Genomic DNA, 53,698 nt, shown 5'->3' on the forward strand with positions numbered 1-53,698 from the left:
GGTGCGACCATCGACACACCCTTTGGCCCGTCCCCCGTCACCGCGCCCCTGCCGGGCTACCACGTCAACGTCCTATGGTGGGGCGCCGAGCCGCCCGACTTCGGCGCGGCTGTGGTGAAGCCGGACACGCCGGCCAGCGTCTTCGCAGCCTGAGCTGAAAGCAGAAACATGCCCCCACAAGTCCCGGGCCACTACGATGGCAAGATCTGGCGTCCAGCGTGTCGATCTCGGGCAGCGGCACCAATGCCGCTGCCACCGCGACGGTGACGGGTGTGGGGACGCCGGTTGCGCTGACCGGCTTCCCTGGCCCGAACAACATCGTGTTCGGCGGCTATGTCGGGGCGAGCTACCAGTATTCCGCCCCGGAGATCTTCGGCGCGCTGGTCTACAACAGGGCGCTCACGGCGGCAGAGCTGACGCAGGTCCAAGCTCGCATGAGCGCGCTCTTCGCCGCTTACGGCGTGCCCCTCTGATCCGGGCGCTGTCCCGCACACAACCTGCCATCGGCCGCCTTCGGGCGGCCTTTTCTTTTCCAGCAACCGAGAGGTGCCCCATGGCACGCAATGTCTACCGTTTCGAGGATCTGCACGACGAGTATGCTCAGAGCTGGGCTGACGTGCAGATCAACAAGAAGGACATGGCGCGCGTCACCGCTGCGGCGAAACTCGTGCTCGCCGGCAAGGCGCAGTACATCGCCGCCGGAACGCCGCGGGGCGTGCCCTGGTGGGTGGTCGGCGTCTGGCACTGGCGCGAAAGCACCTGCGATTTCGCCGGCGTTCTCCACAACGGCGAGAAGATCATCGGCACCGGCCGCAAGACGAAGCTGAAGCCGGTGGGCCGCGGGCCGTTCGACAGCTGGCCCGAGGCGGCCAATGACGCGCTGCTCATCAAGGGCCTGAACCCCGGCTCGCCGGTTTGGACCCCGGCGATGTTCCAGTTCCAGTCGGAGCGGTTCAACGGCATGGGGTACCGGATGCGCGGCCTCCCCAGCGCCTACCTGTACGCCGGCACCAACCTGTATCGGGGCGGCAAGTTCGTTGAAGATGGCGTCTTCGACCGGTCGGTCTGGGACAAGCAGCTCGGCGTGGTCGCCATCGTCAAGCGTCTCATGGAACTCGACGACAGTGTGCGCTTCGTCGACGAGGCGGATGTCATCGAACACGCGTCCGATGACCGCGTGCTCACCGCCGAGGAAATCGACCCGGACGACGGTCTGTCGGAGGATGAGATCAAGGCCATCCAGACGCTGCTGCGGTCCAAGGGCATTCACCGGGTTGGCCTGATCGACGGCAAGTGGGGCAAGGACACCGTTGGCGCGCTGGCGGCCTTCCAGTCGGCCGCCGGACTGCCGGTTACGGTCACCGTCGACCGCGCCTGGGTGGACAAGACCACCATCGCCGCGCTTGCGACGGCGCCGCAGTCGGAGGTGGGGGAGGAGCGAGCCAAGACGACCGCCAGCGACCTCCGCAAGGCCGGCGACCCGGTTGCGAAGGCGAGCTTCCTCAACAAGGTCTATTCGGCTGTCGCCGGCTTCTTCGCCCTGATCTTCGGCGCGGCGCAGGAGAGCGGCACGGCGGTGGGGTACCTGTCGCCGATGCGCGAGTTCGTCACGGACGTGCCTCCGGTCGTGTGGTTCGGCGCTGTAGCGGCTGTTGCGGCCGTGATCTGGTGGCAGGCCAACCGAACCGAGAGCGCCGCCGTCGCCAACGTGCGGGACGGTCGCGATGCGGGGCCGGCATGAGCATCACCATCTCCATCGGCTGGTGGCTGCTGCCGGCCATCATCACCGCCGCGGCCTTCGGGGCTGCATGGCTTATCGAGAGCCGCGACCGCAAGCGGGCTCCCCGGGGCGGGGATTACAACTTCAGCGGGCTGTGGTCTGGGCTGTTCGCCGGCATCCTGTACGGCGCGGCGGCGATTGTCTCGCTGATCGCGTGGCTGGTGTGGGCGCTTTTCGGGGGCGCCGCATGATCGCCGGCGCCCTCGCCATCCTCTCCAGCGGCTGGGCTTCAGCCCTCGCCCTCGGCTGGCTCGTGCCGGCCGCTGCGGCGGCGGTGTCCTTCATCGCAACCAAGTTCCTCGGCGGCGACTGGTGGCTGGCCCTCGTGCTCGCCTCCGGCGCCGCCGGGTTCGTCTTCATCTGGGCGCGCTTCGGCCTCCGGGTCGCGCTCGCCGAGGCCGCGGCCGTCGCCGCCTACGTCCTCTATTACCTCGGGGAGCGCCACGGCGCCGCCCGTCAGGCTGCCAAGGAGAAAGCCGATGCCGTCCGCCGGGCCGTCGCGCGCGAGCGCACGATCGAAGAGGTGCGCCACCTTCCTGACGCTGAGCTGCGCCGCCGTGCTCGTCGCTGGGTGCGCGACGACGGGTAGCGGCACCGCGCCCGTGGTGGACTGCCGCGGGCGCGAGGCGATCCCCATCACCGAGTGGCAGGCCGACCATGAGGACCCGACGATCCTCGCGCCCAAGGTCGCCCACAACGAGAACCTGGAGCGCGAGTGCGGCGTTAAGGCTCCAAACCCGAGCGGCCAAGCGAAGGCAAAGGCCGCGGTGAAGAAGAGGGGCGAGCGTGGCTGATCTGCCCCCGGGGCCCGGATCCTTCATGGGGCTCGACCCATCCCATCTTCTGGCCGGCGGCATCGGCGGCCTCGTGCGGTCCCTCGCCAACCCTGGAGGATCGGTCATGCGGCATATCTCAACCGCGATCGTGGGCACCGCAGTGGCAGGCTATGTCACGCCGGTGGCCGCCAGCGTTGCCCAGCGCTACCTCGCTGTTCCCGATGTCCCCGCGGCATCGATGGGCGGCATGGTCGCGTTTGTCCTTGGGCTCACTGGAATGTCGCTCTGCGACATCCTGCTGAAGTGGGCGAGGCGATGGCGGGATGGACCGCCGCCCCCTTTCCCGCCCCTGCCGCCTGACACGCTTCAGTGAACCGCCGGGGCGCCGGCGGGAGGCGGCTCCGGCCGCCGATCTCCATGGGCGTTCCCAACTGGCCCCGCTCTCCTTCGGGAGGGCGGGGCATTTTTGGCGTTATCAGGGTTGTTTGAAAATCTTCTTCAGGTCGTCGACCGAAAGTAGATCGTGGTGGCCAATTCCTCGTAGCCGTCGCAGTGTCTCTCTATGCCGATCGATGCTTGCGCTACTATGCGAGTTCAAAGAACGCCCTTTGAATTCACCAAAGCGATTCATTTCCTCAACGATGAATGTAGCTACACCGTAGTGGTCGTCATTGTTTCCATCGAAGCCGTCAAACTTGATCCATGACTCATCTCCAACGTCCGCTATCAATGCACCCCGTTCAGATTTGCTAAGGCCATCTACCGACCGCTCGATCCTGAGCCATGCGTTCATTATGTCAGTGGTCTCTTTCACCACGGATGGGTCGCAGCTATCCTCTGACAGCCATCCGTGGTCCCATGTTATCGCCCATTCGTTGTTCGATAGAGCCGCCGATTTGACGAAGGACGGGTCGATTTCTGAATGCCCCCCGACCTTCTCCAAGACCTCTGCAAGCATGACGACGATCAGACGCTCGGCTGGAGAAAATTTCACGGAACCCTCCCTGCTGTCTTCGTATGCTGGTACAACTAGCAGTTGGAATTCCGGATGGGCAAGGACGGAACAGCGCCGTCCCCGCGTCGGCGCCACATCGAGTGGCGAACAAGACGAGAAGGCCACTCTTGTTCTCATTCCGTTCTCATATTATCCAGTTGCCGATGGAAGAGCGGTCCACCATCGAGACGCTTGGGTAGGCCTACACGATCGGCTGGGGCGTGCGCATGCGGTGCGCCGCCGGCAAGCAGATGGGGATGAAGCGGATCCCGGAGTGCGAGTTCAAGACCAACCTCGACATGATGACGCTGGTCGCCACGCGCGGCCGTGACTTCCCGATCGCGCGCCTGGCAGATCGGCTCCGCTGCCCACGCTGCGGCTCCCGGCGGGTGGCGGTCTTCTTCGACGTGCCGATGGACTTCTCGTCCGTGCGGGCGCTGCCCACCCGCAGGCTGTAGATCAGCGGCGAGCGCCCTTCAGCAGCTCGGCGGCCGGCGGCAGCCCGTCCAGCAGCAGGTCGGCCCATTCCTGCAGCAGCTCGCGCCGGCGATCGAGGTACCGGGCCCGGTTATAGGCGGCCGCCACTTTGTTCTCCGGCACGTGGGCCAGCACCATCTCGATCACCGCGCGGTCGGCCGGCTGCCGCTCGTTCATGATGGTGGAGAAGGTGGCCCGCCAGCCGTGCGGCACGTGGCGCTGGTTATAGCCGGCCCGGTTCAGCAGGTAGCCCATGGCGTTCTCGCTCATCGGGCGCGTGGGGAATCGGGCGTTGGGGAACACCATGGGCCCGCGGCCGGTCACGCGGCGGATGGTGTCGATCACCTCCATTGCCTGTCGGGAGAGCGGCACCAGATGGTCGCGGGATGCGTCGAGCTTATGCTCGACCTTCAGCTTCATCCGCTCGGCCGGCACCTGCCAGACCGGCTCCTTCTCGTCCAAATGCTCGAGCTCCGTCCACGGCAGGCCCGCGATGACGCCCGGGCGGACGGCGGTCAGCGCGAGGAGCCGCAGCGCAAGCTTCGTCACTGGATGCGCCGGCACGCTCTCGGCAGCCTTCAGCACCTCGCGGGCCTCCTCGATGGTGACGACTGCCGGCTGGCGCCCGCGGCGGATCGGCTTCAGCGCGCCCATCACCACCAGCACCGGATTGGTCTCGACCATCCCCATGCCAGCGGCGAAGGTGAACACGGCGGAGATGCGCTGGCAGACACGGTGCGCGGTCTCGATCGCCGGGCGGGCCTCGATCTTCCGGGCCAGAGACAGAACGTCCTGCGGCCTGAGGTCCGCGATCAGCCGGGAGCCGATGAAGGGGAACACGTCGCGCTCCAGGCTGCCGATCACGTCGGCGGCGTGGCGCTTCGACCAGATGTCCTTGTTCACATCGAACCATCCGCGGGCGAGCGTCTCGAACCGGTCGTCTGGGTTCTGCCTCTCCCGGCGCTGCGCCTTCAGTTCCTCGCCCGGGTCGCGCCCGGACTTCAGGTTGGCCTTGGCCTCGTCACGCATCCGGCGGGCCTCGGCGAGGCTCACTGCGGGATATGCTCCGAAGGAGAGCAGTTTCTCCCGCCCGCGGATCTCATAGCGCATGCGCCACAGGCGCGCACCGGTCGGAGAAACAACGAGATGGAGCCCTCGACCATCGGCCATCTTCAGCGGGCGGTCACCCGTCGGCTTGGCCGCGCGGACGGCGGCGTCTGTCAGCAGTCCATTTGCCATGCGATACCCGGTTTTCTGGGAAACGGGCCGGGTATGAAGTACCCGACTTCGCAAGCATGGAATAATCAGGAGTTGGAATGCAATAGGACGCGCACAACCGATGGCGACAGAACGTGTTGGACTGCAAAAGTGAAAGTTGGAAAGAGTTGGAAGAGTTGTATTGGCGGAAGGGGTGGGATTCGAACCCACGGTGGAGTTGCCCCCACGGCGGTTTTCAAGACCGCTGCCTTAAACCACTCGGCCACCCTTCCAGGCCCGCTCGCGGGGCGGACGCTTGATGGTCCCATCTAGAACACGTGCGCGGGCGCGTCGAGAGGGGTGGGCGCGGGAGGAGGGGACAGGGGGCGCGAGACGGCCTGCGGGGCGCCCGACAAGGCTGTCCAAGGTATCATGATGGGCGGCAATATTGCCGTTTGTTAACCATGGCCGCAGCTGCGCCCCATTTTTGCCGTCATTGGACCCCCTGTTGACGGAATCTGCCGGGGTCCATGCCGATCGCGGCACGGTGCGTTCTGTCTCTGCCGGCGGCAGCAAAAGCGGGGAACCGGGCACGGATGATGACGGGATCGGCGAGGACGCAGCGGAACAGGATCGGTCACCTCATGCGCGCCGTCACCGGCGCGGGGGCAGCGCCATCCATCCGGGGCGTGCGAACCGTGGCCGTTCTCTCCTCCCTGATCGCCATCGCCGGCTGCGGCTCGGTCGAATCCCTCGGCAGCAAGATCGATCCCATCTGGGGCGTCTCCACCAGCCCGCGCGTGGTTGCGGAGGGTGATCCCGTGCCGCGCGGCGGCGGCAACTACAAGGTGGGCAAGCCCTACACCATCGGCGGGCGCACCTATGTGCCGGCCGAGAACCCCAATTACATGGCCGAGGGCACGGCCTCCTGGTACGGCAAGGATTTCCACGGCCGCAAGACCGCCAATGGCGAGATCTTCGACATGGGCTCCATCTCCGCCGCCCACAAGACGCTGCCCATGCCGTCCTATGTGCGGGTCACGAACCTGTCCAACGACCGCTCCATCGTGGTGCGCATCAACAATCGCGGACCCTATGTGGGCGATCGCCTGATCGACGTCTCCTACAAGACCGCCGAGCTGCTCGGCTTCGCCCAGAAGGGCATGACCAAGGTCCGCGTGCAGTATCTCGGCCGCGCGCCGCTGGATGACGACGACGACATTAAGCTCGCTTCCACCCTGCGCACCGACGGCACCCCGGCGGACCTGATCGAGGGCTCTCCGGTGCGCGTCGCCTCCGCAAAGCCGTTCGTGCCGGAAGGCCCGCCGCTGCGTCGTGTCGCCGCTTCGGCGCCGCCGTCGGACGAGGCGCCGGTGCCGCCGTCGCGGCCCTATGATCTCGGCCAGACCAGCGGTTCGGGCCAGGTGGTGGCCAGCGCGGGCTGGTCGCAGGGCGCCGCGCCCGTCTCCGGCCTCGGTTTCGCCGGGGTGCCGGGAGAGCGCTGAGTCTCCGGGCGTTGATCCGGCTCGGCGCACACCCGAGCTGAAGATATCCCCCCAACTCGATTCCCCAAGGGCTTTACCCGGAGCCGGCGCTTCGCGATGATCCGGCCGAATGGGACGTCGTGCCCCGAAGCCGCGCCGCGGCAGGGAGCGGCGCCGTCCGCGTGCCGTATCCGGTGGAGCCAGATGTCCGTGTCCTCCCGCTTCGCCTCCCGTCTTGTTCGCGCTCTCGCTTTTCCGGCCATCGCGCTGGCGCTGCTCGGCGTGCTGACCGCCCCCCGTCCCGCCGCAGCCCAGCCGGCGCAGGGCTTCCAGACCTCCGTTCCGTCCGCCGTGCTGATCGATTTCGAGACCGGCACGATTCTCTACGAGAAGGACGCCGACAAGCGCTTTGCCCCCGGCACGCTGGTGAAGGTGATGACAGCGGATGTGGTCTTCTCCCAGCTCAAGGCCGGCAAGATCGCCCTCGACACGCCCTTCACGGTGAGCGTGAACGCCTGGAAGCGCGGCGGCGGCCCCTCGGGCGGCGCGGCCATGTTCGCCGAGGTGAACAAGCCGGCCCCCGTGGGCGAGCTGCTGGCCGGCGCGCTGGTGGTCTCGGGCAATGACGCGGCCATCGCCCTGGCCGAAGGCGTCGCCAATACCGAGAGTGAGTTTTCCCAGATGATGAATGCCGAGGCGAAGTCCATCGGCATGGCGAATTCCGAGTTCCACAACGCCACGGGCTTCGCCGATCCCGGTCAGGTCTCCACGGCCCGCGACCTCGGCCTGCTCGCCGCCCATGTCATCCGCACCTATCCCACCTATTACCCTGTGTTCGCCCGCCCCAACATCGAGTGGAGCCGCATCAAGCAGCGCAATCGCAACGTGCTGCTGGACGCGGGCATCGGCGCCGATGGCCTTCAGGTGGGCTGGGTGAAGGATGTGGGCTACCACGCCCTCGGCTCGGCTGTGCAAAACGGTCAGCGCCTCATCGTCGCCACCCTCGGCGCGAAGAGCGAGAAGGAACGGCTGGAGGAGACCCGCAAGCTGCTGGAATGGGGCTTCCAGTCCTTCCGCCAGCGGCAGATCTTCACGGCCGATCAGGAGATCGGCCGCGCCCAGGTGTTCGGCGGCACGCAGGGCTCTGTCGGGCTCGTGGCGAAGGGGGCGGTTTCCATCCTCACGCCGCGTTCGGGCAACGAGCGCGTCACCGCCAAGGTGGTCTACACCGGGCCGCTGCGCGCACCGGTGGCGAAGGGCACGGAGGTGGGCCGCATGCAGGTCACGCGTGGGCAGGTGAAGGCGCTGGAAATTCCGCTCTACACCGCCGAGGACGTGCCCGTGGGCTCGCTGACGGATCGCGCCCTCGATGGCGGCATGACGCTGATGGGCGACGGCGTGCGCGATCTCTTCAAGAAGGTGCTGGCGAAGGTCGGCAAATGAGCGGACGCTTCATCACCCTCGAAGGCGGGGAGGGCACCGGCAAGTCCACCCAGGCGCGGCGGCTGGCGCAGCATCTGCGCGGCCTCGGGCTCGACGTGGTAGAGACGCGCGAGCCCGGCGGCACGCCCGGTGCGGAAGCGCTGCGCCATGTCATCCTCTCCGGCGCCGCCGAGCCCCTCGGGCCGGCGGCGGAGGCGCTGCTGTTCGCCGCTGCGCGGGCCGATCATGTGGCGGGCCTGATCGCGCCTTCGCTGGAGGCGGGCCAGATCGTGGTGTGCGACCGCTTCATCGATTCCACCCGCGTCTATCAGGGCGCGGTCGGCGCCGTGGACCCGAGCCTTCTTGATTCCCTTGAGGCGCTTTCGGTTGGCACCGTGCGCCCGGACCTCACCCTCGTGCTCGACGTGCCGCCCGAGATCGGCCTTGCCCGTGCCGCGCGACGCGCGGCGGGCGCGGCGGCGGACCGGTTCGAGAAGGAGGGCGGCGATTATCACGCCGCGGTGCGCGCCGCCTTCCTCGCGCGGGCACAGGCGGAGCCGGCGCGCTGCGCCCTCATCGATGCCTCGGCCGATGCCGATGCGGTCGCCGCCGCCATCGCCGACGTGGTGGCGGCCCGCCTCGGGCTGGGTGCCCAAGACCTCGCAGGGGCCCAAGCGATCGCAGGCGCGGGCGCATGAGCACGGAGATCGCCGGCGACGTTCTGCCGGGTGCGCCGCATCCGCGTGAGCAGGATCGCTTATTCGGCCATGCGGCGGTGGAGGCGGACCTGCTCGGCGATTTCCGCGCCGGGCGCCTGCCCCATGCCTTGCTCATCGGCGGGCCGGAGGGCATCGGCAAGGCGACGCTCGCCTATCGCCTCGCCCGTGTGGTGCTGGCCGGCGGCCCGGAGGCTGGCGCCCATGATTTGAGCCTGTCGCCGAGCCACCCGGTGTTCCGGCAGGTGGCCTCCATGAGCCATCCCGACATGCTGGTGCTGCGCCGCGCGCCGGAGGCGGGGGAAGAGAAGATCCCCACCATCATCCCGGCTGAGATGGTGCGCCGGGTGCGCAGCTTCTTCGGCGCCACGGCGGCCGCCGGCGGCTGGCGGGTGTGCATCGTCGATGCGGTGGACGAGCTGAACGCCTTCGGCGCCAATGCCTTGCTGAAGACGCTGGAGGAGCCGCCGCCGCGCGCGCTGTTCCTGCTCATCACCCACGCTCCCGGCAAGGTGCTGGCCACCATCCGCTCGCGCTCGCGCCTGCTGCGGCTGAGGGCGCTGGGAGAGGGCGACGTGCTGGCGGCGCTGGACCATCTCTCCACCGAGATCGGCGACCTCAACGCCGCCGAGCTTCCGGCCGCCGCGCAGGCCTCCGGCGGCAGCGTGCGGCGCGCTTTGACGCTGGCGCGGGGGGAGGGGATGGAGGTGCGCCTCGCCACCCTCAAGGCGCTGGATCAGCTGCCCCGGCCCCGCCCGGAAGACCTGCATGCGCTGGGCACGCGGCTTCAGGGCGACCGGGCCGACGGGCTCGATCTCTTCGTCGAGGCGGTGAGCGACTATGTGGCCGCGCAGGCCACGCACGCGGACGTGCCCCGCCATCGCCTTGTCCGCCTCGGCGAGGTGTGGGAGAAGGTGCGGCGCAGCGCGACCGAGGCGGATGTCTTCAATCTCGATCGCAAGGCGCTGGTGTTCCGCATCTTTGCCGATCTGGCCGAGGCCGTGCGCTGAAGCTGCCGCAAGCTGAAGCCGCAGTCCCGGGGGTCGGGGAAATCGTCCGAGCCTTCCGATGTCCGTCAAGCCGCCGTTCTACATCACCACCGCCATCTCCTACCCCAATGGCGTGCCCCACATGGGCCATGCCTACGAGGCGATCGCGACCGACTGCATGGCGCGGTTCAAGCGGCTCGACGGCTATGACGTGCGCTTCCTCACCGGCACGGACGAGCACGGAATCAAGATGCTGCAGACCGCGCAGCGCGCCGGCGTGACCACCCGCGAGCTGCTCGAGCGAAACGTTCCCCGCTTCCAGGCGATGGTGGAGACCTTCAACCTCTCCAACGACGACTTCATCCGCACCACGGAGGAGCGGCACCGCATTTCCACGCAGGCCATCTGGGAAAAGATGGCGGCGAATGGGGATATCTACAAATCCACGTATGCAGGCTGGTATTCCATCCGGGATGAAGCCTACTACGCGGAAAGTGAGACAACACTGAACGACGCCGGTGTCCGGCTCGGCCCACAGGGGACGCCCGTGGAATGGGTGGAGGAGGAGAGCTACTTCTTCCGCCTCTCGGCCTATCAGGACCGACTGCTCACTTACTATGCCGAAAACCCGGGGTTTATAGCGCCTGACACCCGCCGAAACGAGGTTGTCAGTTTCGTGTCGGGTGGCCTTCAGGACCTCTCCATCTCCCGCACTACCTTCGACTGGGGCATCCCCGTTCCAGGTGATCCCAAGCACATCATGTATGTGTGGGTGGACGCGCTGACGAACTACATCACCGCGCTCGGGTATCCGAACGTGGATGGCGACTTCGCGAAGTACTGGCCGGCGGACGTGCATGTCATCGGCAAGGACATCATTCGCTTCCACGCGGTGTACTGGCCGGCATTTCTCTGGTCCGCCGGGCTGGAGGCGCCGAAGCGCGTGTTCGGCCATGGCTTTCTCTTCAACCGCGGAGAGAAGATGTCGAAATCGGTCGGCAACGTGATCGACCCGTTCGACCTTGCTGCGACCTATGGTGTTGATGCCATTCGATATTTCTTCCTGCGAGAGGTGGCGTTCGGCCAGGATGGCTCCTACAGCCACGAGGCCATCGTCAACCGTATCAACGCCGACCTCGCCAACGACCTGGGCAACCTCGCCCAGCGCTCGCTGTCGATGATCTCCAAGAATCTCAATGGCTTGGTGCCAACTCCCGGCCCCCTGTCCCCGGAGGACGAGGCCATGCTCGCCCTCGCCGGCGGGATGCTCGAAAAGAGCCGCGAGGCCATGGAGGCGCAGGCTATCCACTTGTATCTCAACGCAGTTTGGGCCGTGGTCGCGGAAGCCAACCGCTACTTCGCTGCCCAGGCCCCCTGGGCCCTGCGCAAGACCGATCCCGCCCGCATGGAGACGGTGCTCTGGGTCACCGCCGAGGTGATCCGGCAGGTGGGCATCATGGTCCAGCCGGTGATGCCGGAGAGCGCCGCCAAGTTGTTGGATCTGGTGGCGATTCCCGTCGCGGAGCGGGGCTTCGACCGGCTCGCTCCGGCCTTCCGCCTGCCCGCCGGCCTGGCCCTGCCGACCCCTGTTGGCGTGTTCCCGCGCTATGTGGAGCCGGAAGCCGCCACCTGAGCCTGGAATGGGCGGGAACCGGAAATATCTTAACCTTGCTAGGGTTTTGTAGTTTACAGCAGGCGGGGCTGGGGGAACTGGAGCGGTGGGAATGACGGGCGTGAGATGGGTTTCGATGGCCGCGGTGGCGCTGGCACTGGCCGGCTGCTCCAGCAGCTACGACCGCGCTCCGGCGCCTTCTCCCAACTATGATCCCATCCCCCCGGCCATGCCGACTCAGATGCCCCCGCCGGTGCCGGAAGGCCCCGCCGTGCCGCGCATCGAGGTGAAGCTCGCCGGCGCCGACGCCACCCTCGTGCGCGCCCGCATCGCGACGTCACGGCGTGCCCGCCAGTACAACATCACGGTCGATCAGCCGGCCCAACTCATTGCCGAAAAACGCCTTCCGCCTGATGAGGCGATGAAGCGCACCAACGGCCAGAGCCAGGATGCGGCCTTCCGGCTGGACTACATCTTCAACACCTCGGGCGGGAACGTCACGGTGTCGCTGGAAGCCTCCATCGTCACCAATCCCGGCCGCCCCGGCGAGCGCGTGCAGCCCATCACCATGCCCGCCCCGGACGCGGACGCCCTTAAGGAAGAGATCAGCGCGGCCCAGTAGCCGCGCGACTCACTGCTGGCGCGGAGTGCCGGCGAGGCGCTCCACGGCGATGACAGTGGCGAGCGCAGCGACGGTCTTCACCACGGCACCGGGGATGAAGGGCAGGAAGCCCTTCTCCAGCGCCAGCATGGGGCCGACCTTGGTGGCGAGCCACCCGGCGCCCATGACCATCAGCACCAGATGCCCAAGGGCGAGCGCGCCGAAGAGCGGCAGCGGCCGAAGCCGCGCCCAGTTTTCCTGCAGCCAGCCCACCAGCAGCGCCGTGACGAGAAAGCCGACGACGAAGCCGCCGGAGGTACCGGTGAGCATGGCGAGCCCGCTCCGTCCGCCCGAGAACACCGGCAGTCCCATCAATCCGGCCAGCAGATAGATCGCGACGGTGAGCCCGCCGAATTGCCAGCCCATGAGGGCGGCAAGCGAGATGAGCACATAGCTCTGCAGCGTGATGGGCACCGGCTGGATGGGGATGGACAGCTGGGCGCTCCAGGCCAGCAGGGCCACGCCCACGACGAGCAAGGCAATCGCCCAGACGTTGGACGCATCAGCGAGCCGAGCCAAAGCGGGGCGGAACGGGGGCTGGGTCTTGAGCATGAAGGGTCTCGCCATGGGACGAGCCGGCCCGGCCCGTGTCGGCCCCCGCGATACCTTTGCCGGAGCAGTCCGGCAAGGCCCGGCCGTGCGCTGTGCGCATGGCCCGGCGCCTCGACGGGGAGGGCCGATGCGCTTATGTGAAGCGCGGAACGTCCGTAGGATCATCATGCTCGTCGACAGCCACTGCCATCTCGATTTCCCCGATTTCGCCGCCGAGCTGCCGGACGTGGTGGCGCGCGCCGAGGCGGCTGGCGTCTCCCATCTCGTCACCATTTCCACGCGGGTGCGCCGCTTCAACGAGATCCTTGCCATCGCCGAGCGGTTCGACAGCGTGAGCTGTTCCGTGGGGACCCACCCCCATCAGGCGGGTGAGGAAACGGATGTCACGGTGAAGGACCTGGTGGACCTCTCCCGCCATCCCAAGGTGGTGGCCATCGGCGAGGTGGGGCTGGACTATCACTACGACCTCGGGCCGCGCGAGGCGCAGGAGCAGGGCTTCCGCACCCACATCGCGGCGTCGCGCGAGACCGGCCTGCCGCTGGTGATTCACGCCCGCGAGGCGGATGAGGACGTGGCCGCCATTCTCGAGGAGGAGAGCGCGAGGGGCGCCTTTCCCTTCCTGCTGCATTGCTTCACCGCCGGGCCGGAGCTTGCCCGCCGGGCGCTGGCGCTGGGCGGCTACATCTCCTTCTCCGGCGTCGTGACCTTCAAGAAGAGCGAGGATTTGCGCGCCATCGCCTGCGATGTGCCGGCCGACCGCATTCTGGTGGAGACCGATTCCCCGTTCCTCGCGCCGATTCCCCATCGCGGTAAGCGCAACGAGCCCTCCTTCGTGCGCGAGACGGCGAAGGTGCTGGCCGAGGCGCGGGGCGAGCCCTTCGAGACCTTCGCCGCCGCAACCACCCGGAATTTCTACACCTTGTTTTCCAAGGCCAGGCGCTGAATCGTCCGGCGCTGAACGAGGGAGGAGACGTGGTGAACCACGATCGCTACGACGACGCCTATATCCGCTCGGTCCTCTCCGAGGTGAAGACGATCGCCATTGTCGGCGCCAGCGCCAATGCGGCGCGGCCGTCCTATTTCGTGATGAAGTACCTGTCCGAGCGCGGATATCGCGTCTATCCGGTCAATCCGGGGCAGGCGGGCAAGACCGTGGTGGGGCTCACCTTCGTCGCGACGCTGAAGGATGTGCCTGAGGCCATCGACATGGTGGACGTGTTCCGCGCGCCCGAGCATGTGCCCGCCGTTCTCGACGAGGTGCTGGCGCTCGATCCCCTCCCAAAGGTGTTCTGGACCCAGCTTGGCGTCCGCAACGACGAGGCCGCCGCCCGCGCCGAGGCCGCCGGTCTCAAGGTGGTGATGAACCGCTGCCCGAAGATCGAATATGGCCGCCTTTCCGGCGAGATCGGCTGGACCGGCGTCAATTCCCGCACCATCTCCGCCCGCCGCCCCCAGCGGCTGGGCAGCGGGGTGCAGCGGCTTTCCATCGCACCGCGTGGACCGAAATCAATCTAATCGGTAGAAGTACGGAATTATCTATCGAAGCCCGCCGGCATAGAAGGTTGGCACTGACGGAGAAAGCGCCCATGTCCGACGACAAGACCCCCGCCGCCCCGCACGAGCCGGGTTTCGCGACCCTCGCCATTCACGCCGGTGCCCAGCCGGACCCCACCACGGGCGCACGGGCGACGCCGATCTATCAGACCACCTCGTTCGTGTTCGATGACGTGGATCATGCGGCCTCTTTGTTCGGCCTGCAGGCGTTCGGCAACATCTACACCCGCATCACCAACCCGACCAATGCGGTGCTGGAAGAGCGCGTCGCGGCGCTGGAGGGTGGCACGGCGGCCCTTGCTGTCGCGTCCGGCCATGCGGCCCAGCATCTGGTGTTCCACACGCTTCTGACGCCAGGTGACGAGTTCATCGCCTCGCGCAAGCTCTATGGCGGCTCGATCAACCAGTTCTCCCACGCCTTCAAGAGCTTCGGCTGGAACGTGGTGTGGGCGGACCCGGACGATGTGTCCTCGTTCGAGCGGGCGGTGACGCCGAAGACCAAGGCGATCTTCATCGAATCCATCGCCAATCCGGGCGGCGTGGTGACCGATGTCGCGGCCATCTCCGCCATCGCCAAGAAGGCGGGCGTGCCGCTCATCGTCGACAACACCCTGGCGACGCCCTACCTCTGGCAGCCCATCAAGGACGGTGCCGACATCGTCGTGCATTCGGCCACCAAGTTCCTGGGCGGCCATGGCAATTCCATCGGCGGCGTGATCGTGGATGCGGGCACGTTCGACTGGTCGGCCTCGGGCCGCTACCCCTTCCTGACCGAGCCGCGGCCGGAATATTCCGGCATGGTGCTGCACGAGACCTTCGGCAATTTCGCCTTCGCCATCGCCGCCCGCGTGCTGGGCCTGCGCGACCTCGGGCCGGCGCTGTCGCCCTTCAATGCCTTCCTGATCCTCACCGGCATCGAGACGCTTGCCCTGCGCATGCAGCGGCATAGCGAGAATGCGCTGAAGGTGGCGCAGTGGCTCGCCGCGCACCCCAAGGTGTCCTGGGTGAGCTATCCCGGCCTTGCGACCGACAAGTATCATGCCCTGGCGCAGAAATACCTGCCCAAGGGCGCCGGCGCGGTGTTCACCTTCGGCCTCAAGGGCGGTTATGAGGCGGGCGTCAAGCTGGTGTCGAACGTCGAGCTGTTCTCGCATCTCGCCAACATCGGCGACACCCGATCGCTCATCATCCATCCCGCCTCCACGACCCATCGCCAGCTGACCGACGACGGCAAGACGGCGGCGGGCGCTGGGCCGGAGGTGGTGCGCCTGTCCATCGGCATCGAGGACGTGGCGGACATCATCGGCGACCTCGATCAGGCGCTAGCCAAGATCTGATCTGGGCGAAGATCTGATCTTCGATCCGCGCGGGCTCCCAAGGGCCCGCGCGGTTTTTATAGGGGGATGACGTTCAGCCGGACGGACCGTCCCCGTCGCCATAGACCTCCCGCGTCAGTTCCAGCCAGGCGCGGGCGGCGTGGGAGAGGTAGCTGCCCTTCCGCCAGACGATGGCCATGTGCCATTCGGTGCCGGGCTCGGCGAGTTCCGACAAGCGCACCGCCGGCGTGCGGCGCTGGTAGGCGATGGTTTTGGGCAGGAAGGCGACGCCGAGGCCCGCGCCCGCAATCTCCACGATGAAGTCGATCTGCCCGCTGCGTGCGGCGATCTGCGGCGCGAAACCGTTGCGGGCGCAGGCATCCCCCAGCACCTGATTGAGCGCGAATCCGCCCTCGAACAGGATGAAGGGGAAGCCCGCGAGATCAGCCATGGTCACCTGCTCCCGACCCGCCAGAGGGTGGCTCACCGGCAAGACGGCCATCAGCGGCTCGCACCGCACGCCCTGCCCGTCGAACCCCTCCTTGGCGGGGAGCAGGGAGCCGGCCAGCTCCACCTCGCCCTCGATCAGCATTTCCTCCAGCCGCTTCGAGCCGTGCTCGGTGAGGCGGATCTCGATGCCGGGATAGCGGGAGCGGAAGACGGCGAACAAAGGCGCAAACAGCGTGCTCGCCCCAAGCGGCGGCAGGCCGAGGCGCAGGCTGCCGCGCCTGAGGCCTCTCAGATCTTCCAGCTCGGCGACGAGGCCTTCGCGCTCGGCCAGCAAGGTTAAAGCGCGGCGGTAGACGATCTCCCCCGCGGCGGTGAGCTGGCTGCGATGGCCGATGCGGTCGAGCAGGGGAACGCCGAGTTCGTCCTCCAGCTGCTTCACGGCCTTGGAAATGGTGGGTTGGGTGGCATTGAGCACTTTGGCGGCCGGCGAGAAGCCGCCCTGCCGCACCACCTCCACGAAGGCCCTGAGCGTCCGAAGTTCCATATGATGCCTATATGGAATGGTCTTTATGCAATCAATTCATTTTCATCATGCTGCGGTGCATACTATCTTACTGGCATCGGCACTGGAGGTGCCAGCCATGTCCCAGAATCGCTCTGCCCCCAATCACTTGCTTCGTACCGTCCGCCTCGCGCTGCATCGCAGCATGATTGCTCAACTCGCCGTGCTCGCCGGTTTCTGGATGGCGGGAGAGGGCGTGGTGCGGCTGGTGAAGCTGCCGGTGCCGGGTGGCATCGTGGGGATGGTCGTGGTGCTGGCGCTCCTGGCGAGCGGCTGGCTGCGCCCGGCCAGCGTGCGGCGCGGGGCGTCCTGGCTGCTGGCGGAGATGCTGCTGTTCTTCGTCCCCGCCGTCATGGCCGTGCTCGACCACAAGGAGCTCATCGGCCTCGACGGACTGAAGATCGCCGCGGTGATCCTGCTCGGCACGGTCACGGTCATGGGTGGCACCGCGCTCGCCGTCGATCTGTGCTGGCGCTGGACCCAGCGTCTGTCGGGGGAGGCGCGCCATGTGGATGCATAACCCCCTGTTCGCCGCACTGTTCTGGTCGGCCGTTACCATCGGCTCGTATCTTGCGGCGCGGGCGATCGGCCGGCGCTGGCGGTTCTGGTGGACCTCGCCGCTGTTGCTCACGCCCATCGGCGTCGGTGCCGTGGCGCTCAGCCTGCACGCCGGCTACGGCGAGTACATCGCCGGCACCCGCTGGCTGCTGCTGATGATGGGGCCGGCGACGGTCGCCTTCGCCATCCCCATCTATGAGCAGCGCGCGCTCATCCGCCGCTATTGGCCGGTGCTGCTGGTCGGTGTCGCGGTGGGGAGCACCCTGGCCATGGGGACGGCGCTGGCCCTCGCGCATCTTCTGGGACTGAGCGATTCCATCGGCCTCAGCCTGATGCCGCGCTCCACCTCCACCCCCTTCGCCATGGTGGTCTCCGGCGACATCGGCGGCGTGCCCGACCTCACCGCCGTGTTCGTCATCCTCACCGGCATCTGCGGTGCGGCCTTGGGCGAGGTGGTTCTGAAGGTGATGCCGCTGCGCTCCTCGCTGGCCCGCGGCGCCCTGTTCGGCATGGGCGCCCACGGTGCCGGCGTCGCCCGGGCACACCAGATCGGCGGGGAGGAAGGCTCCATCGCCGGTCTCGTGATGGTGCTGGCGGGCCTCTTCAACGTGATGATCGCGCCGCTCGTCGCGGCGCTGGTCTAGGCGGCGGCGGTCACGGCCTTCGCGGCCTCGGGCGCACCGAGGCCGCTCACATGCACCACGGCGAAGATCAGGACGATGGTCGCCCCGAACTGATGCGCCAAAGCGATATCGATGGGCACCTGATGGATCAGCGTCAGGATGCCCAGCGTCGCCTGCGCGGTCACCAGCGCGAACAGAATCCACGCTCGCTTCGCCGCCCGCCCACCATCCCGCATGGCATCGAGCGCGTGGACGAGCGCCAGCGCCCAGAGGGCGTAGGCCACCATGCGGTGATCGAATTGCACCGTCAGCGCATTCTCGAACAGGTTGCGCCAGAACGGCGACATGGCGCCGAGCTGTTCGGCGGCGGGGATGAAGTGGCCGTCCATGAGGGGCCAGGTGTTGTAGGCCATGCCGGCATCAAGCCCGGCCACCAGTCCGCCGGCGAAGATCTGCACCAGCACGAGGGCCACCAGCACGCGCGCCGTCAGCCGCGCGCGGCCCGTCACCGCCTGCCGCGCCTCGCCGGAGAGCGATCGCGCGACGGCGACGATGGCGGCGAGGATGATGCAGGCGAGGGTCAGATGAACCGCGAGGCGATACTGGCTGACAGAGACCCGCTCCGTGAGCCCCGACGCCACCATCCACCAGCCGACGACACCCTGCAGCCCGCCGAGGGCGAACAGCCCGAGGCACTTCACCAGCAGTGATCCGCGCAGCACGCCGCGGAAGGCGAAATAGAGGAAGGGCAGGAAGAAGGCGAAGCCGATGACCCGGCCGAGCAGCCGGTGGCCCCATTCCCACCAATAGATGCGCTTGAACGCCTCCAGCCCCATGCCCTTGTTGAGGATTTCGTACTGGGGAATGGCCTTGTAGCGGTCGAATTCCGCCTGCCAGTCGCCCTGCGACATGGGGGGCAGGGCGCCGGTGACAGGCTTCCACTCGGTGATGGAGAGGCCGGATTCGGTGAGGCGCGTCGCGCCGCCCACGACGACCATGGCCACGATCAGCGCTGCGACGAAATAGAGCCAGATGCGGACGGCCTTGATCCCGGGGCGGGGGCGGTCGGCGATCAGGGGTGCGGCTTCGGCGTGCGACATGTGTTTTCGGCTCCGCGTGCGCGGTCTTGCTGCGTGGCCCCCCGGATCGATCCGTTATAGAGAGCCTGTGTGCCGCGCAAGGGAGCGGGTGCCGCATACCGCTTCGGCACGCAGGCCCTCCTCGTAGCCAGGGAGTGATCGCGAATGCCCCAACGCCTGCGCAAGCTTATCGGTACGGTCCTGATGCTGGTGCTGGTCGTCGTCTGGGCGCTGATGGCCATGGCGTTGGCACAGGGGCGGGTGACCGAGCTGCACTGGGCGCTTCAGACCGTCTGCTACGTGCTTCTGGGAAGCCTGTGGGTTCTCCCGGCGGCTCTCATCATTCGCTGGATGGAGCGTCCGGATAAAAAATGAGGCGACACAGTCTCTTGCGCCCGTTTCTTTAGGCTTCAGGCGAGCATTCACCCCACTTGGTTGAGGGCGAAACGCAAAAAGGCCCGGCTGGGCCGGGCCTCTGTCGCGCGATAGCGAAGGGTGGATCAGGCCGCGCCAGCGAGCCGTTCGGGCATTTGCGGCGGCTCGATATCCTGGGCGTCAAGGGAAGGCACGGCGAGGTGATCCTCGCTCTCCGGCGCCTCTTCCACGGTCCGGCCGGAGGCGAGGCAGAGCATCACCACCCGACCGAATTTCTTCTCCGCGAGGGCGTCGAAGGTTTCGACGGCGGCCGTCGGCGGTGCATCATCCGCATTCAGGCAGACAACGAGGGGATCAAGGCCGGCGATGCGTCGCCCGCCGCGGGCCGCCGACAGGCTGGGGGCGGCGACCACCACATAGTCATAAGTCCGCTTGAGAGCTTCCAGCACCAGGGCCAGCCGTTCCGCGCCCACCACGGCAGAGCCGGAGAGCACGTCCCGGCCGGGCGGGATCACATGGGCCCGGGAGCGGGCGTCCCGATGGATGGTCTCGCCGAAGCCAGCGACGCCGAACAGGAGTTCGCTCATGCCCGGCGCCCATGGGTCGGACACGAGGGCGGCGAGGCTCTCGGCGCTGCCATCCAACGCCACCAGAGCCACCCCGGCATCCTCCGACAGGCGACGGGCCAGGGAGACGGCGCAGGTGGCGGAGGCCTCGGGCAGGTCGTCGGAGGTGAGCAGAATCAGGCGCGTCGACCCGCGCGAGGTTGCGAGATGGGCGGCGAGGCGCGCGACCGCTGCATCCGCATCGAGGCCGGCGCCTTCCGGGCCACCGATCCAGGTGATGCGGTGGCTGTCATTGAGCTCGACCGGAAGGACGGCGCCATCCACCATGCCTTCGGCTTCCGCCGGGCGGTTCACGGTGCGTCGCGCAATGACCAGCAAGGCAGCGACGGCCGCGAGCAACCCGAGGGCGAGCGGGCCGGGCGGCTGGGGCACGAAGGCGGCACGCCCGGCCTCGCCCCGGCGTGCCGCCGGCAGCAGGGAGGGCTCCTCCTGCGTCTCGCGCGTGGCGCGATCGAGGGAGAGGAAGGCGGAGACGTAGGCATCGGCCGCCCGCACGGCGAGGCCAGGCGTTGCCGCGGTGACGGTAAGGCGCAACGCGCGCCCGCCCTGGGCCGGCGACACCTCCAGATTTTCCATGAGGCGCCACGCGGCGGCGACGCTCTCGGAGCGTCCTTCGGTGCCAGCGCGGGTGATGCCCAGCCATCCGGTCAGGCCCCCGGCGGCGATGCGGCGCACGTCATCATCCGGCAGTTGGCGCACGGCGTCATAGGCCAATTCCCGCGAGCCCAGCATCTGCGCCACGCCGCGCATGGCGCCGGCGGGCGGCTGGGTGCCCACCTCGAACGCGAGGGTGGTGGTGGCGGAGAAGCGCAGCGGCAGGAAGCTGGCGAGTGCAATGAGGGCGAAGACGATCCACGCGGCCTGCCAGATGCCCGGGCGCCACGCCAGCCGCGCACGCCGAAGCCCGACATCGGGCCCCGCCGTGTCGGTCTGCGTCATTCCAAGGTGCGTCGTCTCCAGATGAGACATGCGCGGCCCTCCCGCGACTCGGACGCAAGACGCGCCAGTCTCACCCAGAGAGCCAGATCATGGTTTATGGAGTGTAAACGGGGCTACCTGTCTTCCCACACGGCTGCACGCTTTGCGAGGACCGCCGAGATGCCCTCGTCCGCATCGCGCGCCAGCATGTTCTCCGCCATGACGCGGGAGGCGTAGGCATAGGCGTCGTCGAGGCCCAGCTCGACCTGCGCGTAGAAGGCGGCCTTGCCGAGCTTCACCGGCACCTGCGACTTGTCCGCGATCTTGCGGGCGAGGGCCTGCGCCGTCGCCAGTGCCTCGCCGGCCGGCACGACGCGGTTGACGAGGCCCATGCGCAAGGCGTCGTCCGCCTCGGTCCAGTCGCCGAGCAGAAGCATCTCCATGGCGTGCTTGCGCGAGAGGTTGCGCGAGAGCGCCACCATGGGCGTGTGGCAGAACAGGCCGATATTGACGCCCGGCGTGCAGAAGCGCGCCTTGTCTCCGGCGACCGCGAGGTCGCAGCTCGCCACCAGCTGGCAACCGGCGGCCGTCGCCATGCCCTCGACCGCCGCGATCACCGGCTGGGGCAGGCGGACGATGGCCGTCATCAGCGTGGCGCAGCGCTTCAGCACATCCTCGAAATAGGCGCGGCCGCGGTCCGGGTCGGAGCGATGGGACTGGATCTCCTTCAGATCATGCCCTGCGGAATAGACCGGCCCTTCCGCCGCCAGCACCACGGCGCGCGCGGAGGAATCCGCCGCCACCTCAGCCAGCGCCGCCGTGAGCGCCGCCATCATCGCCTCGGACAGGGAATTGCGCTGTGCCGGCCGCGACAGGGTGAGCGTCACCACGCCCGCATCGTCGGAGCGGGAGACCGGGGCGGGGAGCGGGGCGTTCACGGCGGCGGCAGTTGCGGGCACGGTATTTCCCTTGGTGTTTCCGGATTTGACGTTCCGGCCGCTATCCTATTCACAAGCGTCGGCCGGCGCGAGCCGGGGCAGGGAAGGGGAATGGACGGGATGACTGCGGCGCGCGATGCGGTGATGACGGTGAAGGATCTGGAGACCTTCCTCGCGGCCGAGTTCCCGCAAGCCTTCGGCCCGGGCCGAGCGCACCATGTGGAGCGCGTGGGCCTGAAGACCGCGACGGTGCGGCTGGATGCCGACGAGAGCCATCTGCGGCCGGGCGGCACCATTTCCGGTCCGGCCATGATGGCGCTGGCGGATGTGGCGGTCTATGTGGCGCTCCTGGCGCAGATCGGGCCCGTCGCGCTCGCGGTCACGACGAATCTCTCCATCAACTTCCTGCGCAAGCCGGCCCCGGGCCCGCTCTTCGGTGATGCGCGCATCATCAAGCTGGGCAAGCGTCTCGCGGTTGGGGAGGTAGGCATTCGGGGGCCGGGGGACGACGAACTGGTCGCTCACTGCGTCGCCACCTATTCGATCCCGGATCGGCCGAAGGCCTGATCGACGCCAAGGCAATGCGAAAACGCGGGAATTTTGATGGTGCTATTACACCATTTTTATAACTGTTTGTTTTTGCGTATGTTTTGGCGTCCCGAATGCGTTGACGTGCGCGCTGTGCTCCTCTAGAAGCACCCCATCGTCGGACGCCGTTCGGTCCTCATGGGCTGGGCCGTCCGACTTCTCATTCGGAATGATCCCATGACGACGTATTCGGCCAAGCCCGCCGAAATCGAGAAGAAGTGGGTGGTGATCGACGCCAGCGGCCTTGTTGTCGGCCGGCTCGCGACCATCATCGCCATGCGCCTGAAGGGCAAGCACCTGCCCATCTACACCCCCCACGTGGATTGCGGCGACAACGTCGTCGTGGTCAACGCCGAGAAGGCGGTGTTCACGGGCCGCAAGAAGGACCAGAAGGTCTACTACCATCACACCGGCTATGCGGGCGGCATCAAGGAACGCACCGCGAAGTTCATTCTCGAGGGCCGCTTCCCGGAGCGCGTCATCGAGAAGGCGGTGGAGCGCATGCTCGCCCGCGGCCCGCTCGGCCGCAAGATCATGGGCAACCTGCGCGTCTACAAGGGCCCTGCCCACCCGCACGAGGCCCAGCAGCCGGTCGCCCTCGACGTGGCGGCTCTCAACCGCAAGAACGTGAGGAACTGACATGGCCGAGGTTCTCCAGTCCCTCGACGCTCTCGGCGCAGTGACCGTCTCGGCCCAGCCCGAAGCCCCCGTTCATGTCCAGAAGCTGGACAAGTTCGGCCGCGCCTATGCCACCGGCAAGCGCAAGGACGCCGTGGCCCGCGTGTGGGTTCGCCCCGGCACCGGCAAGATCACCGTCAATGACCGGGACATCGAGGTGTACTTCGCCCGTCCCGTGCTGCGCCTGATGATCAACCAGCCGTTCCAGGTTGCCGCCCGCGAAGGCCAGTACGACGTGGTCGCCACCGTTTCCGGCGGCGGTCTGTCCGGCCAGGCCGGCGCGCTGCGTCACGGCCTCTCCAAGGCGCTCACCTATTACGAGCCCGAGCTGCGCAGCCCCCTCAAGAAGGGCGGCTTCCTGACCCGCGACAGCCGCGTGGTCGAGCGCAAGAAGTACGGCCGCGCCAAGGCCCGCCGTTCGTTCCAGTTCTCGAAGCGCTGATCGCTTCGGTTCACGGTTCGAGGATTTTCGAGAGCGGCGGGGCCAGTCCCCGCCGCTTTCTTTTTGGCTTCTCCGCTCCCCCGGCGTTCAGTCGAACCACTCGTCCTCCGGGTCGAAGGCGGGGATCGGGATGTTCAGGATGCGCATGCGGCCGATGGCGCGATGCCGGCAGCCCGGCTTGATGAAGATGGACGTGAGCGGCGAGACCGGCACGCGCTCGCCGTCGAGCTCCATCTCTCCTTCGCCTTCGAGGATCACGTAAATCTCGGTCATGTGCTTGTGGTAGTGCACCCGCGCATCCTCGGTGATGTCGGTGAGATGCACGGTCGCCAGCTTGTTGTCGTCCGTCGCGAACGCGCGGCGTGCGAAACCGCAGGGGCAGGGCACGGCCGGCATCTCATCGAGACGCGAGATCATGTAGTTGGGCCCGGCGGTCATGGGCGGCTCCCTGAAGCACATGCCGTGCGGCTCGACGTGCCGCCGGAAGCTGCCGATGCAGCCTTCTGCCTCAGGGATACGTGGCGCCGTCCCTCATCGTCAAACCCGGCGGCGGACGAGCCGCTCTGGCCCCGGAAACGCAAATGGCCGGGTTGAGGCCCGGCCATCGTCTCAAAAATCGCGATCCGTGTCAGAAGCTCGGCGTGTCGCCATCCAGCGGGCTCCACTGACCATTGTTGGTCGGGTCGCCGGGAGGGCCGGAGCCGTATCCGCCGGTCAGGTCGGGCGGGAACACGTAGTCTTCGTTGCGGTCGTCGCCGATCTTGACGTCCGGACGAATGGCGGGGCCGGGGCCGGGATCGAGATAATTGCCCTGGGGGATGACAGGCAGCTGGATGACGCGGGGCGTCACCACGATGCGCTGCTGGGAGCTCTGAGCCACCGCCTGGACGCCGGCCATGGCGATGAGCGCGAGCAATACGCCGCCCGCCAGCCCATTCGTCCCCAAGCTCATCTCTGCCATTGCAGCGCCCCGCATCGGCCGGACCCCAAAATCTCCCGGCTGCCGCCTTGAAGCATGTTCGAGGCGGCGTGTGAAGGGGCTCGATCGGCGCTCGTGGCGCGCAAGGTCCGGCACCCGGTCACATGGCGAAGGCGGGTGGACTCGGCTAGCGTCGCCGTATTGGGAGAGGCAGTGATGCAGACGATCAAATCCCTCAAACGGACGATCTTGGCTGGCGGCCTTGCGCTCGCGGCCGTGTTTTCCACCAGCCTTCTGTCGGCGCTGCCGGCAGCCGCGGTTCCGGCGCGGGTCATTCTCCTGCGGCACGGAGAGAAGGGCGGGCCGCTCCAGCTCTGCAGCGTCGGCCAGGAACGCGCCCGCGCCCTGGTGGATTATTACCTCGGCAAGGATGCCAAGAAGTCGCTCCTGCGGCCGGGAGAGGTGCCGACCGCGATCCTCGGCCTCTCGCTGCACACGCTGGAAACCATCTATCCGGTCGCCGATTCGTGGAAGCAGCCGGTCGTCTTCTATTCGGTGATGCCGGAGATGGTGGACGGTAAATTGATCATCCGCCAGGACAAGCTCGCGGAGCGCAACCGGCAGGCGGTGCACGACGTGTTCACCAAGCCCGAATGGGCAGGCGGCACGCTGATCATGGACTGGGAGCACGATCATATCGCCCGCCCACGCCTCGATATCGAGCTGACGCCGGCGCAGCGGGCGAAGGTGCAAGAGAAGCACCCGGGCAGGCCGGTGCCCACCAAGGCCACGACCCTCTTCGACCTCATGGACCTCGCCGGCATCAAGATGCCGGACGACTGGCCGGGCGACACCTACGACTATTTCTGGATCATCGATTTCGATCAGCAGACCGGGCTGCCCTCGGCCTTCACCATGATCAAGCAGGAGTTCGGCCCGCCGTATGAGAACCTGCCCCAGAACGATTGGGGCACGCCCGAGAACATTTCCGCGTCCGCCGGCTGCACCAAGTGAAGCCGGCGGATTGCATGCTCGAGCCCCGACAGGCTGTGTGAACCGCGACAGCCCTGTCGCCTTCGAGCCAAGCCGGCGTCGGCTTGTCGTCGTCGGCAGGTCCTACTTCTTGACCTTCCGCAGCATCATCTCGATCGCAGTGACGGATTCCGACACGTTGAGCCAGTTTTCCGCCTGCTCGTCGTTCTTGAATTCCCGGCCGAGATTGATGGGTTCATCGTGTCCTTCCACGTGAAGAAAACACGCCCACTTGCCGCTCGGCAGTTGCTCGACCGTAACCTTGTGGTCGGACATGCTGTGTCCTCGCCTTGTCCTTGTTGCTTCGGGGGCTACAGCCAGAACAGGCAGACCGTGGCCCTGAATCCACGATGCAATTGGCCTGCCATGCGGAAGAGGCAGGCGACTTGACGTAGCGTCCGTACCGCGACACCAAGGGCAAATGTCGGCTGGCTGCCATTGCAAGCCAGGCGCATAAGGGGTTCTCTCAGGGTAGGCTGGAGCGGGTCTGTGGCAGGGAGAGTCCATCTGGACAGGATCATGGAACGACCCCACGACAGGCGTCAGGACCGCCCCCCCGCCAGGGACGGCAGCGAAACGTTCGGGCCCGTCCTTCAGCTGGCGCTGAGGTTCGGCACGCTGGCATTATTGTTCGGCTGGTGCTTCACCATCGTCCAGCCGTTCCTGACCTCCATTCTGTGGGGGCTCATCATCGCCATCGCCTCCCACCCGCTGTTCCTCCGCCTGTGCGCGGCCCTCAAAGGCCGGACGGCGGCGGCCGCCACGCTTTTCGTCTTGCTTGCGCTGACCTTGCTGGTGCTGCCGGCGATGCTGCTGACCGACACCCTCGTGAACAGCCTGAAGCTTCTGGCCCACCACATGGCGGATGGCACGCTGCGCCTGCCACCGCCGCCGGAGGCTGTCCGCGGCTGGTTTCTCGTGGGCGATCCGCTCTACAGCTTCTGGATGCTCGCCTCGACCAACCTCGATCAGGCGATCAGTTCGATCGCCTCCGAACTCACCTGGGCCGGCAAATGGATGCTCGGGTCGGCAACCGGCGTGCTGCTCGGGATACTGGAATTCATCGTCGCCATCTTCGTGGCCGCGGTTCTGATGGCCAATGCGACCAGCGGCCAGCGCATTGCGGGCGATGTCGTCACCCGCCTCGCCGGCTCCGGGGGGCTGGGCTATGCCGACCTCGCGGTGCGCACCATTCGCAGCGTCAGCAAGGGCATCATCGGCGTCGCGCTGATCCAGTCGCTGCTGGCGGGGCTGGGCTTTCTCGCCGCCGATATTCCGGCCGCCGGGCTCCTCGCACTGCTCTGTCTCATCATTGCGATCGTGCAGTTGCCGCTGGCCATCGTTCTGGTGCCGGTGGCGATCTACGCCTTCACACTGCTTGATCCGGTGCCGGCGGTGATCTTCGCCGTCTGGTGCACGGGCGTGTCGCTCATAGAGCACGTCCTGCGTCCCATCATGCTGGGGCGCGGCGTGGACGTGCCGATGCTGGTGGTCTTCATCGGCGCGATCGGCGGGCTCCTGTCCTCCGGGGTGCTGGGCCTGTTCGTCGGCCCCGTGGTGCTGGCGCTGGGCTACACGCTCATCCTGCACTGGCTCGAGGCGGAGCCTGTCCGCTCCGCGGAGGTGGAGGAACGCCGCATCGACAGGCCGGCTGCGGAATAAAAGTCGCGAAATGGTGATTCTGGCTGATAACGTGACGGCTGGGATGGTATAGATGCGGCCCAGGTAAGGCTGATGGACAAGGTTCTCAAACACCTCTCCTCCGGCCGTCTGCTCCGGTTTGTCACGAGTGCACTCATCCTCGCCATCGTGGGGATGCAGTCCTTTGCTCTGTGGCGCTCCTACCAGGAAACTTGGCACGACGGCGAACGCTATACCGCGAACACAATCTCTGTGCTCGCGGGAGCGATCGAACGCGACTTCCTTCTGGTTGAATCCAGCCTGACCGGTCTCGCCGAGGCACTGCGCGAGCCGACGCTGATGGCGCTTCCTGCGGCGCTGCGGCAACGCGTCCTGTTTCGCCGTGCGGGCGATGCCAATGATTTCGGTGTCATGCTCGTGCTGGATGCGCAGGGCAATGTCCTGTTCGACGATTCCGAAGAGGACCTGAGCGGCATCAATTTCGCCGATCGGGACTACTTCCGTGTGCAGAGGGACAACCCGAACGCCGGCGTCTACGTCAGCCGGCCCTTCCTGTCCCGGCTCTCGAGCCCCGAGCGTGCCATTGGAATCAGCCGGCGGATAAATGGATCGGACGGGTCATTCGCGGGTGTCGTGGTGGCCTCTATTCGCCTCGTCTATTTCCAGCAGATGTTCGAGCGGGTGAAGCTGCCACCCGGCGGCATCGTCCGGCTGACCCGGACCGACGGCACCGTCGTCCTGCGCTACCCCTCTACCGATGGCCGGGGCAATGCGGGAGATGAGGTGACGCCCGACATCCTCCAGCGGCAGGCGTCAGCGATGCCGGACGACTGGAGGGTGGAAACATCACAGATCGATGGCCAGCGCAGGTTCCTGCGGACGGTGTTGGTCAAGGGGTATCCGCTCTCCGTGACCGTTGGCGTTTCAGCGCGCCAGCAGTTCGGCGGGTGGTATCTGCGAGCAGCCATCACTCTTGCGCTCACGCTCACGATATCGCTTCTGCTGGCGCTGACCGTCGCGGCGCTCTCCACCTCCCTGCGCCGCAGCCGGGAGATGGAGCGCCAGCTGGAGCGGATGGCCATTACGGACTCCCTCACCGGCCAGCCCAACCGACGGGCGCTCGACCTCACGCTGGAGGTGGAAATGCAGCGCTCCCGGCGTGAGCAGCGCGAGCTTGCTGTGTTGATGATCGATATCGACCACTTCAAGCGGGTGAACGACACGCACGGCCACGCCATGGGCGACGCCGTGCTCGCCGAGGTCGCTCACCGCGTCCAGCGTGCGGCGTGCCGGCCGGGGGATTTCGTCTGTCGCTATGGCGGGGAGGAATTTGTCGTCGTCCTGCCGGAGACGCCGTCGGCGGGGGCAGAACTGGTGGCTGAGCGCATTCGGGCGGGCGTCGCGGCCAACGCTATCGTGACCCATGGTTTGGCCATCGAAATCACGGTCAGTGTCGGTATCGCCGTCCAGAGGGCGGACGACGGGCCGGGGGAGTTGATCGCACGGAGCGATACCGCCCTCTATACGGCGAAGAGGGCCGGGCGAAACCGCGTGGCCCGGCTTGAGGCTTTTGCCGCCTGAGGCCGGTCTGGCGCGTCAGTCTTCCGCGCCGAGGCCCCGCCGTGCCCGCTCCAGCTCGGCGGCATAGCGCTTCAGGACGTGGGATTCGCCCAACAGCCCCAGGAGATGGCGGTTGTCGCGGTCGTCCACCACCGCGAGGTCTTCCGCCTTTGCGGCGTCGAAGGCGAGGGCGGCTTCCTTGACGTTCATGGCCGGGAGCAAGATGTGGTCGCGTTGGGTCGCCAACCCCGACACCGCCGTTTCGCCGGGCTCGAGACTGGCGTAGGCCTCGGACAGGCGGAGCAGCCCGCCATAGCCGCCGGCCGCGTCCACCAGCACGACGATGCGGGTCGAGCCCAGCGCGTAGCGGGCGCGCAGGGCGTCCAGGGTGCCATCCTGCGGGAAGGTGGGGAAGTCGGTGCGCATCATCTTCGCCACCGTCAGGTCGCGCATCCAGCCCACGTCCTGCGCACCGCGGATGGTCTCGCCGCGCAAATGCAGGCGCCAGGTGGAAAAGGAGTAGCCGAACGTTTCCCGCACGGTCAGGGAGGTAACGACCGCCGCCGCCATCACGAAACCGGAGAGGGAGATGTCCCGCGTCATCTCCAGCACGAGGAAGCTCATGGTGAGCGGCCCGCCGATGACGCCCACCGCCAGCGCGCCCATGCCGACCACTGCCGCCACTGACGGGTCGAGGTGGAAGCCCGGGAAGGCGACGGCCAGCAGCCCGCCATAGAGCTTGCCCATCAGAGCGCCGAGGAACAGCGAGGCGAAGAACAGGCCGCCGCGAAAGCCGGAGCCGATGGAGAGGGCGGAGGCGAGAATCTTCAGGCCGAACACGATGGCGACGGACGCCGTCACCGCGCTGCCCACCTGGGTATGGAGCGCGCCGTGGCCATCGGAGAGCACCTGCGGACTGTAGAGCGCCAGGGCGCCGATGCCTATGCCGGCCACCATGGGCCGCAGCGGCGCGGGAATGCGGCTCATGCCGAACAGCGTCTCCACCGTCGTCACGAGGCGCATGATGACGATGGCGACCGCCGCAGCGGCAAGGCCGAGGAACAGGATGGGCAGGATGTCCACCGGCCCGAGGTTCGGGTCGAGGGGCATGTGCAGCGGCTCCACATGCGCGCCGAGCAGCCGCGCTGTCATCACTGCCGAGACCGTTCCGGCGAGCACCGGAGCCGCCGCCGGGATGGAATAGGAGCCGATGACGATCTCGAAGCCGTAGAAGGCGCCCATCAGCGGCGCATCGAATGCCGCGCCGATGCCCGCGGCCGCGCCCGCGCCGACGAGGATGCGCAGGTCGTTGCGCCGCAGCTTGAAGGTCAATCCGAGCCGCGAGGCGATGCCCGAGCCGATCTGCGAATAACCGGCCTCCAGCCCCAGCGAGGCGCCGAAGCCGTTGGAGACCATTGTCTGGAGCGCGACGATGATGCTGTCGGTGAGCGACATGCGTCCGCCATGGAGAGCGTTCGCCTCGATGGGGTCGACAAACGGGTGCCGGCGCCAGCGCTTCAGCGCCAAAGCGATCACGCCCATCGCCGCGCCGCCCACGGCTGGGACGAGGATCAGCCAGGGCGAGGCGAGGGCAGGGGAGGAGGACAGGCGCTCGCCCGGTGCCAGCCAGTAGAGCACCTCGTGCATCCACTGGGTGGTGGCGCTCATGAGGCTGGCCGCAACCCCGGCCAGCACGCCCATGACGGCAGCGATGAGGACGAGCGAGGTTTCCCGCGCCCGAACGATGGATTGCGCCTGATCGACGAGGCGCCGGAGCGCCGCCCGTTCGGCGGGAGCCGGTGCGCGCCCGGTCTCGGGGGAGGGCGCGTCCATGCCTCAGCCGAACGTGTTGGTGCGGGGGAACCCCTTGGGCGGCAGACGGCCCGCCGAGGCGCGTTCGCCCTGCCATTCGATGAGATCGGTGACCGTCCACGTCCGCCCGGAGGTGTCCTCCCAGGTCAGGCCGGTGGCCATGGGGAACACCTTGAGGTCGGAGAGGCCGCCATCCTTGTAGCGCTGCAGGCGCACGCCGCGGCCGCGCGACATTTCGGGGATCTGGTTCAGCGGGAAGACCAGCATCTTGCGGTTCTCGCCGATCACCGCCACCCAGTCGCCATCGACGAAGCGCACCGCCAGCGCCGCGTCCGGCGGGTCGGTAACGAGCACCTGCTTGCCCTTGCGGGTATTGGCGAGGCAATCGTCCTCCGGCACCACGAAGCCGCGGCCCTGCTTCGACGCCACCAGAAGCTTGCGCCCGGCCTGATAGGCGAAGACGGAGACGATCTCTGCCTCCTGCTCCAGGTCGATCATCAGGCGCACCGGCTCGCCGTGGCCGCGCCCGCCGGGGAGCTTGGAGGCATCCAGCGTGTAGAACCGGCCGTTGGAGGCGAACACCATGACCTTGGAGGTGGTCTCCGCGAAGAAGGCGTGGCCGTGGCTGTCGTCGCCCTTGAACTGCAGGTTCGAGACGTCAGCCACATGGCCCTTCAGCGCGCGGATCCAGCCCTTGGCGGAGACGACGACGGTGATCGGCTCGCGCTCCACCAGCGCCTCGGTGAAGGCGTCCTCGTGCACGGTCGGCGCGGCAGCAAAGGTGGTGCGGCGCCGGCCCAGCTCGGTCTCGGGACCGTAGGTCTTGCGGGTCTCGCGGATTTCCTTGGAAATCGCCTTCCACTGGGCCGTCTCGGAGGCGACGAGGCGGTTGAGCCCGTCCTGCTCCTTGGAAAGGGCGTCGTGCTCCTTGCGGATCTCCATCTCTTCCAGGCGGCGCAAGGAACGCAGCCGCATGTTGAGGATGGCTTCCGCCTGAACGTCCGTCAGCTCGAAGGTCTGCATCAGCGAGACCTTCGGCTCGTCCTCCTCGCGGATGATGCGGATCACTTCGTCGAGGTTGAGATAGGCGATGAGGTAGCCGCCCAGCACCTCAAGCCGATGGGCGATCTGGTCGAGCCGGTAGCGCGAGCGGCGCAGCAGCACGTCGCGGCGGTGGTCCAGCCACTCGCGCAGCGCTTCGGCCAGCGACAGCACCTTGGGGATCTGGCCTTTGACCAGCACGTTCATGTTGAGCGGAATGCGCGCCTCAAGCTCGGTGAGCTTGAAGAGGCTCTCCATGAGCACCTCGGCATCCACGGTGCGGGTGCGAGGCTCCAGCACCAGGCGGATGTCCTCGGCGCTCTCGTCGCGAACGTCGGCAAGCAGCGGCAGCTTCTTGTCGGTGAGCAACTCGGCGATCTTCTCCACGAGGCGGGACTTTGCCACGCCGTAGGGGATCTCCGTCACCACCACCACATAGCCACCCCGGCCGGTGTCCTCCTTCTCCCAGCGCGCGCGGACGCGGAACGAGCCGCGGCCGGTTGCATAGGCCTCCGCCACGCCGACCGGGTCCTCCACCAGCACGCCGCCGGTGGGGAAGTCCGGGCCGGGCACGAACTTCAGGATGTCGTAGGCAAGCGCGTCCGGATGGTCGATGAGGTGGAGCGCGGCATCCAGCAACTCCGCCGCATTGTGGGGCGGGATTGATGTCGCCATACCGACCGCGATGCCCTGCGAGCCGTTCGCCAGCAGGTTCGGGAAGGCGGCGGGCAGAACGGCCGGCTCTTCCTCCGACCCGTCATAGGTCGGGCGGAAATCCACCGCATCCTCGTCGATGCCATCCAGCAGCAGCCGGGCGGTCTCGGTGAGGCGGGCCTCGGTGTATCGCATGGCGGCGGCGTTATCGCCGTCCACATTGCCGAAATTGCCCTGGCCATCCACCAGCGGATACCGCTGGGCGAAGTCCTGGGCGAGGCGCACCAGCGCGTCATAGACCGACTGGTCGCCGTGCGGGTGGAACTTGCCGATGACGTCGCCGACCACGCGGGCGGACTTCTTGAAGCCCTGCCCGGGATCGAGCCGCAACTGTCGCATGGCGTGGAGGATTCGCCGGTGGACAGGCTTCAGTCCGTCGCGCGCGTCGGGCAGCGCGCGGTGCATGATGGTCGAGAGGGCGTACGCGAGGTAGCGCTCTTCCAGCGCCTCCTTCAGCGTAACTTTCTCGATGTTCCCGTCGCCGGGCGGAAGTGTGCGGGTGGCCATGCCCCGCAGTACCTCGCGCGCAGGCGCGCGACAAGCCCGCGCCACCGGCCCGGCCACGTCCGGTCCCCTGCGATCCGCAGCCGCGCAAGCCGCGATCTCGCCGCAAGACTGAATGGATCGTCAAGTCTGGGGCGTGCCGTTGCGTAATACGGCATGCATGTACCGGAGAAGGCCATAATCTGCGGCAAAGCACACGCTTAAGATGTCACTCCCGGAACAAAATCCCGCCCCTGCGACGTTTCAGCATCGATCCGCGAGCGTTTCTCTACGTTCGCGTCAAGAGGAGAAGGTCCATGAAGATTGCAACTCTTGCGGCGGGGGGAGTCGTTGCGTTGGCGCTTCTTGGTACGGCCCCTTCTGCATCGGCCGTATCACTTGCCGGTAGCGCGGGAAGTTTTGCCGGCGCCGCCCATGAACAGGCGAAGGTCGAGGATGTGCGCTGGGTGCGGCGCTGCTGGCAGGTGCGCCGCTGGTGGAACGGCCGCCCCCATTGGGTGACGCGCTGCCGCAACGTCTGGGTCGCGCCCCGTTACTACCGCTGGTGATCGGCGCTTCGCCGCCACGATGCCAGGAACGCCGCGCGGGCTTCGGAAAAGCCGAGCCCGCGCGGCTCCAAAGCCCGCACCAGCAGGAAATGGCCGGTGATCGCCAGCGCCGATTCTACATCCTCGCTGGCGGGTGGTGTGCCGGTCCGGAGAAAGGGCGGCAGGGGAAAGAGGCGATCCTTGTAGGGTGCCCCGGCTTCTCGGCACACCGCCCGCCCGCTCTTCGGCGAGACATAGATGAGATCTTCGCGCTGGCCGGTTGCCGCGCACGTCTCCAATTCCAATCCGAATCCCAGCTCCGACAGCATGGCCAGCTCGAACCGCGCCACCAGCATACCGGCCGTGTCTGCCTCGCTGAACGCATCGAGAATGGCCCCGAGGGTAAGGAACAGCTCCTCGTGGGGATCTCTCTCCGGCAGCAGGTGGAGCAACTGGGCCATGTGGGTGAACCCGAAGGCGGCGTGGGGCGCCTCCATCAGCATGCCGGCGCGGACGACCGAGGCCTCCAGAGCGTAGTTGCCCATGTGCTCGTCGAGCCGGGCACGCCATGTGGCGCTGACCGAATTGCCGGGTTGGAGGACGGGGGCAAGCCGGCGCGATCCACCACCCCGCACCATGCCGAGATGACGGCCGCGATGGCGCGTCAGCAACTCGACGATGGCATTGCCTTCGCCGTGCCGCCTGACCCCAAGCACGATGCCCTCGTCCGTCCACTCCAACGATGTCCGCTCCCGTGTGGCGTTTCCTTCCCCCAGTTGAGGCGCGGACGGCTCCGGGCGCAACTCCGGCGCTCCGGCACGCCAGCCTTAACAGGGCGGAAACCTAAAAACGGCAGGATGCGCCCATGCAAAGCCGCTCGCGCCTCCAGACCATCCTTGCGACGCTCGCTCTCCACGTGGGGGCTGCGGCGCTTATCGGATACTTCGCCTATCATGCCTATATCGGCGACCACGGGCTCCTCGCGCGTCGCAACTACGAGCAGGAGACCAAGGCACTCGAATCCGAGCTCGCCGGCCTCAAGGCGCAGCGGCAGGCGATGGAGAACAAGGTGTCCCTTCTCGCCCCCAGCCAGCTCGATCCGGACCTGCTGGACGAGGAGGCGCGGCGGCAGTTGAATTTCATAAATACGAAAGATCTTGTGCTGCTTCGCACCAAATGAACTATAAAATGGTTCATGAGGCATTTGAACCATATTCAAGTTCAACCCTTGATCCATAAGAGTTTGCAACGTGTTGCGTTGCAGCATCGAAAATTTCCCGCTTTCAGGCGGCTCAGCTGTGCGTTAGAGAGGCGCAGTTCCAGAGCTTCCTGAGGATGCCGATGGCCGCCAAGAAGACTTCCCCCCGGACCGCCGTGCCGTCCGGCCCGGTACCCTTCACCAAGGATCAGGACCTCGAAGCCTATCGCGAGATGCTGCTCATCCGCCGCTTCGAGGAGAAGGCCGGCCAGATGTACGGCATGGGCCTCATCGGCGGCTTCTGCCACCTCTATATCGGCCAGGAAGCAGTCGTCGTCGGCATGCAGATGGCGATGAAACCGGGCGATCAGGTCATCACCGGCTACCGTGACCACGGCCACATGCTGTCCACCGGCATGGATGCCAGGGGCGTCATGGCCGAGCTGACCGGCCGCCGCGGCGGCCTGTCCAAGGGCAAGGGCGGCTCGATGCACATGTTCAGCATCGAGAAGCAGTTCTTCGGTGGCCACGGCATCGTCGGCGCGCAGGTCTCGCTGGGTACCGGCCTCGCCTTCGCCGACCGCTACCGGGAGAACGGCAACGTCTCCGTCACCTATTTCGGCGACGGCGCGGCCAACCAGGGCCAGGTCTACGAGAGCTTCAACATGGCCGAGCTGTGGAAGCTGCCGGTCGTGTACGTGATCGAGAACAACAAGTACGCCATGGGCACCGCGGTCTCCCGCGCCTCCGCCCAGCAGGACTTCTCCAAGCGCGGCACCTCCTTCAACATCCCCGGCGAGCAGGTGGATGGCATGGACGTGCAGGCGGTGAAGGCCGCCGGCGAACGGGCCCTCGCCTTCGCCCGTGAGGGCAACGGCCCCTACATCCTCGAGATGCAGACCTACCGCTATCGCGGCCACTCCATGTCGGACCCGGCAAAGTACCGGTCCAAGGAGGAGGTGCAGAAGATGCGGACCGAGCACGATCCCATCGAGCAGGTGAGGACCCGTCTCCTCGACGGCCACAAGGTGACCGAAGACGATCTCAAGAAGATCGATGCCGACGTCCGCGAGATCGTCAACGCGGCTGCCGACTTCGCCAGCAGCGATCCGGAGCCCGATGTCGCCGAGCTCTACACGGACATCCTGCGCTGAGGCCCGGCTCGTGGCCGAACTCTTCCATGTGATCGCCGGAGCGGCGCTGCTGGCCGCCATCGGCGCCTGGGTCGTCGCCGTGCGCGGCGGCCGCTCCGCCCTTGCCGCCGAGCGGGCGGCGGGGCGCCCCGTCGGCACCGGGAGCTACCTTCTGCTGGCGCTCTGGCCCTTCGCCGTCGGCCGCTCCGGCGCCGCCGAGGATGCGGACCGGGTGCGCTCCGGCAAGGCGGCCATCGCCTTCTTCGTTTCCGTGACCATCGCGATCGCGGCCATCTCCGCCTACACCAACCTCACCTTCAAGCGCGATCACGCGGCCCCGGCCGGCGCCACGCCGTCCGTCCCCGCTCCCGCGCCGAGCAAGAGCTGACAGCCATGGCCATCGAAGTCCTCATGCCGGCCCTGTCTCCCACCATGGAGAAGGGCAACCTTACCAAGTGGGTGAAAAAGGAAGGTGACACGGTCAAGTCCGGCGACGTGCTCGCCGAGATCGAGACCGACAAGGCCACCATGGAGGTGGAGGCCGTCGACGAGGGCATCCTCGGCAAGATCCTGGTGCCGGAAGGCGCGCAGGACGTGGCGGTGAATACGCCCATCGCCACCATCCTGGCCGAAGGCGAGGATGCGAGCGCCGCCCCCGCTCCCGCCGCCAAGGCCGCCGAGAGCGCGCCGTCCCCGGCCGCAGCTGCCGCTCCCGTCACTCCGGCGCCCTCCGCCGTCGCGGCTCCGCCGCAGGTAACTGTACAGCCCGATCCGGAAGTGCCGGCCGGCACCGAGTTCGTCACCCAGACGGTCCGCGAGGCCCTGCGTGATGCCATGGCCGAGGAGATGCGCCGCGACGGCGACGTCTTCGTCATGGGCGAGGAAGTGGCCGAGTATCAGGGTGCCTACAAGATTACCCAGGGCCTGCTGCAGGAATTCGGCGCCCGCCGCGTGATCGATACTCCGATCACCGAGCACGGCTTTGCTGGTGTCGGCGTCGGCGCGGCCATGGCGGGACTGAAGCCCATCGTGGAGTTCATGACCTTCAACTTCGCCATGCAGGCGATAGACCAGATCATCAACTCCGCCGCCAAGACGCTCTACATGTCCGGCGGTCAGGTCCACTGCTCCATCGTCTTCCGCGGCCCCAACGGCGCCGCTGCCCGCGTCGCCGCCCAGCACAGCCAGGATTACACCGCCTGGTACTCCAACGTGCCCGGCCTGAAGGTCATCGCGCCCTATTCCGCCGCCGATGCCAAGGGCCTGCTGAAGGCCGCCATCCGCGACCCCAACCCCATCATATTCCTCGAGAACGAGATCCTTTACGGCCACTCGTTCGAGGTGCCGAAGCTCGACGATTACGTCCTGCCCATCGGCAAGGCGCGGATCGCACGGTCGGGCAAGGATGTGACGATCGTCTCCTTCTCCATCGGCATGACCTATGCCCTCAAGGCGGCAGAGGAACTGGCGAAGCAGGGCATCGACGCCGAGGTCATCGACCTGCGCACCATCCGTCCCATGGACGTGGATGCCATCGTCGCCTCGGTGAAGAAGACCGGCCGCTGCGTCACGGTGGAAGAGGGCTGGCCGCAGTCCGGAATCGGCGCCGAGATCGCCGCCCAGCTCATGGACAAGGCCTTTGATTTCCTTGACGCTCCGGTCCTGCGCGTCACCGGCAAGGACGTCCCGATGCCGTATGCCGCGAACCTCGAAAAGCTGGCGCTGCCGTCGGTTGCGGAGGTGATCGAGGCGGTCAAGGCGGTGACCTACAAATGACCGCCGGAAAGAGGTCGGAGACCGCTCCGACCACCTATTACGACCTCGATCACGTGGCGCGCCACGTGCAGCAGGGACAGCACCGCGAAGTCATCGGCGGCCTCTGGGAAGAGGTCGGCCGGCTGCAGCGGGATTTCCTTGTGAAGCAGGGACTTAAGCCGCACCACCGGCTGGTGGACATCGGCTGCGGCAGCCTGCGCGGCGGGGTCAAGTTCGTCGCTTATCTCGATGCCGACCGGTATTACGGGATCGACCTCAGCGGCGACCTGCTGGAGGCCGGATACGCCCAGGAGATCGTCCCGGCCGGGCTCGATGCCAAGCTGCCGCGCGACCACCTGAGTGTGTCTGACAGCTTCGATATCGGTGGGTTCGGTGTGGAGTTTGACATGGGTATTGCCCAGTCAGTCTTCAGTCACCTGCCGATGCCGTATCTGGTCGACTGCCTCGCCCGGATCGCCCCCCATTTCGTGCCCGGAGGTATCTTCTTCGTGACCTGCTTCCTCGTGCCCGACGGCAAGTTCGGGCAGCAGGTGAAGCAGGGCAAGGGTGGGGTGGTGACGTTCCCGGACAAGGACCCGTACCACTATACCCAGGCACAGCTTTCCACGGCGCTCGCCGGCGATCCCAATTGGGAGATGAAGATCATCGGCGACTGGTCCCATCCCCGCCAGCAGCAGATGCTCGCCTTCGTCCGGCGTCGCTGAGGGTTTTTGTCTTTTCGAAAGGCCAAGAAGATGCCCATCGAAATCCTGATGCCGGCCCTGTCTCCCACCATGGAGAAGGGCAACCTCGCCAAGTGGCTCAAGAAGGAAGGCGACACGGTCAAGTCCGGCGACGTGCTGGCCGAGATCGAGACCGACAAGGCCACCATGGAAGTCGAGTCCATCGACGAGGGTGTGCTTGCCAAGATCCTGGTGCCGGAAGGCTCGCAGGACGTGCCGGTGAACCAGCTCATCGCCATCCTCGCCGGCGAGGGTGAGGACGTGGCGACCGCTGCCGCCGGCAAGGGCGCTGCCGCCCCGGCCCCCGCTCCTGCTGCTACTCCTGCCGCGAGCCCGGCTCCTGCGGCCGCGCCCGCTCCCGCCCCTGCGGCGGCTGCGTCTGCTCCGGCGTCGAACGGGCAGGGCGGTCGTGTGTTCGCCTCGCCGCTCGCCCGCCGGATCGCCAAGGACAAGGGCATCGACCTCGGCAGCCTGTCGGGCTCCGGCCCGCATGGCCGCATCGTCGCCCGCGACCTGGAAGCCGCCCAGCCCGGCGCGAAGCCGGCCGCGGCGCCTGCACCGGCTGCGGCGGCCCCTGCGGCTGCGGCTCCCGCGCCCAAGGCGACGGCTGCTCTCAGCGGTCCCACGGCGGATCAGGTGAAGGCCATGTTCGAGGCCGGCACCTACGAGGAAGTGCAGCTCGACGGCATGCGCAAGACCATCGCGCGTCGTCTGGTGGAGAGCGAGCAGCTCACCCCGCACTTCTACCTGACGGTGGATTGCGACCTCGACGACCTCATGGCCCTGCGCGAGCAGGTCAATGCCAATGCGTCGAAGGACAAGGACGGCAAGCCGTCCTACCGCGTCTCGGTCAACGACTTCATCATCAAGGCGCTGGCGCTCGCGCTCCAGAAGGTGCCGGCGGCCAACGCCGTGTGGGCCGAAGACCGCATCCTGCGCATGAAGCACTCGGACGTGGGCGTTGCGGTCGCCATCGATGGCGGCCTTTATGCCCCCATCGTGAAGAAGGCGGAGCAGAAGACCCTCTCCACCATCTCCAACGAGATGCGCGACCTCGCCGCGCGTGCCCGCACCAAGAAGCTGAAGCCGGAGGAATATTCCGGCGGCTCCACCTCCGTGTCGAACCTCGGCATGATGGGGATGCGCAACTTCACCGCCATCATCAACGCGCCGCAGTCCTCCATCCTCGCGGTGGGTGCCTCGGAGCAGCGGGCCGTGGTGAAGGGCGGCGAGGTGAAGGTCGTCACCCAGATGACCGTCACCATGACCTGCGATCACCGGGTGATGGACGGCGCGCTTGGCGCCGAACTCCTCAGCGCGTTCAAGGGCTTCATCGAGAAGCCCATGGCGATGCTGGTCTGAGGTCGCAGCTGACGCGACTTCGCCGGCGCGAGGCCTGCGCCTCCGCCGGCCGGACCGGGCTGCGGCAGATCAAATCCTGCCGCAGCGGAGCAGTGTAGCTGCGGGGCAGCGGCGCCTGGTGCCGTTCGACCCCAGAAAGGAACAACAATGAGCCACACGCCCCACGAGCTCGCCGCCGACTTCCCGGAATATGCCGAGAAGATCCAGGCGCTGAAGCTCTCCGACGCTCATTTCGCCAAGCTCCACGAGGCCTATCACGAGGTGAACCGTCAGGTGCACCGGGCCGAGACCGACGTGGAGCCCACCGGCGACGAGGAGATGGAAGCCATGCGCCGCGAGCGCATGCGCCTCAAGGATGAGCTTTTCGCCATCCTGACCAAGTGAGGGGCTGAGGGGGCAGGGTTCCCGCCCCGGTGCAGCCTGACCCCTCTCCCGCTCGCGGGGGAGGGATCGAACGGGGAACGGAAGGACAAGCTCACCCGATGAAGCTCTATCTCGCCGGCCCGGAGGTGTTCCTCGACGATGCGCGCGAGATCGGCCGGCGCAAGGTGGAGTTGTGTGCCCGCCACGGGTTCACGGGCCTGTTTCCCCTCGATGGCGAGATCGCCCTCGATGCGGCGGGCGGGATTTCCGCCACCGCGATCTTCTCCGCCAATGTGAGCATGATGCGGACCGCCGATGCGGTGCTCGCCAACCTCACGCCCTTTCGCGGCATCAGTGCCGATCCCGGCACCGCCTTCGAGGTGGGTTTCGCCTTCGCCCTCGGCAAGCCGGTGGCGGCCTATTCCAATCATCCCGGCGAGCTGAAGCACCGCGCCCGCGCCACCATCGGCGCCGCGCCGGAGGGGCCGGACAGCCTGATGGCGGATGGCCTCCATGTGGAGGACTTCGGCCATTTCGACAATCTCATGCTGGCCGAAGCGCTCCATGCCTCCTGCCTGCCGGTGATCCAGGCCGAAGCCCCGGCCGAGGATCCTTTCCGCGACCTTTCCCTGTTCGAGGAGGCGCTTTTGCGCCTCGCCGAAGCCCACGCCGGCGGCCGCCTCGGGACGCCCCGATCCCCATCACGACCAGAGCCCGCCGCAACAGCGCGCGGCGAGGAGACCTTCCATGGCTGATACCTACGACATCATCGTCATCGGCGGCGGGCCGGGCGGCTATGTGGCCGCCATCCGCGCCGCGCAGCTCGGCTTCAAGACAGCGGTGGTGGAGAAGAGCCACCTCGGCGGCATCTGTCTGAACTGGGGCTGCATCCCCACCAAGGCGCTGCTGCGCTCCGCCGAGATCTACCACTACATGGAGCACGCCAAGGACTACGGCCTCTCCGCCGAGAAGATCGGCTTCGATGCGGCCGCCGTGGTGAAACGCTCGCGCGGCGTCTCCTCCCAGCTCGCCACCGGCGTCGGCTTCCTGCTCAACAAGAACAAGGTGGACGTGATCTGGGGCAAGGCCACCTTCACCGCCCCCGGCAAGCTCAAGGTCGAGGCCAGCCCGAACCCGCCCAAGAACGCCAAGGGCGGCGGCGACTACACCGCCAAGCACATCATCGTCGCCACCGGCGCCCGCCCGCGCGCGCTGCCCGGCCTTGAGCCCGACAAGAAGCTGATCTGGACCTATTTCGAGGCCATGGTGCCCGAGAAGATGCCCAAGAGCCTGCTGGTGATGGGCTCCGGCGCCATCGGCATCGAGTTCGCTTCCTTCTACCGCACTATGGGCGTGGACGTGACCGTGGTGGAGGTGCTGCCGCAGATCCTCCCCGTCGAGGACGAGGAAATCGCCGCCATCGCCCGCAAGCGCTTCGAGAAGCTGGGCATGAAGATCATGTCCGGCGCCAAGGTCACGGGCGTGACCAAGCACGCCGACAGCCTCACCGCCCATGTGGAGGATTCCAAGGGCGCTAAGCACGACATCACCGTGGACCGGATGATCTCGGCCGTGGGCGTGGTGGGCAATGTGGAGGGCCTCGGACTGGAGGCCATCGGCGTGAAGATCGAGCGCGGCATCATCGTGGCGGACGGCTATGGCCGCACCAGCGTGCCCGGCGTCTACGCCATCGGCGACATCGCCGGCCCGCCCATGCTGGCGCACAAGGCCGAGCATGAGGGCGTGATCTGCGTCGAGACCATCAAGGGCCTCCACACCCACCCTATGGACAAGCTGAAGATCCCCGGCTGCACCTATTGCACGCCGCAGATCGCCTCCGTGGGCCTCACCGAGAAGAAGGCCAAGGAGGCCGGTCGCGAGATCAAGGTCGGCCGCTTCCCCTTCATCGGCAACGGCAAGGCCATCGCGCTCGGCGAGCCGGACGGCCTCGTGAAGACCATCTTCGACGCCAAGACCGGCGAACTGCTGGGCGCCCACATGGTGGGCGCGGAAGTGACCGAGCTGATCCAGGGCTTCGTCATCGCCATGAATCTCGAGACCACCGAGGAAGACCTCATCCACGCAGTGTTCCCGCACCCCACCCTGTCCGAGATGATGCACGAGAGCGTCATGGCGGCCTACGGGCGCGCGATCCACGTGTGAGGGCAGCAGCGGTACCGCTCGCCACGCGGAGCTGTTGGCGGCATGATCCAGACGCGCCCGCGCTTCTGCGGACGTGTCCAAGGGGGCCATCATGGACCAGCAGACCTACGCGTTCCTGAGCCAGCCGGGTGTCGGCTTCTTCTCGCTCATCATCATCGGCATCATTGCCGGCTGGGTGGCGGAGCGGGTGACGGCCAGCAATCACGGCCTGCTGACGAACCTCCTCGTCGGCGTGGCCGGCGCCTTCATCGGCGACAAGCTGGCCGGCGTGCTCAACGTGCCGGTGCACGGCTTCTTCCGCACGCTGATTGCCGCCATCGGCGGCGCCATCATCCTGCTGTGGGTGTGGCGGGCGATCAGGTCGCGCTGACGAACGGCCCACGCCGGGGTATGCCGGCCCTGCGGCGGCCTCCCTTCCGGGGCGCCGCGCAGGATATTATGTTGCAGGATCGCAGGCGCCGTCATGGCGACCTGCCGGGTATGGAAGTTCGCACATGGTCACGGTGATCGACACGCGGGAACGGCCCCGCCATCCGGAGAAGGCGCATCGGCCGGAAACCGAGGTGCTGCGCAAGCCGGAGTGGATCCGGGTGAAGGCACCGGGCTCGGCCGGCTGGTCGAAGACCGCCGGCATCGTGAAGGAGCATGGCCTCGTCACCGTGTGCGAGGAGGCGGGCTGCCCCAACATCGGGGAGTGCTGGGAGAAGAAGCACGCCACCTTCATGATCATGGGCGACACCTGCACCCGCGCCTGCGCCTTCTGCAACGTGCGCACCGGCCTGCCCGACGCCCTCGACCGCGACGAGCCGCAGAAGGTGGCGGATTCCATCGCCAAGCTCGGCCTCTCCCACGCCGTCATCACCTCCGTGGACCGGGACGACCTCGCCGACGGTGGCGCCGAGCATTTCGCCCGCACCATCGCCGCCATCCGCAAGGCGAGCCCGAAGACGACCATCGAGATCCTCACCCCCGACTTCCTGCGCAAGGACGGGGCGCTGGAGGTGGTGGTCGCCGCGCGGCCGGACGTGTTCAACCACAATCTGGAGACGGTGCCCTCGCGCTATCTCTCGGTGCGGCCGGGCGCGCGCTATTTTCATTCCCTGCGCCTGCTGCAGAAGGTGAAGGAGCTGGACCCGTCCATCTTCACCAAGTCCGGCATCATGGTCGGCCTCGGTGAGGAGCGGCCCGAGGTGCTCCAGCTCATGGACGACCTGCGCTCGGCGGATGTGGATTTCATCACCATCGGCCAGTATCTCCAGCCCACCCGCAAGCACCACAAGGTGGAGCGCTTCGTGACGCCGGACGAGTTCAAGGCCTATGAGACGGTGGCCTACGCCAAGGGCTTCCTGATGGTCTCGGCGAGCCCGCTCACCCGCTCGTCCCACCACGCGGGCGACGATTTCGAGAAGCTGCGCGCCAACCGCGCGGCGCGGCTCGGACGGGCCTGACGTGCCTTCTTTCTCCAACAGCCGGCGCGTCAGGCATTCCGCCGCAGACATGTTCGACCTGGTGGCGGACGTGGAGCACTACCCCGAGTTCGTGCCGCTCTGCCAGGCGCTCCGCGTGAAGCGGCGCACCAAGTCGGACGAGGGCGTGGAAATCCTCGTGGCGGACATGACGGTCGCCTACAAGCTGATCCGCGAGACCTTCACCTCGCGCGTGACGCTGGACCGGCCCCGCCTCGTCATCCACGTGGAATATCTCGACGGCCCCTTCAGCCGCCTCGACAACCGCTGGGAGTTCGTGCCCCAGGGCGACGGCGCGTGCGACGTGAAGTTCTTCATCTCCTACGAATTCCGCTCGCGCACGCTCGGCATGCTCATGGGCGCCATGTTCGACGCCGCCTTCCGCCGCTTCGCCGATGCCTTCGAGAAGCGGGCGGACGAGGTCTACAGGACGGTCGGGTAGGCGGACGGCGCCTCCAACGGCGCGCCTGCCTCGCGCAACGCCTTGAAGCCGCCTTCCACATGGGCGACCGGCTTCAGCCCCATGTCCTGCGCCGTTGCGGCCGAGAGCGCGGAGCGCCAGCCGCCGGCGCAGAAGAAGACGAACGCCCGGTCCTCGCCGAACACCGGCTTGAAATAGGGGCTTTCCGGGTCGATCCAGAATTCCAGCATGCCGCGCGGGCAATGGAAGGCGCCCGGCACGCGCCCCTCGCGCTCCAGCTCGCGCGGGTCGCGCAGGTCCACCAGCAGCGCGCCCTCGCCGGCGCGGCGCAGCGCCTCCTGCGGCGTCACCGTCTCGACCTTCGCATTCGCCTCGGCGAGGAGGGCCTTGTAGCCGCGGGTGATGGTCTGGGGCATGGGCGTCCTCCGGCTAAGTCCCGCGCGGCGTGCTCCCCTCTCCCCTCGCGGGAGAGGGGCCGGGGGTGAGGGGGAGGGGGCTCATCGCCCCCTCTCATCCGGCGCGCGGCTTGCGCCGCGATCCACCTTCTCCCGCGAGGGGAGAAGGGAGCAGGCGGCCTACAGCTCGCTGTAGCCGCCGTCCTTCCACTCATAGACCACGAAGTCGGGCTTGGTGATATCGCCCTTCTTGTCGAAGGAGAGCGGGCCGAGCACCGTCTGGAAGGTCATGCCGGTGTGGATCTGCGCGGCCACCTTCTGCGGATCGAGGGATTTCGCCGCCTCGGCCGCCTGCTTGATGACCTGCATGGCAGCATAGGAATAGAGCACGTAGCCCTCGGCATCGATGCCCTTCGCGGTCATGGCCGCCACGATGCCCTTGGCCGCCGGGTTCTTGCGCGGGTCCGGGCCGAAGGTCATCAGCGTGCCGGTGCCGCCGGTGCCGGCGATGGACCAGAATTCCTTGTCGGCCAGCGCGTCGCCGCCCATGAGCACGGTCTTCAGGCCCTGGTCGCGCATCTGGCGGACGATCAGCCCGGCCTCGGGGTGCAGGCCGCCGTAATAGATCACGTCGACGCCGGCCGCCTTCATCTTGGAGACGAGGGCCGAATAGTCCTTCTCGCCGGGGTTGATGCCCTCATACATCACTTCCTTCACGCCGGCCTTGTTGAGGGCCTTCTGCGTCTCGTCGGCGAGGCCTTTTCCGTAGGGCGACTTGTCGTGGACGATGGCGATCTTGCCGCTCTTGAACTTCTCGGCGAGGAAGGCGCCCGCCACCGGCCCCTGCTGGTCGTCGCGGCCGGCAGTGCGGAACGTGTTCCACAGCTTGCGCTCGGTGTAGGCGGGATTGGTGGAGGCGGGGCTGATCTGCAGCACGCCGGCATCGGCGTAATCCGATGACGCGGCAATGGAGATGCCGGAATTGACGTGGCCGATGACGAAGGTCGCGCCGTCGGTGATGAGCTTGTTGGCCGCCGCCACGCCCTGCTCGGGCTTGCCGCCGTCGTCGGCCACCAGAAGCTCGATCTTCTGCCCGTTGATGCCGCCGGCGGCGTTGATGTCGTTCACCGCCTGTTCGACGCCGGTCTTCATCTGTGCGCCGAAGGCGGCGATGGAGCCGGTGAGCGGCCCGGCGGCCGCGATCTTCACATCCGCCCGCGCGGCGGGCGCGAGGACGAGGCCGGCGCAGACGGCGAGCGCGGCGAAGGAAAGCCTGTTCATCCCGATCCCCTCGAAATGAGTGTGAAAGTCTGGCGCGGGGCCGTTGATCCGGCCTTCGCACGCCGGGCTTCGGGCGCATGGGACGCGCCTTGCCCTTGTGGCAGCATGATTGCCAAAGCGGGGTCCGAAGACAAGCGCGCCACAGCACGGCGCGATGCCGAAGTTTGGCTTAAACGAAGAAGCCTGCGCCGGGGGGCGCAGGCTTCGGATTATTCACGCGTCGATTGAAGTACAGGGCATCACAGCTCGCTGTAGGTGCCGTCCTTCCAGACGTAGACCACGTAGTCGAGCTTGGTGATGTCGCCCTTCTTGTCGAAGGTGAGCGGGCCGAGCACGGTGTCGAACTTCATACCCGAGTGGATCTTCTCGGCCACCTTCTTGGGGTCGAGGGACTTGGCCGCCTCGGCCGCCTGCTTGATGACCTGCACGCCGGCGTAGGAGTAGAGCACGTAGCCCTCGGGATCGATGCCCTTGGCCTTGAACTTGTCCACGATGGCCTTGGCCGCCGGGTTCTTGCGCGGGTCGGGACCGAAGGTGGTGAGGGTGCCGGTGGCGCCGTCGCCGGCGATGGACCAGAACTCCTTGTCGATCATGCCGTCGCCGCCCATGAGGACGGTCTTCATGCCCTGATCGCGCATCTGGCGCACGATCAGGCCGGCTTCCGGATAGAGGCCGCCGAAATAGACGAGGTCGGCGCCGGTCGCCTTGATCTTGGAGACGAGCGCCGAATAGTCCTTCTCCTTCGGGTTGATGCCCTCGTAGAGAACTTCCTTCATGCCGCCCTTGTTGAGGGCCTTCTGGGTCTCGTCGGCGAGGCCCTTGCCGTAGGGCGTCTTGTCGTGGACGACGGCGATCTTCTTGCCCTTGTAGTTCTTCAGGATGTAGGCGCCGGCCACCGCGCCCTGCTGGTCGTCGCGACCGCAAGTGCGGAAGGTGTTCCACATCTTGCGCTCGGTGAAGGTCGGGTTGGTGGAGGCGGGGCTGATCTGCAGCACGCCGGCCTCTTCATAGTCCTGCGAGGTCGGGATCGAGACGCCGGAATTGTAGTGGCCGATGACGAACTTGGCGCCGTCGGTGATCAGCTTGTTGGCCGCCGACTTGCCCTGCTCCGGCTTGCCGCCGTCGTCACCCACCAGGAACTCGATCTTCTGGCCGAGGATGCCGCCGGACGCGTTGATGTCGACGATGGCCTGCTCGGTGCCGTTCTTCAGCTGGGCGCCCACGGCGGCGAGATCGCCGGTGATGGGGCCGGCGACGGCGATCTTCACCTGCGCCTGGGCCGGCGCCGCCAGGGCGAGGCCGGCGCCGAGCGCCAGCGACGCCATCAAAAGCTTCTTCATGCCTTGTCTCCCCTTCTGCACCCTGCCGGCGTCACGACCGGCCGGGGTGAATCCGTTGGCGGCGCATTGTGCCGCAATCACGGGTCGAGTCGATCCCTCTCATGAGGGTAACCGCGCCCGCCGTTCAGTCTCCGTCAGGCCGGCGTGGACGCCACGCCACATGGCCCTCGCGCTCGTACATCCAGCCGTATTGCACCGTCATCTGCCGCTGCCGCATGGCGCGGAAGCCGAGCGTCGCGATGGAGGCGAGCAGCACGAATTCCACCACCAGCGGCTCCAGATCGAACAGCGTCGCCTGGAACAGCGCGAAGTGGCAGAAGCGCACTGCGCAGGCGAGCAAGGCGCAATAGGCGACGAGATGGACGTAGGATTCCCAGGAGCGCGCCACCGCCTTGCCGGTGAGCCAGGCCGCCCCGCCGCCGAGGAACAGCGTCACCAGCAGGAAGTCGCCCAGCGAGGCGCCGATCAACTCGTGGGGCCAGATGAACAGGGCCGCCAGCAGCACCACCAAGGCCACCAGCGGACCGATGAGCATGGGGGAGGTGACGCGGCCGGGATCGCGCGCGGCGTCGTGTGCGGTCACGTCAGCGCCCCCCTTCCAGATAGGCGGCGCGCACCTCCGGCCGGGCGAGCAGCTCCGCGCCGGTGCCGGACATGGTGACGAGGCCGTTCACCATCACATAGCCGCGGTGGGCGAGCTTCAGCGCGTGGAAGGCGTTCTGCTCCACCAGGAACACGGTCAGCCCCTCGGTGCGGTTGAGCATGCGGATGGCATCGAAGATCTGCCGCACCACCAGGGGCGCGAGGCCGAGGGAGGGCTCGTCGAGCAGCAGCAGGCGCGGCCGGCTCATGAGGGCGCGGGCGATGGCCAGCATCTGCTGCTCGCCGCCGGAGAGCGTTCCGCCGCGCTGCTCGATGCGCTCCTTGAGGCGCGGGAACAGCGTGAACATGCGCTCCAGATCCTCGGCGAAATGGGCGTTGCCGTCGATGGCGGCGCCCATCTGCAAATTCTCGTAGACGGTCATGCGCGGAAAGATGCGCCGACCTTCCGGAGACTGGGCGATCTTGAGCCGCATGATCTCGTGGGTTGGCAGGCTGGTGATTTCCCGCCCGGCATAGACGATACGGCCGTCGCGGGCGCGGGGGCTGCCGCAGATGGTCATCATCAAGGTGGACTTGCCGGCCCCGTTGGCGCCGATGAGGGTGACGATCTCCCCCTCGTTCACCTCGATGTCCACGCCCTTCAGCGCGATGATGTTGCCGTAATAGGCGGTGACGCCCGATACGCTCAGCAGCGGCGCCTTGCGCGCGGCGGGAGCGGGGGCGGCGGCGGTTTCCGTGGCTGTCTGCGCGCTCATGCCCCGGCCTCCACTACGGCGACGGCCTCTTCCTCGTCCTCGACGCCGAGATAGGAGGCGATGACGCGCGGGTCGTTGCGCACCTCGTCGGGCGTGCCGTCGGCGATCTTGGAGCCGTATTCCAGCACGACCACGTGGTCCGAGATTTCCATCACCACCGACATGTCATGCTCGATGAGCAGGATGGACGCTTGGTGCTCGCGCCGGATGGAGAGCAACAGCTCGTTCAGCGCCGCGGATTCGCGCGGGTTGAGGCCAGCGGCGGGTTCGTCGAGGCAGAGCAGCACCGGGTCTGTGCACATGGCGCGGGCGATCTCGAGGCGCCGCTGGTCGCCATAGGGCAGGTCGCCGGCCGGATCGTCGGCGCGGTCGACGAGGCCGATCTTGTTGAGCCAGTAGAGCGCGCGGTCCACGGCGCCCTTCTGCTTCCGCTGCCAGGACGGCAGGTTCAGGATGGCGACGGGATTCATGAGGCCGGAGGTGGTCAGCGACATGTGCTGCGCCACCAGCAGGTTCTCGAGGATGGTCATGCCCGAGAACAGGCGGATGTTCTGGAAGGTGCGCGCCACCCGTGCCCAGGAGGCGACCTTGTGGTCCGGCAGGCGCTCCAGCAGATAGAGCGCGCCGGCCTGCGACTTGCCCCACGCGAGGCCCGAGGCGGTGACGCCATCCACTTCCGCGTCCGTCGCCGGGCCGCCATGGAACAAGGCGAGGCGGCCGGTGGTGGGCTTGTAGAAGCCGGTGATGCAGTTGAACACCGTGGTCTTGCCCGCGCCGTTGGGGCCAATCACCGCCGTCACCTCGCCGCGCCCGGCGACGAAGGAGACGTCGTTGACCGCGACGAGGCCGCCGAAACGCATGGAGAGGTGATCGACCCGCAGGATCTGGTTGGTTTCCCAGGTCCGCGCCGGGGAGAGGGGCTCGCCGACCATCAGCCGTGCCCTTCCTTCACCAGCGACCCCGATACCGCCTTGCGCTGCTTCAGGAAAACGGTGGGCATGCGGCTGGAGACGAGGCCGCGCGGACGCCACACCATCACCGCCACCATGGCGAAGCCGAAGATGAGCATGCGGTAGAGGGAGGGGTCGAAGTCCGGGCCGAACAGGAAGTCGGCCTTGAGGAAGGAGAGGTTGCGCAGAAGCTCCATGCCGCCGATGAGCAGGATCGCCGCGCCGGCGACCCCCATCTGCGATCCCATGCCTCCCAGCACCACGATGGCGAGGATCACGGCCGATTCCATGAAGGTGAAGCTCTCGGGCGAGACGAAGCGGATGCGCACCGCGAAGAAGGCGCCGGCGAAGCCGCCGAACATGGCGCCGGTGGCGAAGGCGGTAAGCTTGGTCAGTGTGGTGTTGATGCCAAGCGAGCGGCAGGCGATCTCGTCCTCGCGCAGTGCTTCCCACGCCCGGCCCACCGGCATCTTCCGGAGACGGATGGTGACGATGGCGGTCAGCGCGGCGAGGCCCAGGATGACGAAATAGAGGAAGATCATCCGGTGCATGGAGTTGAACTCCAGCCCGAAAATGCTCGCGAACCCGGTGTCGGAGGAATCGAACGGCACGCCGAAGAAGGTGATGGGCGGGATTGAGGAGATGCCCGCGCCGCCGTTGGTCAGCGACACCCAGTTGATGAGCACGAGGCGGATGATCTCGCCGAAGGCCAAAGTGACGATGGCGAGATAGTCGCCCCGCAGCCGCAGCACCGGGAAGCCGAGAATGACGCCCCACATGGCGGCGAGGATGCCGGAGAGCGGCAGGCAGATCCAGAACGCCCAGGCCGTCCAGAATCCGTCGCCCAGCGTGCCGGCGAAGAAGTCGTTGATGGGCACGCTGGTGGAGAGCAAGGCGAAGGTGTAGGCACCCACCGCATAGAAGGCGACGTAGCCAAGATCGAGCAGGCCTGCGAGGCCCACCACGATGTTGAGGCCCCAGCCGAGCATCACGTAGGTGAGCACATAGATGCCGAGGTCCACCCAGTAGCGACTCGGGCTCAGCCCGCCGGCCATGAGGATGGACAGGAACGGGTAGAGGATGGCGAAGCTGAAGAACACCGGCTTCACCGCCGGCGCCGCCAGAGCGCCGATCCGGGCCATGGCGCCGGGCGTGGTGGAGACGCGGCGGGGCGGGCGGTTCGGGTTCCACACCGTGACCATGAGCAGGAAACGGCCCACCATCACGATGCCGGCGAAGATGGCAACGAGGCCGAACCGGTAGGTGAGGACCAGCGAGCCGGTGCCCGATTCGCTGGCGCGAAAGCCCACCAGCGGCGTCAGCAGGAGCGCGGTCAGCAGGCCGCTGACGATGGCGTCCTTGAGGGCGCCGGTCACAGCGGAGGGGCGCGCGTCTGCAGGCGGCGCGGTGGTTTCGGCGGCCGGATCGGACGCCATCATACCTTCTCCACTTCCGGCCGGCCGAGCAGGCCCTGCGGCAGGAAGATGAGCGTGACCACAAGGATGGAAAACGCCGCCACATCCTTGTATTCAATGGAGAAATAGGCGGACCAGAAGGTCTCGATGAGGCCGATGAGGATGCCCCCCAGCACCGCGCCCGGCAGCGAGCCGATGCCGCCCAGAACCGCAGCGGTGAAGGCCTTCACGCCCGGAACGAAGCCGTCCGCGAAGTTCACGACGCCGTAGTACATGAGGTACATCACGCCCGCGACGGCAGCGAGGGCGGCGCCGATGACGAAGGTGAGGGCGATGGTCTGGTCCACGTTCACGCCCAGGAGCGCCGCCATCTTGCGGTCCTGCTCGCAGGCCCGCTGGGCGCGGCCGAGGGAGGTCTTCTGGACGAGATACCAGAAGCCCGCCAGCAGCACCGCCGTCACCACCATGATGATGATCTGCTTGTAGGCGAGCGTGACCTGATAGCCGTCGTTCTCCATGACGACGATCACGTCCGTCACCATGGGCGGCAGCGGCTTGTTGCGCGGGCCCTGCGCCACCTGCACGAAGTTGGAGAGCAGGATGGACATGCCGATGGCCGAGATCATCGGCGCCAGCCGGAACGAGCCGCGCAGCGGCCGGTAGGCCACCCGCTCGATGGTCCAGCTCACGAGGCCGGTGAACAGCATCGCCACCACGAGGGTGATGGCGAGAATGACGAAGATGGAACTCAGCCCGACGAGGGTGGTCAGCACCAGAACACAGATGAGCGCGATGAAGGCGCTGACCATGAACACGTCGCCGTGGGCGAAGTTCACCATTCCGATGATGCCGAAGACCATCGTGTAGCCGATGGCGATCAGTCCGTAGATCGACCCCAGGGTCAATCCGTTGATGAGCTGCTGGAGGAAGACATCCATCCGCCGCTTGAACCCCTCTGTTCGGGCGCCTCTTATCTCATCGTGCCCGATGATTGTGCGCTGCCGTATTTGAGAGTCATAACCCGGCCCCTCGGCCGACACAATTGCGTCGCGAAGCCCGTCAACGGGAGCTTTCTGCCAAGCTTCGTCTGCCTTTATTTCGCTCTTGCAGGGGCGGGCGCAGGCAGATACCTTTCTGGTATATTGTCGACACCAAGATCGGCGCAGCCGTAGCCGGGCATCTCGGATGCTTAGGTGGCGGAAGAAGCGGAGCCGTTCCGCGCCTCAGGCGCAGCGGGCTTCGATGGGGACGGGAAGCGGCCGCGGGGAGGGGACATCATCCCCACGCCTCGTCACACGGCTCATGTTGTCACGACTGAAGCTCGATCCCTTTCTCGTCGCCCTCGCCACCACCGTCATCCTTGCCCTCGCCTGGCCAAAACCCGGCGTCACCGGCGGCATCCTCCACGCCGACAAGGCGGCGACGTGGGGCGTGGCGGTCATCTTCCTGCTCTACGGCGTCTCGCTGTCTCCGCGGCGACTGATCGAGAGCGCCGCGCGCTGGGACCTGCACCTCGTGGTGCAGGCCACCACCTTCCTCGTCTTCCCGGCCGTGGTGGCGGGCGCGCTGGCGCTGGCCGGCGGGCTGTTCCCCGAGCCGCTCGCCATCGGCTTCTTCTTCCTCGCGGCGTTGCCCTCCACAGTGTCATCCTCGGTGGCGATGACCTCGCTGGCGCGGGGCAACGTGCCCGTCGCGATCTTCAACGCCTCCATCTCCAGCCTCATCGGCGTGTTCGCCACTCCGGCCCTGATGGCGTGGTATCTCCACGCGGTGGGCGGCGGGATGGATCTCGGCGCGGTCATCCTGAAGCTGGTGACGCTGGTTCTCCTGCCACTGGCCATCGGGCAGGCGCTGCGCCCGCTCCTGCTCAAGACGGTGGAGCGCCACCGGGCTTTCGTGAAGGCGGCGGACCGGGTGGTGATCCTCGCCATCGTCTACAATTCCTTCTGCGACAGCGTGGTCTCCGGCGTGTGGAACGGCCTGAGCCCGCTGCTGCTGGCTGAAGTGATCGTCGCCGTCGTCGGCCTGTTCGCGGTGGTCTATGCCCTGACACGTGGCGTCTGCCGGCTGATGGGGTTTTCCGCGCCGGACACGGTGGCGGTGGCCTTCTGCGCCTCCAAGAAGTCGCTGGCGACGGGCCTGCCCATGGCGCACGTGATGTTCGGCGCGGCGCCGGCCCTGTCGCTCATCATCACGCCCATCATGCTCTACCACTTCCTCCAGCTGGTCATTGTCGGCGTCATCGCCAACCGCTTCGCCTCCCGGACCGATGCGCTGGCGATGATGGAGGCAGAGGAGAGCGAGCCCTCGCTGATCGCCGAGGACGACGCCTTGCCCCTGCCGGAGCCCGCGCGCACGAGAGCGTGACGGGTTCCCCATCGGAGCACCCCCGTCTTGACCGCGTCACCGGCGCGGTCCCACATTGGAGGAATGAAAAACGGCCGGCCGCCGTGAACGCCGGACGCGGGGACGAACCCCGCGCCGGAGAGGCGCCGGCTCAGGGAGGTGAGGCATGTCCGAGGCGACGACCATCGTTCGCGTCCCCGTCCGTCTGACCGTGAACGGCAAGTCCGTCTCAGCCGAGATCGATCCGCGCACTCTCCTGGTGCAGTTCCTGCGCGAGACGCTGGACCTGACGGGAACGCACGTGGGCTGCGACACCAGCCAGTGCGGGGCCTGCGTCGTCCATCTCGACGGGGTGGCGGTGAAGTCCTGCACCACGCTCGCCGTGCAGGCGGACGGCGCGTCCGTCACCACCATCGAGGGGCTGGCGACCGGCGGAAAGCTGCACCCCATGCAGGAAGCCTTCCGCGAAAACCATGGCCTGCAGTGCGGCTTCTGCACGCCGGGCATGATCATGAGCGCGGTGGATCTCGTGGCCCGCTTCGGCCCGAACCTCGACGAGGCGACCATCCGCGAGAACCTGGACGGCAACATCTGCCGCTGCACGGGCTATCACAACATCGTCAAGTCGGTGGCCGCGGGTGCCGCCGCCATGGGCTCCGCCGAGGCGCCGCGCGCCGCCGAATAGGCGGCTGCCGCACCCCGTCCGCCACGCATTTCGCAGACATTGCGCGCCCGCAAAGGGCGGCGCCGGGAGGATCCCGATGAACGCCAGCGTTTCCAGCTCCGTCACGCCCATCGGCGCCGCGGTCCGGCGCAAGGAAGATCACCGCTTCATCACCGGCAAGGGCCGCTACACCGACGACATGGACCGTCCCGGGCAGGCCTACGCCTA

Annotated in this window: 62 protein-coding genes and 1 tRNA gene (1 of these 63 cut by a window edge); 41 read left to right on the top strand and 22 right to left on the bottom strand. The window is 67.2% G+C overall.

Features of this window, described 5'->3' with window-relative positions; all coding sequences use genetic code 11:
* Nucleotides 1-218 precede the first annotated feature (218 nt).
* The 6 genes from EJ105_RS23565 to EJ105_RS23590 all read left to right on the top strand — a co-directional run bounded on the left by EJ105_RS23565 (nt 219) and on the right by EJ105_RS23590 (nt 2,929).
* Nucleotides 219-473 (top strand): hypothetical protein, encoded by a 255-nt coding sequence (locus tag EJ105_RS23565; RefSeq protein WP_250168246.1) that lies wholly within the window; start codon nt 219-221, stop codon nt 471-473.
* A gap of 80 nt (nt 474-553) precedes the next feature.
* Entirely contained in the window at nt 554-1,741 is a 1,188-nt protein-coding gene (locus EJ105_RS23570; protein ID WP_250168247.1) for a peptidoglycan-binding protein, read from the top strand.
* Nucleotides 1,738-1,971, top strand: a complete 234-nt coding sequence (locus tag EJ105_RS23575; RefSeq protein WP_250168248.1) for a hypothetical protein — start codon at nt 1,738-1,740, stop codon at nt 1,969-1,971. Before EJ105_RS23570 ends, EJ105_RS23575 begins: the two co-directional genes overlap by 4 nt.
* Nucleotides 1,968-2,369, top strand: coding sequence for a hypothetical protein (locus EJ105_RS23580; RefSeq protein ID WP_250168249.1), 402 nt, complete (start codon nt 1,968-1,970; stop codon nt 2,367-2,369). The genes EJ105_RS23575 and EJ105_RS23580 overlap by 4 nt, the downstream gene beginning before the upstream one ends.
* Before the next feature lie 13 nt (nt 2,370-2,382).
* Nucleotides 2,383-2,574 carry a hypothetical protein gene (locus EJ105_RS23585; RefSeq protein ID WP_250168250.1) on the top strand — a complete coding sequence of 64 codons (192 nt, stop codon included), beginning with the start codon at nt 2,383-2,385 and terminating at the stop codon, nt 2,572-2,574.
* A gap of 25 nt (nt 2,575-2,599) precedes the next feature.
* Nucleotides 2,600-2,929, top strand: coding sequence for a hypothetical protein (locus tag EJ105_RS23590; protein ID WP_250168251.1), 330 nt, complete (start codon nt 2,600-2,602; stop codon nt 2,927-2,929).
* Between the two features lie 102 nt (nt 2,930-3,031).
* Here the strand turns inward: EJ105_RS23590 and EJ105_RS23595 are convergent, their stop codons facing one another.
* Nucleotides 3,032-3,550 (bottom strand): YfbU family protein, encoded by a 519-nt coding sequence (locus EJ105_RS23595; RefSeq protein ID WP_250168252.1) that lies wholly within the window; start codon nt 3,548-3,550, stop codon nt 3,032-3,034.
* Nucleotides 3,551-3,777: 227 nt separating this feature from the next.
* Here EJ105_RS23595 and EJ105_RS23600 point away from each other — a divergent pair, with 227 nt between their 5' ends.
* Nucleotides 3,778-4,008, top strand: a complete 231-nt coding sequence (locus EJ105_RS23600) for a hypothetical protein (RefSeq protein WP_250168253.1) — start codon at nt 3,778-3,780, stop codon at nt 4,006-4,008.
* Between the two features lies 1 nt (nt 4,009).
* Here EJ105_RS23600 and EJ105_RS23605 read toward each other — a convergent pair whose 3' ends face one another.
* Both EJ105_RS23605 and EJ105_RS23610 read right to left on the bottom strand, forming a co-directional pair.
* Nucleotides 4,010-5,266, bottom strand: coding sequence for a tyrosine-type recombinase/integrase (locus EJ105_RS23605; RefSeq protein WP_250168254.1), 1,257 nt, complete (start codon nt 5,264-5,266; stop codon nt 4,010-4,012).
* A 161-nt stretch (nt 5,267-5,427) separates the two neighbouring features.
* Nucleotides 5,428-5,517: transfer RNA gene (locus tag EJ105_RS23610), tRNA-Ser, on the bottom strand.
* Nucleotides 5,518-5,868: 351 nt separating this feature from the next.
* On the opposite strand from EJ105_RS23610, the gene EJ105_RS23615 reads away from it, so the two are divergent.
* From EJ105_RS23615 to EJ105_RS23640, 6 genes are all read left to right on the top strand, one after another.
* Entirely contained in the window at nt 5,869-6,729 is an 861-nt protein-coding gene (locus EJ105_RS23615; protein WP_081837709.1) for a septal ring lytic transglycosylase RlpA family protein, read from the top strand.
* A gap of 183 nt (nt 6,730-6,912) precedes the next feature.
* Nucleotides 6,913-8,151, top strand: a complete 1,239-nt coding sequence (locus EJ105_RS23620; protein ID WP_250168255.1) for a D-alanyl-D-alanine carboxypeptidase family protein — start codon at nt 6,913-6,915, stop codon at nt 8,149-8,151.
* On the top strand, nt 8,148-8,828 hold the full coding sequence (gene tmk, locus EJ105_RS23625) for a dTMP kinase (protein WP_250168256.1): 681 nt from the start codon (nt 8,148-8,150) through the stop codon (nt 8,826-8,828). The genes EJ105_RS23620 and tmk overlap by 4 nt, the downstream gene beginning before the upstream one ends.
* On the top strand, nt 8,825-9,856 hold the full coding sequence (locus EJ105_RS23630) for a DNA polymerase III subunit delta' (protein WP_029558437.1): 1,032 nt from the start codon (nt 8,825-8,827) through the stop codon (nt 9,854-9,856). The genes tmk and EJ105_RS23630 overlap by 4 nt, the downstream gene beginning before the upstream one ends.
* 58 nt (nt 9,857-9,914) lie before the next feature.
* On the top strand, nt 9,915-11,468 hold the full coding sequence (metG, locus tag EJ105_RS23635) for a methionine--tRNA ligase (protein ID WP_250168257.1): 1,554 nt from the start codon (nt 9,915-9,917) through the stop codon (nt 11,466-11,468).
* Between the two features lie 100 nt (nt 11,469-11,568).
* A complete protein-coding gene (locus tag EJ105_RS23640; RefSeq protein ID WP_250168258.1) occupies nt 11,569-12,069 on the top strand; it encodes a hypothetical protein in 501 nt (166 codons plus the stop codon).
* 9 nt (nt 12,070-12,078) lie between these two features.
* Here EJ105_RS23640 and EJ105_RS23645 read toward each other — a convergent pair whose 3' ends face one another.
* The gene (locus tag EJ105_RS23645; RefSeq protein ID WP_250168259.1) at nt 12,079-12,675 is read right to left on the bottom strand and encodes a biotin transporter BioY; all 597 of its coding nucleotides are present in this window, start codon (nt 12,673-12,675) and stop codon (nt 12,079-12,081) included.
* Between the two features lie 151 nt (nt 12,676-12,826).
* On the opposite strand from EJ105_RS23645, the gene EJ105_RS23650 reads away from it, so the two are divergent.
* The 3 genes from EJ105_RS23650 to EJ105_RS23660 all read left to right on the top strand — a co-directional run bounded on the left by EJ105_RS23650 (nt 12,827) and on the right by EJ105_RS23660 (nt 15,551).
* Complete coding sequence (locus EJ105_RS23650; protein WP_250168260.1) at nt 12,827-13,603, top strand: TatD family hydrolase; 777 nt, start codon at nt 12,827-12,829, stop codon at nt 13,601-13,603.
* Nucleotides 13,604-13,635: 32 nt separating this feature from the next.
* Nucleotides 13,636-14,175, top strand: a complete 540-nt coding sequence (locus tag EJ105_RS23655) for a CoA-binding protein (RefSeq protein WP_250168261.1) — start codon at nt 13,636-13,638, stop codon at nt 14,173-14,175.
* A gap of 71 nt (nt 14,176-14,246) precedes the next feature.
* Nucleotides 14,247-15,551, top strand: a complete 1,305-nt coding sequence (locus tag EJ105_RS23660) for an O-acetylhomoserine aminocarboxypropyltransferase (RefSeq protein WP_024279124.1) — start codon at nt 14,247-14,249, stop codon at nt 15,549-15,551.
* A 73-nt stretch (nt 15,552-15,624) separates the two neighbouring features.
* Here the strand turns inward: EJ105_RS23660 and EJ105_RS23665 are convergent, their stop codons facing one another.
* Nucleotides 15,625-16,524, bottom strand: a complete 900-nt coding sequence (locus EJ105_RS23665) for a LysR family transcriptional regulator (RefSeq protein WP_250168262.1) — start codon at nt 16,522-16,524, stop codon at nt 15,625-15,627.
* 97 nt (nt 16,525-16,621) lie between these two features.
* Here EJ105_RS23665 and EJ105_RS23670 point away from each other — a divergent pair, with 97 nt between their 5' ends.
* Nucleotides 16,622-17,062 carry a CidA/LrgA family protein gene (locus EJ105_RS23670; RefSeq protein ID WP_029558445.1) on the top strand — a complete coding sequence of 147 codons (441 nt, stop codon included), beginning with the start codon at nt 16,622-16,624 and terminating at the stop codon, nt 17,060-17,062.
* Entirely contained in the window at nt 17,049-17,744 is a 696-nt protein-coding gene (locus EJ105_RS23675) for an LrgB family protein (RefSeq protein ID WP_029558446.1), read from the top strand. The genes EJ105_RS23670 and EJ105_RS23675 overlap by 14 nt, the downstream gene beginning before the upstream one ends.
* On the opposite strand, the gene EJ105_RS23680 is transcribed toward EJ105_RS23675, so the two are convergent.
* Nucleotides 17,741-18,823 carry a COX15/CtaA family protein gene (locus EJ105_RS23680; RefSeq protein ID WP_250168263.1) on the bottom strand — a complete coding sequence of 361 codons (1,083 nt, stop codon included), beginning with the start codon at nt 18,821-18,823 and terminating at the stop codon, nt 17,741-17,743. The two genes, EJ105_RS23675 and EJ105_RS23680, sit on opposite strands and share 4 nt — an antisense overlap.
* A gap of 144 nt (nt 18,824-18,967) precedes the next feature.
* Here EJ105_RS23680 and EJ105_RS23685 point away from each other — a divergent pair, with 144 nt between their 5' ends.
* Nucleotides 18,968-19,177, top strand: coding sequence for a DUF2842 domain-containing protein (locus EJ105_RS23685; protein WP_024279119.1), 210 nt, complete (start codon nt 18,968-18,970; stop codon nt 19,175-19,177).
* A 125-nt stretch (nt 19,178-19,302) separates the two neighbouring features.
* Here EJ105_RS23685 and EJ105_RS23690 read toward each other — a convergent pair whose 3' ends face one another.
* A complete protein-coding gene (locus EJ105_RS23690; RefSeq protein WP_250168264.1) occupies nt 19,303-20,772 on the bottom strand; it encodes a hypothetical protein in 1,470 nt (489 codons plus the stop codon).
* 83 nt (nt 20,773-20,855) lie between these two features.
* On the bottom strand, nt 20,856-21,680 hold the full coding sequence (locus tag EJ105_RS23695) for an enoyl-CoA hydratase (RefSeq protein WP_394042761.1): 825 nt from the start codon (nt 21,678-21,680) through the stop codon (nt 20,856-20,858).
* Between the two features lie 99 nt (nt 21,681-21,779).
* Here EJ105_RS23695 and EJ105_RS23700 point away from each other — a divergent pair, with 99 nt between their 5' ends.
* From EJ105_RS23700 to rpsI, 3 genes are all read left to right on the top strand, one after another.
* Complete coding sequence (locus EJ105_RS23700; protein ID WP_250168299.1) at nt 21,780-22,226, top strand: PaaI family thioesterase; 447 nt, start codon at nt 21,780-21,782, stop codon at nt 22,224-22,226.
* 198 nt (nt 22,227-22,424) lie between these two features.
* Entirely contained in the window at nt 22,425-22,886 is a 462-nt protein-coding gene (rplM, locus tag EJ105_RS23705; protein WP_024279114.1) for a 50S ribosomal protein L13, read from the top strand.
* A gap of 1 nt (nt 22,887) precedes the next feature.
* Nucleotides 22,888-23,367, top strand: a complete 480-nt coding sequence (gene rpsI, locus EJ105_RS23710) for a 30S ribosomal protein S9 (protein WP_250168265.1) — start codon at nt 22,888-22,890, stop codon at nt 23,365-23,367.
* A gap of 87 nt (nt 23,368-23,454) precedes the next feature.
* Here rpsI and EJ105_RS23715 read toward each other — a convergent pair whose 3' ends face one another.
* Together EJ105_RS23715 and EJ105_RS23720 are read right to left on the bottom strand one after the other, a co-directional pair.
* A complete protein-coding gene (locus EJ105_RS23715) occupies nt 23,455-23,805 on the bottom strand; it encodes a cupin domain-containing protein (protein ID WP_250168266.1) in 351 nt (116 codons plus the stop codon).
* A 190-nt stretch (nt 23,806-23,995) separates the two neighbouring features.
* A complete protein-coding gene (locus EJ105_RS23720) occupies nt 23,996-24,319 on the bottom strand; it encodes a hypothetical protein (RefSeq protein WP_155982306.1) in 324 nt (107 codons plus the stop codon).
* A gap of 183 nt (nt 24,320-24,502) precedes the next feature.
* Between EJ105_RS23720 and EJ105_RS23725 the strand changes: the two genes are divergently transcribed.
* On the top strand, nt 24,503-25,300 hold the full coding sequence (locus EJ105_RS23725; RefSeq protein WP_024279110.1) for a hypothetical protein: 798 nt from the start codon (nt 24,503-24,505) through the stop codon (nt 25,298-25,300).
* A gap of 102 nt (nt 25,301-25,402) precedes the next feature.
* Here EJ105_RS23725 and EJ105_RS23730 read toward each other — a convergent pair whose 3' ends face one another.
* Nucleotides 25,403-25,594: a hypothetical protein gene (locus EJ105_RS23730; RefSeq protein WP_024279109.1), complete on the bottom strand. Its 192-nt coding sequence runs from the start codon at nt 25,592-25,594 to the stop codon at nt 25,403-25,405.
* A 243-nt stretch (nt 25,595-25,837) separates the two neighbouring features.
* Between EJ105_RS23730 and EJ105_RS23735 the strand changes: the two genes are divergently transcribed.
* A complete protein-coding gene (locus tag EJ105_RS23735; protein WP_250168267.1) occupies nt 25,838-26,980 on the top strand; it encodes an AI-2E family transporter in 1,143 nt (380 codons plus the stop codon).
* Between the two features lie 72 nt (nt 26,981-27,052).
* Nucleotides 27,053-28,540, top strand: coding sequence for a sensor domain-containing diguanylate cyclase (locus EJ105_RS23740; RefSeq protein WP_250168268.1), 1,488 nt, complete (start codon nt 27,053-27,055; stop codon nt 28,538-28,540).
* Between the two features lie 15 nt (nt 28,541-28,555).
* Here EJ105_RS23740 and EJ105_RS23745 read toward each other — a convergent pair whose 3' ends face one another.
* Complete coding sequence (locus EJ105_RS23745; RefSeq protein ID WP_250168269.1) at nt 28,556-30,352, bottom strand: chloride channel protein; 1,797 nt, start codon at nt 30,350-30,352, stop codon at nt 28,556-28,558.
* A gap of 3 nt (nt 30,353-30,355) precedes the next feature.
* A complete protein-coding gene (gene parC, locus EJ105_RS23750) occupies nt 30,356-32,593 on the bottom strand; it encodes a DNA topoisomerase IV subunit A (protein WP_250168270.1) in 2,238 nt (745 codons plus the stop codon).
* Between the two features lie 293 nt (nt 32,594-32,886).
* Here parC and EJ105_RS23755 point away from each other — a divergent pair, with 293 nt between their 5' ends.
* Nucleotides 32,887-33,138, top strand: a complete 252-nt coding sequence (locus tag EJ105_RS23755; RefSeq protein ID WP_250168271.1) for a hypothetical protein — start codon at nt 32,887-32,889, stop codon at nt 33,136-33,138.
* Here the strand turns inward: EJ105_RS23755 and recO are convergent.
* A complete protein-coding gene (recO, locus tag EJ105_RS23760) occupies nt 33,126-33,857 on the bottom strand; it encodes a DNA repair protein RecO (protein WP_250168272.1) in 732 nt (243 codons plus the stop codon). The two genes, EJ105_RS23755 and recO, sit on opposite strands and share 13 nt — an antisense overlap.
* A gap of 125 nt (nt 33,858-33,982) precedes the next feature.
* On the opposite strand from recO, the gene EJ105_RS23765 reads away from it, so the two are divergent.
* From EJ105_RS23765 to EJ105_RS23820, 12 genes are all read left to right on the top strand, one after another.
* Complete coding sequence (locus tag EJ105_RS23765; protein WP_024279103.1) at nt 33,983-34,297, top strand: FtsB family cell division protein; 315 nt, start codon at nt 33,983-33,985, stop codon at nt 34,295-34,297.
* A gap of 155 nt (nt 34,298-34,452) precedes the next feature.
* Complete coding sequence (gene pdhA, locus EJ105_RS23770; RefSeq protein WP_374253950.1) at nt 34,453-35,469, top strand: pyruvate dehydrogenase (acetyl-transferring) E1 component subunit alpha; 1,017 nt, start codon at nt 34,453-34,455, stop codon at nt 35,467-35,469.
* A gap of 10 nt (nt 35,470-35,479) precedes the next feature.
* Nucleotides 35,480-35,836, top strand: coding sequence for a hypothetical protein (locus EJ105_RS23775; protein ID WP_024279101.1), 357 nt, complete (start codon nt 35,480-35,482; stop codon nt 35,834-35,836).
* Nucleotides 35,837-35,841: 5 nt separating this feature from the next.
* Nucleotides 35,842-37,224, top strand: coding sequence for a pyruvate dehydrogenase complex E1 component subunit beta (locus EJ105_RS23780; RefSeq protein WP_250168273.1), 1,383 nt, complete (start codon nt 35,842-35,844; stop codon nt 37,222-37,224).
* Nucleotides 37,221-37,928 (top strand): methyltransferase, encoded by a 708-nt coding sequence (locus EJ105_RS23785; protein ID WP_250168274.1) that lies wholly within the window; start codon nt 37,221-37,223, stop codon nt 37,926-37,928. The genes EJ105_RS23780 and EJ105_RS23785 overlap by 4 nt, the downstream gene beginning before the upstream one ends.
* 30 nt (nt 37,929-37,958) lie before the next feature.
* Complete coding sequence (locus EJ105_RS23790) at nt 37,959-39,308, top strand: pyruvate dehydrogenase complex dihydrolipoamide acetyltransferase (protein ID WP_250168275.1); 1,350 nt, start codon at nt 37,959-37,961, stop codon at nt 39,306-39,308.
* 147 nt (nt 39,309-39,455) lie between these two features.
* A complete protein-coding gene (locus tag EJ105_RS23795) occupies nt 39,456-39,692 on the top strand; it encodes an HP1242/YdcH family protein (RefSeq protein WP_024279097.1) in 237 nt (78 codons plus the stop codon).
* Between the two features lie 98 nt (nt 39,693-39,790).
* Complete coding sequence (locus EJ105_RS23800) at nt 39,791-40,426, top strand: nucleoside 2-deoxyribosyltransferase (RefSeq protein ID WP_250168276.1); 636 nt, start codon at nt 39,791-39,793, stop codon at nt 40,424-40,426.
* On the top strand, nt 40,419-41,834 hold the full coding sequence (gene lpdA / locus EJ105_RS23805; RefSeq protein ID WP_024279095.1) for a dihydrolipoyl dehydrogenase: 1,416 nt from the start codon (nt 40,419-40,421) through the stop codon (nt 41,832-41,834). Before EJ105_RS23800 ends, lpdA begins: the two co-directional genes overlap by 8 nt.
* 91 nt (nt 41,835-41,925) lie before the next feature.
* Nucleotides 41,926-42,204: a GlsB/YeaQ/YmgE family stress response membrane protein gene (locus EJ105_RS23810; protein ID WP_029558464.1), complete on the top strand. Its 279-nt coding sequence runs from the start codon at nt 41,926-41,928 to the stop codon at nt 42,202-42,204.
* Between the two features lie 124 nt (nt 42,205-42,328).
* Complete coding sequence (gene lipA, locus EJ105_RS23815; RefSeq protein ID WP_024279093.1) at nt 42,329-43,282, top strand: lipoyl synthase; 954 nt, start codon at nt 42,329-42,331, stop codon at nt 43,280-43,282.
* A gap of 1 nt (nt 43,283) precedes the next feature.
* Nucleotides 43,284-43,742, top strand: a complete 459-nt coding sequence (locus EJ105_RS23820) for a type II toxin-antitoxin system RatA family toxin (protein ID WP_024279092.1) — start codon at nt 43,284-43,286, stop codon at nt 43,740-43,742.
* Here EJ105_RS23820 and EJ105_RS23825 read toward each other — a convergent pair.
* The 8 genes from EJ105_RS23825 to EJ105_RS23860 all read right to left on the bottom strand — a co-directional run bounded on the left by EJ105_RS23825 (nt 43,724) and on the right by EJ105_RS23860 (nt 51,398).
* Nucleotides 43,724-44,137, bottom strand: a complete 414-nt coding sequence (locus EJ105_RS23825; RefSeq protein ID WP_024279091.1) for a rhodanese-like domain-containing protein — start codon at nt 44,135-44,137, stop codon at nt 43,724-43,726. The genes EJ105_RS23820 and EJ105_RS23825 overlap by 19 nt on opposite strands.
* A 159-nt stretch (nt 44,138-44,296) precedes the next feature.
* Nucleotides 44,297-45,397, bottom strand: a complete 1,101-nt coding sequence (locus EJ105_RS23830; protein ID WP_250168277.1) for a branched-chain amino acid ABC transporter substrate-binding protein — start codon at nt 45,395-45,397, stop codon at nt 44,297-44,299.
* Nucleotides 45,398-45,636: 239 nt separating this feature from the next.
* Entirely contained in the window at nt 45,637-46,737 is a 1,101-nt protein-coding gene (locus tag EJ105_RS23835) for a branched-chain amino acid ABC transporter substrate-binding protein (RefSeq protein WP_250168278.1), read from the bottom strand.
* 124 nt (nt 46,738-46,861) lie between these two features.
* The gene (locus EJ105_RS23840) at nt 46,862-47,320 is read right to left on the bottom strand and encodes a DUF6867 family protein (RefSeq protein WP_029558469.1); all 459 of its coding nucleotides are present in this window, start codon (nt 47,318-47,320) and stop codon (nt 46,862-46,864) included.
* Between the two features lies 1 nt (nt 47,321).
* Nucleotides 47,322-48,095: an ABC transporter ATP-binding protein gene (locus EJ105_RS23845; protein ID WP_250168279.1), complete on the bottom strand. Its 774-nt coding sequence runs from the start codon at nt 48,093-48,095 to the stop codon at nt 47,322-47,324.
* Nucleotides 48,092-49,027 carry an ABC transporter ATP-binding protein gene (locus EJ105_RS23850; RefSeq protein WP_250168280.1) on the bottom strand — a complete coding sequence of 312 codons (936 nt, stop codon included), beginning with the start codon at nt 49,025-49,027 and terminating at the stop codon, nt 48,092-48,094. The genes EJ105_RS23845 and EJ105_RS23850 overlap by 4 nt, the downstream gene beginning before the upstream one ends.
* Entirely contained in the window at nt 49,027-50,484 is a 1,458-nt protein-coding gene (gene livM / locus EJ105_RS23855) for a high-affinity branched-chain amino acid ABC transporter permease LivM (RefSeq protein WP_394042770.1), read from the bottom strand. Before livM ends, EJ105_RS23850 begins: the two co-directional genes overlap by 1 nt.
* Nucleotides 50,481-51,398: a branched-chain amino acid ABC transporter permease gene (locus tag EJ105_RS23860; protein ID WP_029558474.1), complete on the bottom strand. Its 918-nt coding sequence runs from the start codon at nt 51,396-51,398 to the stop codon at nt 50,481-50,483. The genes livM and EJ105_RS23860 overlap by 4 nt, the downstream gene beginning before the upstream one ends.
* 364 nt (nt 51,399-51,762) lie before the next feature.
* Between EJ105_RS23860 and EJ105_RS23865 the strand changes: the two genes are divergently transcribed.
* The 3 genes from EJ105_RS23865 to EJ105_RS23875 form a co-directional block, all read left to right on the top strand.
* Nucleotides 51,763-52,827 (top strand): bile acid:sodium symporter family protein, encoded by a 1,065-nt coding sequence (locus tag EJ105_RS23865; RefSeq protein WP_250168282.1) that lies wholly within the window; start codon nt 51,763-51,765, stop codon nt 52,825-52,827.
* Nucleotides 52,828-52,972: 145 nt separating this feature from the next.
* A complete protein-coding gene (locus EJ105_RS23870) occupies nt 52,973-53,491 on the top strand; it encodes a (2Fe-2S)-binding protein (RefSeq protein ID WP_029558476.1) in 519 nt (172 codons plus the stop codon).
* 76 nt (nt 53,492-53,567) lie between these two features.
* Nucleotides 53,568-53,698: the beginning of a xanthine dehydrogenase family protein molybdopterin-binding subunit gene (locus tag EJ105_RS23875; protein ID WP_250168283.1), read on the top strand. It continues 2,248 nt past the right edge of the window; 131 of the gene's 2,379 nt are visible here — the first part of the coding sequence; the start codon lies at nt 53,568-53,570; the stop codon falls past the right edge of the window.

The sequence above is a fragment of the Xanthobacter aminoxidans genome (assembly GCF_023571765.1).
GTDB classification, from domain to species: domain Bacteria; phylum Pseudomonadota; class Alphaproteobacteria; order Rhizobiales; family Xanthobacteraceae; genus Xanthobacter; species Xanthobacter aminoxidans.

Bases quoted from the DNA above. Each gene is read 5' to 3' on its own strand.
- EJ105_RS23570 (WP_250168247.1), top strand. From the start codon at position 554: ATGGCACGCAATGTCTACCGTTTCGAGGATCTGCACGACGAGTATGCT.
- EJ105_RS23575 (WP_250168248.1), top strand. From the start codon at position 1,738: ATGAGCATCACCATCTCCATCGGCTGGTGGCTGCTGCCGGCCATCATC.
- EJ105_RS23580 (WP_250168249.1), top strand. From the start codon at position 1,968: ATGATCGCCGGCGCCCTCGCCATCCTCTCCAGCGGCTGGGCTTCAGCC.
- EJ105_RS23590 (WP_250168251.1), top strand. From the start codon at position 2,600: ATGGGGCTCGACCCATCCCATCTTCTGGCCGGCGGCATCGGCGGCCTC.
- EJ105_RS23600 (WP_250168253.1), top strand. From the start codon at position 3,778: ATGCGGTGCGCCGCCGGCAAGCAGATGGGGATGAAGCGGATCCCGGAG.
- EJ105_RS23605 (WP_250168254.1), bottom strand. From the start codon at position 5,266: ATGGCAAATGGACTGCTGACAGACGCCGCCGTCCGCGCGGCCAAGCCG.
- EJ105_RS23615 (WP_081837709.1), top strand. From the start codon at position 5,869: ATGCGCGCCGTCACCGGCGCGGGGGCAGCGCCATCCATCCGGGGCGTG.
- EJ105_RS23620 (WP_250168255.1), top strand. From the start codon at position 6,913: ATGTCCGTGTCCTCCCGCTTCGCCTCCCGTCTTGTTCGCGCTCTCGCT.
- tmk (WP_250168256.1), top strand. From the start codon at position 8,148: ATGAGCGGACGCTTCATCACCCTCGAAGGCGGGGAGGGCACCGGCAAG.
- EJ105_RS23630 (WP_029558437.1), top strand. From the start codon at position 8,825: ATGAGCACGGAGATCGCCGGCGACGTTCTGCCGGGTGCGCCGCATCCG.
- metG (WP_250168257.1), top strand. From the start codon at position 9,915: ATGTCCGTCAAGCCGCCGTTCTACATCACCACCGCCATCTCCTACCCC.
- EJ105_RS23645 (WP_250168259.1), bottom strand. From the start codon at position 12,675: ATGGCGAGACCCTTCATGCTCAAGACCCAGCCCCCGTTCCGCCCCGCT.
- EJ105_RS23650 (WP_250168260.1), top strand. From the start codon at position 12,827: ATGCTCGTCGACAGCCACTGCCATCTCGATTTCCCCGATTTCGCCGCC.
- EJ105_RS23660 (WP_024279124.1), top strand. From the start codon at position 14,247: ATGTCCGACGACAAGACCCCCGCCGCCCCGCACGAGCCGGGTTTCGCG.
- EJ105_RS23665 (WP_250168262.1), bottom strand. From the start codon at position 16,524: ATGGAACTTCGGACGCTCAGGGCCTTCGTGGAGGTGGTGCGGCAGGGC.
- EJ105_RS23670 (WP_029558445.1), top strand. From the start codon at position 16,622: ATGTCCCAGAATCGCTCTGCCCCCAATCACTTGCTTCGTACCGTCCGC.
- EJ105_RS23675 (WP_029558446.1), top strand. From the start codon at position 17,049: ATGTGGATGCATAACCCCCTGTTCGCCGCACTGTTCTGGTCGGCCGTT.
- EJ105_RS23680 (WP_250168263.1), bottom strand. From the start codon at position 18,823: ATGTCGCACGCCGAAGCCGCACCCCTGATCGCCGACCGCCCCCGCCCC.
- EJ105_RS23685 (WP_024279119.1), top strand. From the start codon at position 18,968: ATGCCCCAACGCCTGCGCAAGCTTATCGGTACGGTCCTGATGCTGGTG.
- EJ105_RS23690 (WP_250168264.1), bottom strand. From the start codon at position 20,772: ATGTCTCATCTGGAGACGACGCACCTTGGAATGACGCAGACCGACACG.
- EJ105_RS23700 (WP_250168299.1), top strand. From the start codon at position 21,780: ATGACTGCGGCGCGCGATGCGGTGATGACGGTGAAGGATCTGGAGACC.
- rplM (WP_024279114.1), top strand. From the start codon at position 22,425: ATGACGACGTATTCGGCCAAGCCCGCCGAAATCGAGAAGAAGTGGGTG.
- rpsI (WP_250168265.1), top strand. From the start codon at position 22,888: ATGGCCGAGGTTCTCCAGTCCCTCGACGCTCTCGGCGCAGTGACCGTC.
- EJ105_RS23715 (WP_250168266.1), bottom strand. From the start codon at position 23,805: ATGACCGCCGGGCCCAACTACATGATCTCGCGTCTCGATGAGATGCCG.
- EJ105_RS23720 (WP_155982306.1), bottom strand. From the start codon at position 24,319: ATGAGCTTGGGGACGAATGGGCTGGCGGGCGGCGTATTGCTCGCGCTC.
- EJ105_RS23725 (WP_024279110.1), top strand. From the start codon at position 24,503: ATGCAGACGATCAAATCCCTCAAACGGACGATCTTGGCTGGCGGCCTT.
- EJ105_RS23730 (WP_024279109.1), bottom strand. From the start codon at position 25,594: ATGTCCGACCACAAGGTTACGGTCGAGCAACTGCCGAGCGGCAAGTGG.
- EJ105_RS23735 (WP_250168267.1), top strand. From the start codon at position 25,838: ATGGAACGACCCCACGACAGGCGTCAGGACCGCCCCCCCGCCAGGGAC.
- EJ105_RS23740 (WP_250168268.1), top strand. From the start codon at position 27,053: ATGGACAAGGTTCTCAAACACCTCTCCTCCGGCCGTCTGCTCCGGTTT.
- EJ105_RS23745 (WP_250168269.1), bottom strand. From the start codon at position 30,352: ATGGACGCGCCCTCCCCCGAGACCGGGCGCGCACCGGCTCCCGCCGAA.
- parC (WP_250168270.1), bottom strand. From the start codon at position 32,593: ATGGCCACCCGCACACTTCCGCCCGGCGACGGGAACATCGAGAAAGTT.
- EJ105_RS23755 (WP_250168271.1), top strand. From the start codon at position 32,887: ATGAAGATTGCAACTCTTGCGGCGGGGGGAGTCGTTGCGTTGGCGCTT.
- EJ105_RS23765 (WP_024279103.1), top strand. From the start codon at position 33,983: ATGCAAAGCCGCTCGCGCCTCCAGACCATCCTTGCGACGCTCGCTCTC.
- pdhA (WP_374253950.1), top strand. From the start codon at position 34,453: ATGCCGATGGCCGCCAAGAAGACTTCCCCCCGGACCGCCGTGCCGTCC.
- EJ105_RS23780 (WP_250168273.1), top strand. From the start codon at position 35,842: ATGGCCATCGAAGTCCTCATGCCGGCCCTGTCTCCCACCATGGAGAAG.
- EJ105_RS23785 (WP_250168274.1), top strand. From the start codon at position 37,221: ATGACCGCCGGAAAGAGGTCGGAGACCGCTCCGACCACCTATTACGAC.
- EJ105_RS23790 (WP_250168275.1), top strand. From the start codon at position 37,959: ATGCCCATCGAAATCCTGATGCCGGCCCTGTCTCCCACCATGGAGAAG.
- EJ105_RS23795 (WP_024279097.1), top strand. From the start codon at position 39,456: ATGAGCCACACGCCCCACGAGCTCGCCGCCGACTTCCCGGAATATGCC.
- EJ105_RS23800 (WP_250168276.1), top strand. From the start codon at position 39,791: ATGAAGCTCTATCTCGCCGGCCCGGAGGTGTTCCTCGACGATGCGCGC.
- lpdA (WP_024279095.1), top strand. From the start codon at position 40,419: ATGGCTGATACCTACGACATCATCGTCATCGGCGGCGGGCCGGGCGGC.
- EJ105_RS23810 (WP_029558464.1), top strand. From the start codon at position 41,926: ATGGACCAGCAGACCTACGCGTTCCTGAGCCAGCCGGGTGTCGGCTTC.
- lipA (WP_024279093.1), top strand. From the start codon at position 42,329: ATGGTCACGGTGATCGACACGCGGGAACGGCCCCGCCATCCGGAGAAG.
- EJ105_RS23825 (WP_024279091.1), bottom strand. From the start codon at position 44,137: ATGCCCCAGACCATCACCCGCGGCTACAAGGCCCTCCTCGCCGAGGCG.
- EJ105_RS23830 (WP_250168277.1), bottom strand. From the start codon at position 45,397: ATGAACAGGCTTTCCTTCGCCGCGCTCGCCGTCTGCGCCGGCCTCGTC.
- EJ105_RS23835 (WP_250168278.1), bottom strand. From the start codon at position 46,737: ATGAAGAAGCTTTTGATGGCGTCGCTGGCGCTCGGCGCCGGCCTCGCC.
- EJ105_RS23845 (WP_250168279.1), bottom strand. From the start codon at position 48,095: ATGAGCGCGCAGACAGCCACGGAAACCGCCGCCGCCCCCGCTCCCGCC.
- EJ105_RS23850 (WP_250168280.1), bottom strand. From the start codon at position 49,027: ATGGTCGGCGAGCCCCTCTCCCCGGCGCGGACCTGGGAAACCAACCAG.
- livM (WP_394042770.1), bottom strand. From the start codon at position 50,484: ATGATGGCGTCCGATCCGGCCGCCGAAACCACCGCGCCGCCTGCAGAC.
- EJ105_RS23860 (WP_029558474.1), bottom strand. From the start codon at position 51,398: ATGGATGTCTTCCTCCAGCAGCTCATCAACGGATTGACCCTGGGGTCG.
- EJ105_RS23865 (WP_250168282.1), top strand. From the start codon at position 51,763: ATGTTGTCACGACTGAAGCTCGATCCCTTTCTCGTCGCCCTCGCCACC.
- EJ105_RS23870 (WP_029558476.1), top strand. From the start codon at position 52,973: ATGTCCGAGGCGACGACCATCGTTCGCGTCCCCGTCCGTCTGACCGTG.